Origin of the sequence: Bradyrhizobium sp. BR 10289 (assembly GCF_019455385.1) — a bacterium.
Classification (GTDB): domain Bacteria; phylum Pseudomonadota; class Alphaproteobacteria; order Rhizobiales; family Xanthobacteraceae; genus Bradyrhizobium.
This window is the reverse complement of the sequence record NZ_JACOFR010000006.1, coordinates 224,796-281,804: the sequence shown is the minus strand read 5'-3', so window position 1 is coordinate 281,804 and position 57,009 is coordinate 224,796. Positions and strand designations below refer to the sequence as shown.

52 protein-coding genes, 1 tRNA gene and 1 pseudogene (2 of these 54 running past the window's edge) are annotated in these 57,009 nt (G+C 63.6%); 22 read left to right on the top strand and 32 right to left on the bottom strand.

The features are described from left to right. The 6 genes from HYH08_RS14065 to HYH08_RS14045 all read right to left on the bottom strand — a co-directional run. A protein-coding gene (locus HYH08_RS14065) for a 3-keto-5-aminohexanoate cleavage protein (RefSeq protein WP_220010397.1) crosses the window boundary here: on the bottom strand, positions 1-987 show its 5' portion. The gene continues 228 nt to the left of window position 1, outside the view; the window shows 987 of its 1,215 coding nt (coding positions 1-987); its start codon is at positions 985-987; its stop codon lies off the left edge, out of view. A gap of 124 nt (positions 988-1,111) precedes the next feature. Then, entirely contained in the window at positions 1,112-1,492 is a 381-nt protein-coding gene (locus tag HYH08_RS14060) for a c-type cytochrome (RefSeq protein ID WP_349631428.1), read from the bottom strand. Further along, entirely contained in the window at positions 1,489-1,938 is a 450-nt protein-coding gene (locus HYH08_RS37805) for a GMC oxidoreductase (protein ID WP_349631427.1), read from the bottom strand. The genes HYH08_RS14060 and HYH08_RS37805 overlap by 4 nt, the downstream gene beginning before the upstream one ends. Next, positions 1,916-3,256 (bottom strand): GMC family oxidoreductase, encoded by a 1,341-nt coding sequence (locus HYH08_RS14055; protein ID WP_349631426.1) that lies wholly within the window; start codon positions 3,254-3,256, stop codon positions 1,916-1,918. The genes HYH08_RS37805 and HYH08_RS14055 overlap by 23 nt, the downstream gene beginning before the upstream one ends. Before the next feature lie 24 nt (positions 3,257-3,280). After that, positions 3,281-3,988, bottom strand: a complete 708-nt coding sequence (locus HYH08_RS14050) for a gluconate 2-dehydrogenase subunit 3 family protein (protein ID WP_220010396.1) — start codon at positions 3,986-3,988, stop codon at positions 3,281-3,283. 262 nt (positions 3,989-4,250) lie between these two features. Next, on the bottom strand, positions 4,251-5,255 hold the full coding sequence (locus HYH08_RS14045) for a LysR family transcriptional regulator (protein WP_228747817.1): 1,005 nt from the start codon (positions 5,253-5,255) through the stop codon (positions 4,251-4,253). A 64-nt stretch (positions 5,256-5,319) separates the two neighbouring features. On the opposite strand from HYH08_RS14045, the gene HYH08_RS14040 reads away from it, so the two are divergent. From HYH08_RS14040 to HYH08_RS14015, 6 genes are all read left to right on the top strand, one after another. Beyond that, positions 5,320-5,511 (top strand): hypothetical protein, encoded by a 192-nt coding sequence (locus HYH08_RS14040; protein ID WP_220010394.1) that lies wholly within the window; start codon positions 5,320-5,322, stop codon positions 5,509-5,511. Positions 5,512-5,541: 30 nt separating this feature from the next. Then, the gene (locus HYH08_RS14035; RefSeq protein ID WP_220010393.1) at positions 5,542-6,429 is read left to right on the top strand and encodes an amino acid ABC transporter substrate-binding protein; all 888 of its coding nucleotides are present in this window, start codon (positions 5,542-5,544) and stop codon (positions 6,427-6,429) included. Further along, positions 6,426-7,142, top strand: a complete 717-nt coding sequence (locus tag HYH08_RS14030) for an amino acid ABC transporter permease (RefSeq protein WP_220010392.1) — start codon at positions 6,426-6,428, stop codon at positions 7,140-7,142. The genes HYH08_RS14035 and HYH08_RS14030 overlap by 4 nt, the downstream gene beginning before the upstream one ends. Before the next feature lie 3 nt (positions 7,143-7,145). Next, positions 7,146-7,805, top strand: a complete 660-nt coding sequence (locus HYH08_RS14025) for an amino acid ABC transporter permease (protein WP_220010391.1) — start codon at positions 7,146-7,148, stop codon at positions 7,803-7,805. Next, the gene (locus HYH08_RS14020) at positions 7,802-8,593 is read left to right on the top strand and encodes an amino acid ABC transporter ATP-binding protein (RefSeq protein ID WP_220010390.1); all 792 of its coding nucleotides are present in this window, start codon (positions 7,802-7,804) and stop codon (positions 8,591-8,593) included. Before HYH08_RS14025 ends, HYH08_RS14020 begins: the two co-directional genes overlap by 4 nt. A gap of 178 nt (positions 8,594-8,771) precedes the next feature. Further along, the gene (locus HYH08_RS14015; RefSeq protein WP_220010389.1) at positions 8,772-10,001 is read left to right on the top strand and encodes an aminotransferase class V-fold PLP-dependent enzyme; all 1,230 of its coding nucleotides are present in this window, start codon (positions 8,772-8,774) and stop codon (positions 9,999-10,001) included. Between the two features lie 201 nt (positions 10,002-10,202). On the opposite strand, the gene HYH08_RS14010 is transcribed toward HYH08_RS14015, so the two are convergent. The 4 genes from HYH08_RS14010 to HYH08_RS13995 are packed head-to-tail and all read right to left on the bottom strand — an operon-like array spanning position 10,203 to position 15,335. Next, positions 10,203-11,402, bottom strand: a complete 1,200-nt coding sequence (locus HYH08_RS14010; protein WP_220010388.1) for a M24 family metallopeptidase — start codon at positions 11,400-11,402, stop codon at positions 10,203-10,205. A 42-nt stretch (positions 11,403-11,444) separates the two neighbouring features. Beyond that, a complete protein-coding gene (locus HYH08_RS14005; protein ID WP_220010387.1) occupies positions 11,445-12,902 on the bottom strand; it encodes an MFS transporter in 1,458 nt (485 codons plus the stop codon). Continuing rightward, positions 12,865-13,710, bottom strand: a complete 846-nt coding sequence (locus HYH08_RS14000; protein WP_220010386.1) for an alpha/beta fold hydrolase — start codon at positions 13,708-13,710, stop codon at positions 12,865-12,867. The genes HYH08_RS14005 and HYH08_RS14000 overlap by 38 nt, the downstream gene beginning before the upstream one ends. 2 nt (positions 13,711-13,712) lie before the next feature. Then, complete coding sequence (locus tag HYH08_RS13995; RefSeq protein WP_220010385.1) at positions 13,713-15,335, bottom strand: FAD-dependent monooxygenase; 1,623 nt, start codon at positions 15,333-15,335, stop codon at positions 13,713-13,715. A gap of 110 nt (positions 15,336-15,445) precedes the next feature. Here HYH08_RS13995 and HYH08_RS13990 point away from each other — a divergent pair, with 110 nt between their 5' ends. Beyond that, positions 15,446-16,357, top strand: a complete 912-nt coding sequence (locus tag HYH08_RS13990) for a LysR family transcriptional regulator (RefSeq protein WP_220010384.1) — start codon at positions 15,446-15,448, stop codon at positions 16,355-16,357. Positions 16,358-16,703: 346 nt separating this feature from the next. Here the strand turns inward: HYH08_RS13990 and HYH08_RS13985 are convergent, their stop codons facing one another. Then, positions 16,704-16,916, bottom strand: a complete 213-nt coding sequence (locus HYH08_RS13985) for a hypothetical protein (protein ID WP_220010383.1) — start codon at positions 16,914-16,916, stop codon at positions 16,704-16,706. A 126-nt stretch (positions 16,917-17,042) separates the two neighbouring features. Here HYH08_RS13985 and HYH08_RS13975 point away from each other — a divergent pair. Further along, positions 17,043-18,260 (top strand): annotated as a pseudogene (locus HYH08_RS13975) (NAD(P)/FAD-dependent oxidoreductase). A 44-nt stretch (positions 18,261-18,304) separates the two neighbouring features. On the opposite strand, the gene HYH08_RS13970 reads toward HYH08_RS13975, so the two are convergent. From HYH08_RS13970 to ectB, 4 genes are all read right to left on the bottom strand, one after another. Beyond that, the gene (locus HYH08_RS13970; RefSeq protein WP_220010380.1) at positions 18,305-19,711 is read right to left on the bottom strand and encodes an SLC13 family permease; all 1,407 of its coding nucleotides are present in this window, start codon (positions 19,709-19,711) and stop codon (positions 18,305-18,307) included. A gap of 100 nt (positions 19,712-19,811) precedes the next feature. Then, positions 19,812-20,864: an aromatic ring-hydroxylating dioxygenase subunit alpha gene (locus HYH08_RS13965; protein WP_220010379.1), complete on the bottom strand. Its 1,053-nt coding sequence runs from the start codon at positions 20,862-20,864 to the stop codon at positions 19,812-19,814. 9 nt (positions 20,865-20,873) lie between these two features. Next, complete coding sequence (locus HYH08_RS13960) at positions 20,874-22,409, bottom strand: 4-hydroxyphenylacetate 3-hydroxylase family protein (RefSeq protein WP_220010378.1); 1,536 nt, start codon at positions 22,407-22,409, stop codon at positions 20,874-20,876. Positions 22,410-22,448: 39 nt separating this feature from the next. Then, a complete protein-coding gene (ectB, locus tag HYH08_RS13955; RefSeq protein ID WP_220010377.1) occupies positions 22,449-23,720 on the bottom strand; it encodes a diaminobutyrate--2-oxoglutarate transaminase in 1,272 nt (423 codons plus the stop codon). 139 nt (positions 23,721-23,859) lie between these two features. Between ectB and HYH08_RS13950 the strand changes: the two genes are divergently transcribed. The 7 genes from HYH08_RS13950 to HYH08_RS13920 all read left to right on the top strand — a co-directional run bounded on the left by HYH08_RS13950 (position 23,860) and on the right by HYH08_RS13920 (position 31,344). Next, positions 23,860-24,525: a hypothetical protein gene (locus HYH08_RS13950; RefSeq protein ID WP_220010376.1), complete on the top strand. Its 666-nt coding sequence runs from the start codon at positions 23,860-23,862 to the stop codon at positions 24,523-24,525. A gap of 22 nt (positions 24,526-24,547) precedes the next feature. After that, complete coding sequence (locus HYH08_RS13945; protein WP_220010375.1) at positions 24,548-25,852, top strand: lysine N(6)-hydroxylase/L-ornithine N(5)-oxygenase family protein; 1,305 nt, start codon at positions 24,548-24,550, stop codon at positions 25,850-25,852. Between the two features lie 8 nt (positions 25,853-25,860). Next, entirely contained in the window at positions 25,861-27,873 is a 2,013-nt protein-coding gene (locus HYH08_RS13940; protein ID WP_220010374.1) for an MFS transporter, read from the top strand. Beyond that, positions 27,866-28,429, top strand: coding sequence for a flavin reductase family protein (locus tag HYH08_RS13935; RefSeq protein WP_220010373.1), 564 nt, complete (start codon positions 27,866-27,868; stop codon positions 28,427-28,429). Before HYH08_RS13940 ends, HYH08_RS13935 begins: the two co-directional genes overlap by 8 nt. Before the next feature lie 109 nt (positions 28,430-28,538). Next, on the top strand, positions 28,539-29,504 hold the full coding sequence (locus tag HYH08_RS13930) for an NAD(P)/FAD-dependent oxidoreductase (protein ID WP_220010372.1): 966 nt from the start codon (positions 28,539-28,541) through the stop codon (positions 29,502-29,504). Between the two features lie 80 nt (positions 29,505-29,584). Then, complete coding sequence (locus tag HYH08_RS13925) at positions 29,585-29,800, top strand: hypothetical protein (RefSeq protein ID WP_220010371.1); 216 nt, start codon at positions 29,585-29,587, stop codon at positions 29,798-29,800. Continuing rightward, the gene (locus HYH08_RS13920) at positions 29,797-31,344 is read left to right on the top strand and encodes an ABC transporter substrate-binding protein (RefSeq protein WP_220010370.1); all 1,548 of its coding nucleotides are present in this window, start codon (positions 29,797-29,799) and stop codon (positions 31,342-31,344) included. Before HYH08_RS13925 ends, HYH08_RS13920 begins: the two co-directional genes overlap by 4 nt. On the opposite strand, the gene HYH08_RS13915 is transcribed toward HYH08_RS13920, so the two are convergent. Further along, the gene (locus HYH08_RS13915) at positions 31,331-31,951 is read right to left on the bottom strand and encodes an O-methyltransferase (protein WP_220010369.1); all 621 of its coding nucleotides are present in this window, start codon (positions 31,949-31,951) and stop codon (positions 31,331-31,333) included. The genes HYH08_RS13920 and HYH08_RS13915 overlap by 14 nt on opposite strands. A 177-nt stretch (positions 31,952-32,128) precedes the next feature. On the opposite strand from HYH08_RS13915, the gene HYH08_RS13910 reads away from it, so the two are divergent. Continuing rightward, the gene (locus tag HYH08_RS13910) at positions 32,129-32,854 is read left to right on the top strand and encodes a GntR family transcriptional regulator (RefSeq protein WP_349631425.1); all 726 of its coding nucleotides are present in this window, start codon (positions 32,129-32,131) and stop codon (positions 32,852-32,854) included. Between the two features lie 68 nt (positions 32,855-32,922). Here the strand turns inward: HYH08_RS13910 and HYH08_RS13905 are convergent, their stop codons facing one another. The 6 genes from HYH08_RS13905 to HYH08_RS13880 form a co-directional block, all read right to left on the bottom strand. Continuing rightward, the gene (locus tag HYH08_RS13905; RefSeq protein WP_220010367.1) at positions 32,923-33,366 is read right to left on the bottom strand and encodes a tautomerase family protein; all 444 of its coding nucleotides are present in this window, start codon (positions 33,364-33,366) and stop codon (positions 32,923-32,925) included. A gap of 584 nt (positions 33,367-33,950) precedes the next feature. Beyond that, positions 33,951-34,026, bottom strand: a tRNA-Lys gene (locus HYH08_RS13900). Between the two features lie 184 nt (positions 34,027-34,210). After that, positions 34,211-34,807: a Spy/CpxP family protein refolding chaperone gene (locus tag HYH08_RS13895; RefSeq protein WP_220010366.1), complete on the bottom strand. Its 597-nt coding sequence runs from the start codon at positions 34,805-34,807 to the stop codon at positions 34,211-34,213. A 223-nt stretch (positions 34,808-35,030) separates the two neighbouring features. Beyond that, on the bottom strand, positions 35,031-36,035 hold the full coding sequence (locus HYH08_RS13890; RefSeq protein ID WP_220010365.1) for a TRAP transporter substrate-binding protein: 1,005 nt from the start codon (positions 36,033-36,035) through the stop codon (positions 35,031-35,033). Between the two features lie 291 nt (positions 36,036-36,326). Further along, entirely contained in the window at positions 36,327-37,886 is a 1,560-nt protein-coding gene (locus HYH08_RS13885) for a 2-isopropylmalate synthase (RefSeq protein ID WP_220010364.1), read from the bottom strand. 422 nt (positions 37,887-38,308) lie between these two features. Beyond that, on the bottom strand, positions 38,309-38,518 hold the full coding sequence (locus HYH08_RS13880; protein WP_220010419.1) for a hypothetical protein: 210 nt from the start codon (positions 38,516-38,518) through the stop codon (positions 38,309-38,311). 319 nt (positions 38,519-38,837) lie between these two features. On the opposite strand from HYH08_RS13880, the gene HYH08_RS13875 reads away from it, so the two are divergent. From HYH08_RS13875 to HYH08_RS13860, 4 genes are all read left to right on the top strand, one after another. Further along, positions 38,838-40,055 (top strand): SMP-30/gluconolactonase/LRE family protein, encoded by a 1,218-nt coding sequence (locus tag HYH08_RS13875; RefSeq protein WP_220010363.1) that lies wholly within the window; start codon positions 38,838-38,840, stop codon positions 40,053-40,055. Between the two features lie 129 nt (positions 40,056-40,184). Beyond that, positions 40,185-41,300, top strand: a complete 1,116-nt coding sequence (locus HYH08_RS13870) for a D-alanine--D-alanine ligase family protein (protein WP_220010362.1) — start codon at positions 40,185-40,187, stop codon at positions 41,298-41,300. A 74-nt stretch (positions 41,301-41,374) separates the two neighbouring features. Further along, positions 41,375-43,885 carry an excinuclease ABC subunit UvrA gene (gene uvrA / locus HYH08_RS13865; RefSeq protein ID WP_220010361.1) on the top strand — a complete coding sequence of 837 codons (2,511 nt, stop codon included), beginning with the start codon at positions 41,375-41,377 and terminating at the stop codon, positions 43,883-43,885. Between the two features lie 148 nt (positions 43,886-44,033). Continuing rightward, the gene (locus tag HYH08_RS13860) at positions 44,034-45,344 is read left to right on the top strand and encodes an ABC transporter substrate-binding protein (protein ID WP_220010360.1); all 1,311 of its coding nucleotides are present in this window, start codon (positions 44,034-44,036) and stop codon (positions 45,342-45,344) included. Positions 45,345-45,574: 230 nt separating this feature from the next. Here HYH08_RS13860 and HYH08_RS13855 read toward each other — a convergent pair whose 3' ends face one another. The 9 genes from HYH08_RS13855 to HYH08_RS13815 form a co-directional block, all read right to left on the bottom strand. Further along, positions 45,575-46,744: a Gfo/Idh/MocA family protein gene (locus HYH08_RS13855; protein WP_220010359.1), complete on the bottom strand. Its 1,170-nt coding sequence runs from the start codon at positions 46,742-46,744 to the stop codon at positions 45,575-45,577. A gap of 45 nt (positions 46,745-46,789) precedes the next feature. Further along, positions 46,790-47,101, bottom strand: coding sequence for a septal ring lytic transglycosylase RlpA family protein (locus HYH08_RS13850; RefSeq protein WP_220010358.1), 312 nt, complete (start codon positions 47,099-47,101; stop codon positions 46,790-46,792). Between the two features lie 103 nt (positions 47,102-47,204). Beyond that, positions 47,205-48,050, bottom strand: coding sequence for a CmcJ/NvfI family oxidoreductase (locus HYH08_RS13845; protein WP_220010357.1), 846 nt, complete (start codon positions 48,048-48,050; stop codon positions 47,205-47,207). A gap of 337 nt (positions 48,051-48,387) precedes the next feature. Continuing rightward, a complete protein-coding gene (locus tag HYH08_RS13840; RefSeq protein WP_220010356.1) occupies positions 48,388-49,320 on the bottom strand; it encodes an ABC transporter substrate-binding protein in 933 nt (310 codons plus the stop codon). Further along, entirely contained in the window at positions 49,317-50,411 is a 1,095-nt protein-coding gene (locus HYH08_RS13835; RefSeq protein ID WP_220010355.1) for an LLM class flavin-dependent oxidoreductase, read from the bottom strand. The genes HYH08_RS13840 and HYH08_RS13835 overlap by 4 nt, the downstream gene beginning before the upstream one ends. Positions 50,412-50,434: 23 nt before the next feature. Continuing rightward, complete coding sequence (locus HYH08_RS13830) at positions 50,435-51,607, bottom strand: acyl-CoA dehydrogenase family protein (RefSeq protein ID WP_220010354.1); 1,173 nt, start codon at positions 51,605-51,607, stop codon at positions 50,435-50,437. After that, complete coding sequence (locus HYH08_RS13825) at positions 51,601-52,401, bottom strand: ABC transporter ATP-binding protein (RefSeq protein ID WP_220010353.1); 801 nt, start codon at positions 52,399-52,401, stop codon at positions 51,601-51,603. The genes HYH08_RS13830 and HYH08_RS13825 overlap by 7 nt, the downstream gene beginning before the upstream one ends. Then, positions 52,395-53,417, bottom strand: a complete 1,023-nt coding sequence (locus tag HYH08_RS13820) for an ABC transporter permease (RefSeq protein WP_220010352.1) — start codon at positions 53,415-53,417, stop codon at positions 52,395-52,397. The genes HYH08_RS13825 and HYH08_RS13820 overlap by 7 nt, the downstream gene beginning before the upstream one ends. Further along, complete coding sequence (locus tag HYH08_RS13815; protein ID WP_220010418.1) at positions 53,395-54,498, bottom strand: ABC transporter substrate-binding protein; 1,104 nt, start codon at positions 54,496-54,498, stop codon at positions 53,395-53,397. Before HYH08_RS13815 ends, HYH08_RS13820 begins: the two co-directional genes overlap by 23 nt. Positions 54,499-54,819: 321 nt before the next feature. Here HYH08_RS13815 and HYH08_RS13810 point away from each other — a divergent pair, with 321 nt between their 5' ends. Next, complete coding sequence (locus tag HYH08_RS13810) at positions 54,820-55,800, top strand: ABC transporter substrate-binding protein (RefSeq protein ID WP_220010351.1); 981 nt, start codon at positions 54,820-54,822, stop codon at positions 55,798-55,800. A gap of 120 nt (positions 55,801-55,920) precedes the next feature. Here HYH08_RS13810 and HYH08_RS13805 read toward each other — a convergent pair whose 3' ends face one another. Then, positions 55,921-56,340 carry a hypothetical protein gene (locus HYH08_RS13805; protein ID WP_220010350.1) on the bottom strand — a complete coding sequence of 140 codons (420 nt, stop codon included), beginning with the start codon at positions 56,338-56,340 and terminating at the stop codon, positions 55,921-55,923. Positions 56,341-56,639: 299 nt separating this feature from the next. On the opposite strand from HYH08_RS13805, the gene glgC reads away from it, so the two are divergent. Further along, on the top strand, positions 56,640-57,009 hold the 5' end (the start) of the coding sequence (gene glgC / locus HYH08_RS13800) for a glucose-1-phosphate adenylyltransferase (protein ID WP_220010349.1). The gene runs 893 nt beyond the window's last position; only the first 370 of its 1,263 coding nucleotides appear in the window; the start codon lies at positions 56,640-56,642; its stop codon lies off the right edge, out of view.

The window sequence follows — 57,009 nt, the reverse complement described above, 5'->3', positions numbered from 1 at the left end:
GCGTACGGCGTCGAGCGGATGGCCCGCCAACGGCCCCACATCCATCACCCGAACCTCGCGCGCGGCGTGATGCGGCAGGATTGCAGCTCCCACCGTGATCGATACCTTGCGCTTGCGCGCCCCCTCCGGGGTATCGCGCTCGAGCGATTTGGCCATGGAGACGACGGAACGGAATTCATCGTAGGTTTCCGGGAACGGCAGCTTCGGCGAGAAACCGAAGAGCAGGGTGACGTTGAGCTGGTCGGCTCCGGCCAGCCTGATGTCGTGTCGCGCGATCGCCATCCGCGACATCGCGTAGCTGCGCATGGTCTGGACCCATTCGATCTCGTCGAGCAGATGCAGCCGCCGGCGTGCCGCGACCGCTTGTCCGTAGGCGGTCAGCTGGACCGCGGGCGACGATCGACCGTAATTGTTGCCGTTCGCCGTGGAGTTGGTGTTCATCTTGACCTCCTCTTGACGGGTGGAGGGCTGATAGCGCTCGACCTCGCGCAGGAAAAGATCGCTGTCGACGAGCTCACGGGTCAACGGACCGATGCGATCTTCGAGGTCACAGACGATCTGAAGCTCGATGGCGGCCTGCATCGTGATGAAATGTGCGCCCCCCGCGCTCAGCGACAGACTCGCATGGCTGACCCGCTCCCACTCGCCATGCGCACTGATCCGCTGGATCACCTCCCGGCCGTTCCGACTGGCGCCGAAGCTGATCACCATGTCGGGCGACAGGCGCTGTACCAGCAGGCTGACCCTGCGATAGACGTCGTTGTCCGTGGTCTGCTCGCGGGTCAGCGGATTGCGGCCATGATAGTGATAATAGCGGCAACCGAGACTGGTCAGCGCCTCCACCTCGTGCGCGATCTCCTCCTCGGTGATGGCGATGTCGACGCCGGTGCAGATGCGGTCGAGCACGGCGTCACCGGACGGATGATGATTCAGAGGTGTATATTTCGCACCGGTCGAGCAGCATCCAAGTATCAAGGTCTTCGGCATTCTCGTCCTCTTGCTTGTTGGAAAGGGATTCTGGTCGTTGCTTGGTCCGGCTTCCGGCAAAGGGGTGGCGCGTCCGGCGCAGGGATATGCGCCGGCCAGGTGCTTGATCCGTCTTGGAGGTGCGTTACTTCAGGCTTTCCAGGTAGCTCACGACGTCCTTGCTCTCCTCGGGCGTGGCGAGCCCCCCGAAAGGCATGCGATTGCCGGGAACGACATCCTGCGGATCCGACAGGTATCGCGCCAGCGTCTCTTCGCTCCACACGATCCCGCTACGCTGCATCGCGCGTGAGTAGCGGAAATTCTGCACTTGGCCGGCCTTGCGACCAACAATGCCATGAAGGGACGGACCTTGTTCGGTGCCGTCGCCGGTCGCGCCATGGCAGGCTGCGCATTGTTCGAACAGCGCTTTGCCGGCGACGATATCGGCCACGGCGATCGGCGCGTTGGCCGTCGCTGCGAACAGCAGCGCGGTAAGACTCAGTCCGCGCATCGAGAGTGTCGTCACAGTTGCACCATTGGCGAAGGTGATTTCAGATAGGTCTTGACCAGCGCGTCCGCGCACCAATAGGCCGTCGCCGCCGCGGCTGCAGTCGGATTGTAGCCGGCGTTCTGCGGAAAGACCGATGATCCCAGCACGAACAGATTGTGCGCGTCCCAGCTCTGCAGATAGCGGTTCACCACGCTGTCCACGGGCGTGCGCCCCATGATCGTGCCGCCGGTGTTGTGGCTGGATTGGTAGGAGACGACGTTGAAATCGCCCTTGCGCGGCTGCGGCGCGACGATGGTCGCATTCATTGCGCGACCGATGTCCGCAGCCTTGCCGAGCAGATAATCGGCCATCGCGCGATCGTTCTGCGTGAAATTGAACGTCATCCGCAGCAGCGGCTGACCGAACATGTCGCGATAGGTCGGATCGAGATCGATCGAGTTAGTGCGCGATGCGTAGTTCATGCCCTCGCACAGCACCATCGCGGTCTTGCGGTACCATTTCGCGGTTTCCCGCTTCCAGGCCGCGCCCCATGCGGCCGTTCCGGGTGGCGTTGGGCGGAACGAAATCGGTCGGCCATTGGTGCTGTTCAACGAGATGTAACCGCCGCCGAGGAAGCCGAGATCGGCGTGATCGAAATTGTCGCCGTTGAAGTCGTCCACCACCATGCCAAGACCGCCGGCGCCCATGAACGGGTTCAGTTCCTCGTCCTTGAAGAACAGCTGCACCGTCGGCTGGATCTGGTAGCAATAGTTCTTGCCGACCACGCCGGTGCCCGCGCGGGGATCGTATGGCTGGCCGATCCCCGACAGCAGCATCAGGCGGGTGTTGCCGAACACCCAGGCCGAGAGAACGACGATCTCCGCCGGCTGGTCGTAGGTCTCGCCCGAGCGCAACGATGTAGCGCACGCCCGTCGCGCGTCGCGACTGCGCATCGTAGAGCACCCGTGTCGCATAGGCATTGGTCACCTTGCGAAAGCCGGACGCCTTGCCCAGCGCAGGTGCGAGCGTGCTCAGTGGCGTGGCTTTGGCGTTCGCTTCACATCCGAAGCGATCGCAATGGCCGCAGTACTGGCAGGACCCGAGCTGGGCCCCTTCCGGGTTGCGATAGGGTGCGCTGGAGTTGGAGGCCGGTGCCGGAAACGGATGCAAACCGAGCTCGGTCGCCGCGCGCCGGAACAGCTCATTGGCGTGCGACGATACCAGCGGCGCATTCGGATATTCGCCGCTGCGGGGCCCTTCGAAGGGATTGCCGCCCGCCTGAATCCGGCCCCCGATATTGCCGGCCTTGCCCGATACGCCGCAGACGGCTTCGAACCGCGCATAATGCGGCTCCAGCTCGTCATAGGTGACGCCCCAGTCCTGGATCGTCATGTCGTCGGGAATGCGCGCATGACCGTAGCGCTCGGTGAGATGCGTTCTGAGATTGTGGTCGGAGGGAAGGAAGCGGAACGTATTGCCGTTCCAGTGCGTGCCCATGCCGCCGACACCGTCGCCGGACAGGAAGGCGCCGAACCGCCGCACCGGCCTCGCCTCGTCGTCGAGGCGGTGGCGAAGCGTGACCGTCTCCATCTTCGGGTCCTGCATCAATTCCTGGCGAACCGAGTAGCGCAGCTCGTCGCGGATCGCCGGCAATGCGAAGTCAGCAGCAGGGTCACGATCCGGCCCCCGCTCCAGGGCCACCACGTCGAGGCCGGCACGGGTGAGCTCGCGCGCCATGATCGCGCCCGTCCATCCGAGGCCGACAATCACGGCATCCGTCGCCTTCAAGACCTTTGCCATGACGCGCTCCTGTTCACCAATCGATCAGAGGAAATCTGCAATCGATTTAGGTTCGGCCTCATAGCGCCGTCCCCGATGATCCCTAATTGCCTTCGCATAGGTCGCGGGCAGCCCCGGATAGCCGATCATCCGCCACGATGCCTTGCCGCGGTTGCCGCCATAGATCGGATCCGAGAAGAAGCCCTCCATTGAGAGCTGGAGCAACGCGGCAAAGAACGCGCGTGCATCGATGCGCGGAAGGGCGACCTTGCCGCCTTCGACCTCCAGAAGCAGCGCCTCCAGCGCAGGCTTGGAAAGCTTGCTGACCTGGCGGCCGCGCTGCGCCACCGCCCATGCGTCGAGTTCGGCAATCCCGAGCCGGATGAACGCCAGCGGCGCGAGCGGCGACTGCGACCCGAACTGCGGCTGTCCACTGCTCGGCTGGAATGGCCCCTCCTGATAAAGCCGCGCCCCCGCGCCGTAGGCGCCAGCGAGCTGCCGATCGATGAAGGCGACGACGCCGCATTCAGAACCTGACGGCGACAGGTCATCGGCCGGAATGAAGGCATCGATGACAGCCACCAGGAATTCCGCCTCGCTTGGCGTCAGCACATAAAGCGGCTCTGCCGTGGCATCGGAGGTCGCGGCGGGATTGACCTTCGTGGCCGCCTCCGCCGCCGGCGCGGCAGCCGCTTCGCCGCGTGTGAGCGCAAGAACACCACCTGATGCGATGAAGCCGCGTCGGTCGAGCATCGCGTCAGCCCCTTTGCTGCGATTGCGATGGTCGAATTATTGCGGCGCAAAATGCTTTGTCCAATTCCGAAGACGAATTCGACCATGACAACTTCGCATCATGCCGATATTCGCTCATATCAGCGGCACGCGGTGGTGCAATCTGCCACGATAACAAGCATGCGTTGAGCCATGGACGACGCGCGAACGCCGCTGTCGCCTGCCGACGACAACAAAACGTTAACCAATCGTTCGATGGAGATGCGGGATTAGCCTTGCCGCCTTACTGCCGAAGCATCTGCGCATCCTCGGCGTGGATCGGCGTGGCGATTTCGGGAAGAGCAACGGGCGACAGCAGAGCTTCCAGGCCCTCGGTATTCAACCGCGTCCAGAGTTCTTCGGCCTTCTTGCCGAGCCGCTGCGCGGGGCGATAAAGCCTGACGTCGAGCTCGATCGCCAGGCGCGGATCTCCGGTTCGCACCAGCTTGCCCCGAATGATGTCGTTGTGCGTGGTCGTCAAGGGCAGCCAGGCGACGCCCAATCCCGCAAGCGCCATCGTCCTCAGACCATCCGCCAGTGAGTTGTCGTAGAGGCTATGGAGCTGCACCAGGTCCGGCCTGCGCGCGACGAGATCCTCGACGGCCCAGCCGAGCGAGCATTCCGGGCTATACGCAAGATAGGATGTGGAGAGCCGCGGATTGAGGTCGAGCCGGTGCAGCGGCTTGCCGTCGGCCGCAGGCGCCGAGAGAGGAATGAGCCGCTCCTTGCCGATCGAAATCGATGCGCAACCCTCGATGCTCAGAGGCCTTCCCGCACCGCGCAGGATCGCTCCTTCCGCATCGACGAGACACACGACAAAATCGACTCCTCCGTCCTCGAACAGGCTGGCACAACCCGGCAGATTGTCCGACGTGACGGACAGGCGGGTGGAGCCGAGCTTCGCCTGGATCGCCAACAGCCAGCGCGGAAAGAACGTCACCGACAGGATATGGGGGGCGGCGAATCGAATGCTTCGCAAGCGTTCATTCTGGTCTTCACGAATGGTACGGCGAACGCCGTTCAGGCGCCCGAGCGCTTCGTTGGCGACATCGAGCAGCTTGTGGCCAGCCTCGGTGAGCTCAAGGGGGGCGTGGCGACGGTCGATCAGGGCTGCGCCGGCCCAGTTCTCCAGCGACTGGATGCGGCGGCTGAGGCCGGATTGCGTGACGTTGCGCAGTTCGGAAGCCTTGGTGATGTTGCGCGTCTCGGCGACCACGATGAAGTCTTCGAGCCAGCGTATATCGAGCATCGCACCCTCCAGCCGAGGCAGCCGCTGACCGCCTCGTTGTGATCATGATCATGACACGTCACACGTGCAGCGCATCATGCGAATTTCGCATCACAGGCCGAGCGATCGGCATTGGCCGAGCCGCTTTGCCACGGTTAATCTTCCCTTGATCCCGGCGCTGCCGATTTCGACCGAGCCGGGTGTTGACCTCATCTGGGACATCTCTTGGGACTTCCCGATCGCCCGCCGGCTGTGCTGCCGCCGCGGCGAGCGGTGACGTGCGGCCATCATTCTTGAGGAGACCTCCATGCAAGGGCGAAGCTTTTGGTGTTACTCGATTGCCGGCCTGTGGGGCGCGATCGCCCTGGCGGCTCAGGCCCACGCGGCCGGTCCTGGCGACAGTCCGATCCTGAAACGGATCGCCGCGCGCAATGCAATCACCATCGGGCATCGCGAAGCGTCCGCTCCCTACTCGTTCATCGACCGCGACCAGAAAGTCGAAGGCTATTCCATCGATCTCTGCATGAAGGTGGTCGAGGCCGTGAAGGCCCGGCTCGAGATGCCGAGCCTCGAGGTCAAATATGTGCCGATCAACACCACCAATCGCATTGCGCTGGTCGCCAACGGCACCATCGACCTGGAATGCGGGACGACCACCAACACGCTGTCGCGGCAGGAGCAGGTGGAATTCTCACCGATCTTCTACATCACGGGCACGCAGGTCCTGGTCAAGAGCGACAACGGCGCCAGGGAGGTCGAAGACCTCAAGGGCAAGCGGGTTGCCGTGCTTCAGGGATCGAGCAACGAGCAGTCGCTGCGGATGCTGAACGATACCGAGAAGCTCGGCATCGAGCTCGTCTATGCCAAGGATCTCGGCGAAGGCGCGCTGCTTGTGGCCAGCGGCCGGGTGGACGGCTTTGCGGCCGATGGTGGTCAGATCAAGGTCTACGCCGCAACCAAGGCACAGCCGAAGGGAACGCTCAAGGTGATCGGGCGCCTGCTCACTTACGATCCCTATTCGGCCATGATGCAGCGCGGGGACCTGGAATTCGCCCTGCTCGTGAAGCGCGCCTTCGCCGATACGTTCCGCTCGCCCGAGGCCGAGAAGCTCTACGCGAAATGGTTCGGCCCGCTCGGCATCGAGATCGAACCCGAGCTCAAGACCGCCTTCGCGATCCAGGCTCTGCCGCAATGACCTATCGCTGGGACTGGAGCGTGCTGGTCTCGGAGCCCTATCTTGGGTGGCTGCTGGCAGGATTGGGATGGACCCTGCTGGTCGCGGGCGCGGCCTGGGTGCTAGCCCTCGCCGTCGGGGTGACGATCGGTGTGCTCCGGACTTTGCCCAACCGTGCTGCGCGAACGTTCGGCACGGCCTATGTCGAAACCTTCCGCAACATCCCGCTGCTGCTGCAATTGTTCGTCTGGTATTTCGTGCTCCCGGAACTGCTGCCGGCTCCGATCGGCAACTGGATCAAGCGCGACCTGCCGCTGCCGGAATACTGGACCGCCGTCATCGGCCTCGGCCTGTTCACGGCGGCGCGCGTTGCCGAGCAGACTCGTGCCGGCATCCAGGCGATCGGGCGCGGCCAGGCGATGGCTGCGGCGGCCAGCGGCCTGACCCTTACGCAGAGCTATCGTTACATCCTGCTGCCCATCGCTGCGCGGAACGTCCTGCCGCCGCTGACATCCGAATTTCTCAACGTGGTCAAGAATTCCTCGCTCGCGCTGACGATCGGCCTGCTCGAGCTCACCGGCCAGAGCCGCCAGATCGAAAGCGCGACGTTTCATGGCATCGAAGCGTTCACTGCCGCGACCCTGACCTATGTCGTCCTGACGACGGTGGTGATCGTCGCGCTGCGTGCCATCGAACGGCTGGTCGCGATTCCCGGTTTGATGGCGCGGGCCTGATCCATGAGCGATTTCGATCCCGATCTCCTCAGCGCCGTGGCGCCGTTTCTCTGGGACGGCCTGCTGACGAGCTTCGGCCTGTTGCTGCTCGCGATGGCCGGCGGCGGTCTGCTCGGCACCCTCCTCGCCGTGATGCGCATCGCCGGACCACGACCGATCGCAGCCCTTGCGGCCGGCTACGTCAACGGGCTGCGCTCCGTGCCGCTGATCATGGTGATCTTCTGGTTCTATCTCCTGGTGCCGCTCGTGATCGGCCGTCCGATCGGCGCTTTCACATCGGCGCTGGTTGCTTTCGTCATTTTCGAGGCCGCCTATTATGCCGAGATCATACGCGCCGGCATCCAAAGCGTACCGAAGCAGCAGCTCGCGGCCGCCCTCGCATCCGGGCTAGGCCCACTGCAAGCCTATCGCTTCGTGATCCTGCCGCAGGCGGTCCGGAAGATGCTGCCGATCCTGTTGTCGCAGAGCATCGCGTTGTTTCAGGACACCTCGCTGGTCTATGTCGTCGGCCTGCATGACTTCATGACGGCGGTCTCCGTGACGGCGAACCGGGAAGGACATCTGGTCGAATTTTATCTGTTCGCCGTCGTCATCTACTTCACGCTCTGCTTCGCCGCATCCCAATCGATCCAGTTCCTCAACAGGCAGCCGGTAAGTCCATGACCATCTCCGCCGTCCGTAAGGCGTCCCCGATCGCACCCGCATCTGTCGAGCAGCCCGTGACCATCGAGATTACCGGGATTTCGAAGAGCTATGGCGCGCTGGAGGTCCTGAACGATTGCTCCATGAGCATTCGGAAAGGCGAAGCCGTCGTCGTCTGCGGACCGTCGGGGTCGGGCAAGTCAACTCTGCTGAAATGCGTCAACGGTCTCGAGACGTTCCAGAGCGGGTCGATCGTGGTCGATGGCGTGTCCGTCGGCGACCGCAACACGGACCTCACCCGCCTCCGAAGCCGGATCGGCATGGTCTTCCAGCACTTCGAGCTCTATCCGCATTTATCGGTGCTCGAGAACATCACGCTGGCTCAGGTCAAGGTGCTGCGCCGGTCCAAGGCCGAAGCCAGTGAAAAGGGCATGGCGCTGCTTCGCCGTGTCGGCCTGGGCGACAAGGCCGGTTGCCATCCGGCCCAGCTCTCGGGCGGCCAGCAGCAGCGGGTCGCCATCGCGCGTGCACTGGCTATGGATCCGATCGCGATGTTGTTCGACGAACCGACATCGGCGCTCGACCCCGAAATGATCAAGGATGTGCTCGACGTCATGACAGAGCTCGCGGGCGACGGCATGACGATGATGGTCGTGACCCACGAGATGGGGTTTGCGCACCATGTTGCCGATCGCGTCGTGTTCATGGACGGCGGACGCATCCTCGAGGATGCTCCGAGCTCCGTCTTCTTCGCACAGCCCTCGACCGAGCGCGCACGCATTTTCCTCTCCAAGATATTGCGCCAATGAGATTTCCCATCATGATCCGAAGACGCACGCGGCGGTTCTACCTCGCAACAGGCGCCGGAGGCGTCTGCGCGGAGACCATGCTCGAACAATAATCCGGAGCCGGTGACGATTTCGATCTCATCACTCCGGCGGCGGTCGCAAATGACTCGCCGGAACGACCCTAAGGAGAGAAACGACCATGCGTATCGCCCCTTCCCGCGACCATTTCGACGCAGCCGCGTTTCGCGCCGACACGCCCGGCACTGCAACGGTTGTTCATCTGAACGCCGCAGGCGCCGGACTGCCGCCGCGTATCGTGACCGAGACGGTCATGCGTCACCTCGCCGAGGAAGCCAGCGTCGGCCCGCACTGGGCAGCCGCGCGGGCAGCGGATGACCTCCATGGCGTCCGTGCCGCCGCCGCCGAACTCCTGCAATGCCGCCCGCACAATGTTGCATTCGGCGGCAGCGCCGGCACGATGTGGGCCATGGCGTTCCTGGCCATGCCGGTGAAGCGGCGTTCGCGCGTCCTGGTCGCGCGATCGGAATGGGCCGGCAATGTCCTCAACCTGATGAAGCGGCGTGAGGCCGACGCCATCACCATCGATATCATGCCGGTCGACGAGCGGACCGGCCGCATTGACGTGAGACGTGTTGCCGATCTGATCGATGAGCGGACAGTCGCGATCTGCCTTCCGGTGGCGGCGAGCGGATTCGGCGTGAGGCAACCCGTGGAGCTGCTCGCCGCGCTGCCGCGGCCGGAGGGATGCCTGCTCCTTGTCGACGGCGCCCAGGCAGTCGGACAATTTCCCCTCGGGATGGCGAATACGGGCGCCGACGTGCTGGTCGCGCCAAGCCGCAAATGGCTGCGCGGTCCTCGCGGCGAGGCCATCATGGCGCTCTCCGATCGCGCGCTGGAACGGCTCGGCGATCCTCCCGTTTTGAGCCAGGCCGGTTCGAGCTGGACGGCGATCGACAGCTACGCCACGCGCGCCGATGCGCGACGCTTCGAAACCTACGAATTTTCGGTCGCCGGCAGGCTCGGGCTGGGTGCAGCCATCACGCACGTATTGCAGCACGGGATCGAGAATATTCGTGACCTGATCCGCGCGCGCCTCGTCCGTATCCATGCGGGGCTGACGGCCATTCCGGGCGTGACCGTGTTCGAAGACGACGCGGCCGAGTCCGCGTTCCTCACATTCACGACCGACGCGCTCGCGCCGGCCGAGCTGAACGATCATCTCGCCGAAGCCAACATCGCCGCGGCGGTGGTCGATCGCGGCTATGCGCGGGCGGATCTCGAGGCACGAGGCCTCGAGGCCGTCAACCGTGTCGCGCCTCACGCCTACACCAGCGAGGAGGATATCGACCGCTTCCTCGACGCCGTCTCCGGCGCTTCGCGTCGGACATGCTGGCGTAATGCAAGTTGACGTGAGGTCGTGTGCGCGGCAAGCCTGCGATCGCCTTCTGAGCGGAGCAACGATCCAGTCGCGGAAAACGTCTACGTCGGGCGCGACGTCGCCGCTCTCGACCCTCCGGTTGCTACCACCGCGACGCTCTCGGCCTATGACATGGTCTTCTGGTGCGCGGAGTCGACTAGCTGTTGCTTTCGGCCTTGCCGCGCCAGCGTTTTACCGCAGCGCCGTGCCACCTAAATTCCAGCCGCGGCCGCCTTCGCCGAAGATTTCGTGCCCGGTTGCGGTGACGGCCACCGTGTCCTCGAGCTTGATGAAGCCGCGGTTCGGATGCTTCATCGTGGTTTCCACCGAGATCACCATGCCAGCCTCGAGCGGCCGCTCCGCATCATAGGCGTCGTAGCGGACCGGGCCGGTCGCGGTCAGCCGCGGCGCCTCGTGGCTGACGAGGCCCATGCCATGGGCGAGGAACTCGGTGTGGTTGCGCTGGCTCGTCTCCTTCAGCGCGCGTTCGGCGGCGGTGTAGATCGCCCCGCCCAAGGTGCCGGGCTTGATCACGGCAAAGGCCGCGCGCTGCACGGCTTCGATCTCGGCAAGCAGATCCTTCAGTTCCTGATCGGGATCGCCAAGCACGGCCATGCGGGCGAGATCACCGATGTAGCCGTGATAATTGCCGCCGGAATCGAGAGAGAGCACGTCGCCCTGCTCCCAGCGCTGCTCCGACGGCGCCCGGTTGTGGCTTGTGCCTGCCGCCAGCAGGCAATATTCGAACGTCAAGCCGCGCTTGACCTCCGCGACCTTCAGCGCATCGAACAGCTGCCGCTTCGTGGTGCCAGGGCCGTGGTGGGCGATGACGTCGAGCATGGACGCGATCACGAGATCGGAAGCCGTGCGCAGCTTGGCCAGTTCCGCCGGCGTCTTCACCGCGCGGAGCCGCTCCAGCACGAACAGCGCATCCTTGATGTCGCTGTCCGGAAACGCGTCACGCAACGCGTTGCCGGCATCCATCGGCAGGAAAGCCATCTCGACGCCGATGCGCTTGGCAGACACGCCGCTCTTGCGGATCATCTCCACCGCGCTTGCGATCGCATCGACGGAGCCGTTGCCGGAGATGCGCACCTCCTGAAGCCATGGCTGCTCCAGCTGGCGCTGATAGGTCTCCATCCGATGGGCGACATAGCCCGCCTTGTCCGGCGCGCCCTTGGCATAGATGACCACGGGAAGATAGCGGCTGACGCCGAGCGCATCCATGTAGTCGAAGAAGATCGCGCGTTCGATATCGAGCAGGTATTGCACATTGTGCTTGGAGGTGACGAGCAGCAGGTCGAGGCCTGCCTGCTCCATCAGCCGGTCAAGCTTGCCGGTGTCGAAGGGGATGGCACGGGAGGCCGTTCGGGTGTGGACGCTCTCTTGCATGATGCGTTTCCTGGTTTGTTATGATGGAGCCTCAAGCGAAAGCTAAGTCGGCGTCGGCCGCGCCGCAACGGCCTCGGGCGCGCCGCCAATGCTGACGACCACGGTTCCCGCGGTTTTACTGCCTTGCGGCACATCCAAAGCCAGCGGCCGGCCATGGGTTTCGATGCCAAGCAGCGTGAAGGCAAGCCCGATCGCAAGACCGCAGGCGGCCAGAAACAGGAACGCCGGTGTCACCGCGTCGATGGTGGCCTTCGGCGTGATCAGGTTCGAGGTGCCCGCGATGAGTGCCAGACACAACGGACCTGCGATCTTGCCGACGCCGTTGGCCGCCTGCGCGAGGCCGACGCCGCGCGCGCTCAGGCGAACCGGGAAGATCTCGGCGGAATAGGGCGCGATGTTGGAGAAGCCGCCGTCGAAGAACAACGCAGCCGGGATCAGCAGCACGACGAAGGCGGGATAGCCGAACAGGATGCGATCGAAAAACGCACCTGCAGCGCCGAGCGACAGCGCAATGCCGTAGCCCATGATCTCGCCGCAACGCCGCCGCCCGATCCATTGCGGCAGCACCGAGAAGATGGCCCGCCCGATCATGCCGGTGAGCGACACGATCACGAACAAATGAGCGGCCTCGATCGGCGACACGCCCGTCAACAGCGCAACGATGGTCGGCCCCCACAGGAACACGCCGTAATTCGCGGTGCTGGCCCCGAACCAGACGATCACCGTCAGCCAGAAGCGCCGGGGCTCCGACAGCAGCTCGGAGAAGCCCGCGCCTTGCGGGCGGCCGATGCTTTCGACCACCGGCGGCGGCAGCGCCTCGGGCGCGACGCGCAAAGCGCGCGCGACGATGCGGCGTGCATCCGCATCGCGGCCGCGCGACACCAGCCAGCGCACGGATTCCGGCATGATCAGCGCGATCAAGAGCGCCGGCACGAGCGGCAGGAAACCCAGCGCGGCCAGTCCGCGCCAGCCGATCTGGTGCAGCAGCGTCGCGGCCGAGAGCGAGGCGGCGAGAATGCCGAGCGAGACCGGAATCACGGTGGCACTGGTGATCACCGTGCGATGCCGGGTCGGCGTATATTCGACGATCAGGGGCACCGCGACGGAGGCAGCGGCACCGACGCCGAAACCGACGAAGAAGCGGAGCACGGCGAAGGCGACCCAGGCGCCATCGGGGATGAAAGAGACCGAGCCCGCACTCAGCCCGCACAGGGTGACGCCAGCCACCAGCAGCGCCTTGCGCCCGAAGCGGTCGGCGAGCGCGCCCCAGGCCAGCGATCCCAGGATGGCGCCGACGCCTGCGGCGAGCAGGATCAGCGAAGTCTGCCCGAAGCTCAACTGCCATTGCGGCGCCAGCACCGCGACGAGGAAGCCGACGACGAAATAGTCGAAATAGTCGAACACGCTGGTAGAGATGCCGAGTGCGATGCTGATCCAGTAACGCGCATCGAGCCGCGCCCGGTCATAGGCTGTGACCAGATCCTCCCCGAATTCCGCCATGGTCGTTCTCCTCCGCGATATGTTCTGTTTTTTTGCCGTCTAGAAAGGCGATCACCTGCGCCGCGACCGCGGCCGGATCCTGGATCGTGCCGACATGGCCGACGCCGTCGATCACCGCCGTGTGCGCCCCCGCAATCTCACGCGCCAGCGACAGGGTGTGCGCCGGCGGGATCAGGCGATCGTCGCGGCCGGCCAGCACCAGGGTCGGCGCCCTGATGCCGGCGAGAGATATCGCGATCGGTTGCGCCAGCACCGCGCCGCGGCGCTCGCGCTGGCCGGCGTCGCGCTTGTTGCCGGTGAAAATGCCGAGTGCCTGCGGGTTGGTTGCGATGTAGCTGGGCGGGAAGAAATATTCGGCGAAGGCCGACAGCGACTCCGGCAGCTTCGCCCGCAGCTCGGCAAACCGGGGAAAACCTTCCGGGTTGATCGACGCCACCGATACGCCGACCCGAAACGTCGAGGCGAGCACCAGGCGGTCGATGCGCGCGGGGTGGCGGACCGCCGCAACTTGCGCAATGGCGCCGCCGAATGAGGTGCCGAGCACATGGGCGCGAGACAGGCCGAGGCCGGCGATCAATGCGGCGAGATCGTCGGCGAGCTCGCCCAGACCATACGGCGCGGCCGGATTGCGCGTGCCGCCGGAATCGCGCTGATCGTAGGCGATGACGGTGAAATGCGGTGCGAGGTGCGCAGCAAAGGCATCGAACATGGCATGATCGGCTTCCGCGCCGTGCAGCAGCACCAGCGGCGGGCCTTCGCCCGAGCGCTTGAATCTGATCGAGATGCCGTTGGCTTCTATGCGTTCCATGGCTAGTGCAACACGGTCTGCAGCGCGGCCGCGAGCTCGCGGGCGGGATGTTCCGGGACGTAAGGGATGCGCCAGGCGACATGGCCGTCAGGCCGCACCAGCACGGCGCCGCGCGGACCCATCTGGATCCCGTCGGAGGAATGCGCATTCGGCAGCTGCTGCAGGTTCAGCCGAATGCCTGTCTTCTCCGACACGGCGCGGCCCGCCTCCAGCCAGGCGCCGCCGAGCGGGCCGGCGACCACCGTGAACTCCTTGTCGAACCAGTCGAGCGTGGAGTGTTTCCGCGCCATGTCGAGCCACAGATGCGGGAAGCGCCCGCCCGGCCGATCGGACGGGAAATAGTAGCGCGTCAGATGCCCGCCGCGCGGCGTGCCGTCGGGAATGACCGCGCCCTCCTCATAGGAAAAGCCGAGCCCCTGACCGATCGAATGCAGGTGATTGTCGAGATCATTGACCCAGAAGCGGATGCGGTCCTCATTGCCCGAGCGCACCGCATCGTCGAGCCGGCGGAAGCGGATCAGGTTGCCGTAGGAGAAGTCAGCGTTGGATTGCGCCACCGGCCGGCGCTCGACATCGTAGGTGTCGAGCAGCTTCTCGGAGGCGATTCCGCGCAACACGTAAGCGAGCTTCCAGGCGAGGTTGTGCGCATCCTGCACTCCGGAGTTCAGGCCGAAGCCGCCGGTCGGCGGGAAGCGATGTGCGGCGTCGCCGACCACAAAGACGCGGTGTTTCTTGAACTGCGACGCGACCTGCCTGCTCATGCGCCAGATCGAGCGGTTGAGCAGCGTGACGTCGAGATCGGGCACGCCGACATGGGTGCGGATGATCTCGACCGTCTCGGCATCGGTCCACGGCCGCGGCCGCTCGTCCTTCTCCTCGCCGATCTGGATCACCGATAGCCAGCGGTCGCGGCCGTTGGTGTTGAGAATGCCGGCTCGCCGCGGCATGCCCGGCTTGTCGCTATAGACCTGGTAGCCGGCCGCCTCGCGCGTGATCGGAAAGCGCGACAGATCGGCGCGCCAATATTCGTTGAGCATCACCGCAAGCGTCGCCGGCCCCACCATGTCGATGCCGGCGCGGCGGCGAGTCTGGCTGCCGGCGCCGTCGCAGGCCAGGAGATATTTGGCGTTCCAGAACTCGCTACGGCCGGTTTCCACCGAGCGGATTTCGCAGACGACGCCGTCCTCGACCTCCTCGAAACCCATGAACTCGGTCGAGAAATGCACCTCCACCAGCTTGGAGCGGGCCACGACCTTGTGGATCTCCTCCTCCACGGCGTCCTGCGCGACCAGCGATTTCCAGGCCGGCGTCTGGCCGAGATTGGGCTCGGGACGCGAGCGGCTGATCTCGCGGCCGGCGATGCTTTCGACCTGTACGAACATGTCGGTGGAATCCTGCAGGCCGCGGTCGCGGATTGCCTGCTCGAGGCCCCATTGGCGGAAAATCTCCATGGTGCGCACCCAGCAGCCGCGCGATTTCGGATGATCCGTTGTGGTGGTGCTCTTCTCGACAATGACGGCGTCGATGCCGAAGCGATCGAGCAGAAGCCCCATCGCGAGCCCGACCGGTCCGCCGCCGACGATCATGACCGACGCACGGCGCGTCGTCTCAGAAGACGAGCCCATCGACGTTTCCTTCCCCGTTGGTCTTGTTGGCGACAGGATGCGCCGTTTTTGACATCTCACAAGAATATGTTTGATATGCTTCCGATCTCGTTTCGAGATGGAGGCCGCCAATGGACCTGCGCCAGCTCCGCTACTTCATCGCCGTGGCCGAGCGCGGCGGCTTTGGCGCAGCGGCAAGCAGTGTCAACGTCGCGCAATCCGCGCTCAGCCGGCACATCAAGGAGCTGGAATACGAGCTCGGCGGCGCGCTCTTGACGCGCACCGCGCGCGGCGTCGCGGTGACGGAGTCCGGCAAGGTGCTGCTCGAGCGCGGACGCTGGCTGCTCGGCCTCGTCGACGACATCAAGGCCGAGGTGCGCACCGAGAACCGCGAGCCGAGCGGCACCGTGCGGCTCGGCGCGCCGCCTTCCCTCGGTGAGGTGTTCTATCCGCCGCTCGCCCAACTGGTCGTCGAACGCCTTCCGCGCGTGAGCCTCGAGCTCAGCGAGGGACTGACGGAATTGGCCAGCGATCGGCTGCTGCGCGGCCAGCTCGATCTCGCCATCCTCACCTCGCCGATGCCGAACGATCACCTCGATTACGACACGCTTGTCGTCGAGCAGACCTACCTGATCGGTCCGCCGCGCGATCCCCTGCTTAAGCGCGGCAAGCTCACGCGCGCCGAATTCAAGACCCTGCCGCGCGCCGTGCTGCCGCTGAGCCGCTCGCCATTCCCGCCGGAGGTCGCGAGCCGGTTGCGCGTCGACAGCTCGATCTCAATGAAGCGCATGGTGGCCTCGGGACTCGGCTATGCGCTGATGCCCTATTCCGGAATCTATCGGGAGGTCGCGGCCGGCGCGCTTTCGGCCGTTCCGCTGTCTTGGATGCATGCAAACCGCATCCTGGCCTTGCCGCGTGGACGTCCCGTCAGCCGGGCTACGCGCGAGACCATGGCACTCTTGAAGGAAATTTGCGGTGATTTGATCCGCGACGGCATCATCCGACCCAGCCGGGGCGCGCGCGCCGGGAAGACCAATATCTGACTGAGCGTTCTAGATCCTGGCCTCGGGGCAACATGTCGGAACGAGTCACTGGTCCGCTACATCGCAAGGTCCAGTGTTTAGAGGCGCTGTTTTCTTATCGATGGGCAGCCTAACCCAGAACGTCAGGTCTCGATGGTCCGCGGATAGGCATTTCCGTTAGCAAGTGACTAACGATCCGACGCTTGGGCAGATCGTAGAGCGGAACCGAGTTGCGATCGCTGCTTCCGAAGGCCTCGGGAATCTCGAGCGCTGGCGTCATGTGCTGGCGCCGCGCCATGTGCCGGGATGCAAGAGGATTGACGCCTCCCGCCTGTCCTGGCGCGTCGCATGCGAGTTGCCCCACAATTCATATGCCGTCGGCGATCTTACCGTCCTTGGACAATCCCGCCTCTGCTTCCATGACCATCCCGGGAGAAGCCGGCGACCAGCCGAACTCGTCGTCACGCATCCATTGCAGCTGGGCGGGACGGCCAGGCACGACGCGCGCGAGCAGAGCGGCGTCGCGCTCGACGTCGTCGGCGCCGTTATGGCCGTAGCAGCCCGGATGAATGGCTTGCACTGGAGTATTTTGAAGCTCATTCTGCGATAGGCACATACATCGATCGGACGCGATCAAATCCATATGCCGGCCCAATTGCCTTGACCATATGCCACGCTACAGTCTTTCGTGATACTGGAGGACGCAATGCTGAAACAGGCGGACGCAATCGTTGTTGGCGCCGGCGGGCTTGGCGCAGCTTGCGCATATTATCTGGCCAAGCAGAACGGACTGAGGGTCGCCCTCCTCGATCAACATGGAATCGGCTCACAGACGTCACCGCGCGCCGCCGGCATGGTCAGTTGCCTGCGCAAGAGCGAGGTGATGATCACGCTAATAAGAGACGCCTGCGAGAAGATCGAACATTTCACCGAGGAAACCGGCTAGCCCCTCGATTGGGTGCGCTCGGGGAGTCTCAAGATCGCTCGCCGAGCAGCGGATGCAGCCGTCCTGCAGGCTGATTGCCAGCGCGGGCTCGCGATGGGCCTCGACATCGAAGTCATTTCACCTCGTGACCTTCCCAGCCTGCATCCCTTTGTCCGGTCCGAAGGTGTTGAGGCAGCTATCCGGATCGGCGATGACCGCTATTTCGATCCGGCCCAGGTTGCCGTGGGGTTCGCCACTGCAGCAGCGGAACGCGGTGCGTACGTCTATCCGAACACGCAGGTCTTGGCGGTGGAGATTGATGGGACGCGTGTGACGGGCGTTTCGACGACAAAAGGATACATTCGAGCTCCCGTGGTGGTCGATGCGGCCGGGGCATGGACACGCACCATCGCCGAAAGAAGCGGTCTACAGGTTCCTCTGGTGTCGACGCGACAACAACTCATGGTCACCGAAGAGATTCCCGGCGCTTTGAAGGATCTTCCGATGGTCCGCATCATGGATGCTGCCGTTTATATGCGCCCGTGCTTAGGGGGCTTCCTGTGGGGGGTCTACGAGGAGCATCCCCGCTTCTTCGACATGGGGTCCTGGGAAGCTGATTTCGACATCAACAACATGCCGCTCGACCGTAGCGTGCTCGATGCCGCGGCGGCAGATGTCGTCAACCAGTTGCCGATCCTTTCGACCGCCGCAATCCGTGAGTTTCGCGGCGGGCTGCCGACCATGACGGCCGATGGACATCACATCCTGGGACCGTCACCAGATGCGCCCGGCTTCTTTTTCGCCAGCGGGTGCAACGTTGCTGGCCTGTCGATCGCTCCGGCGCTCGGAGAGAAGCTCGCGCGCTGGATCGTCGATGGCCGACCACCGATGGATCTCTCCTGCATGGCGCCGGCGCGCTTTTCGGGTCGTTCGTGGACCGATGAAGACCTGCAACGGGACGCCGCCTGGCAATACCGTCATTTCTACGGAGCGGTCTAGATCCCTCGGCCCGGCAGGAGCGGACGGCAGCTTTGACGCTTCCGTCAGAATTGACCCAGCAGTTTCCACCAAAGGAAGTTCAACGGGACGGCCAGCACGAAAGACAGTCCTGCGACGACAAGGGCGAGCTTCGCCGTCGCTCGCGCCGAAACGCCGCCAAGTTCGGCGGCGACGACAATGGGCGGCGCCTGATAAGGAAGCAACACGGTCGAAAATCCAATCACCTGGACCATGATGACCGTCGGCAGATCGAAGCCGGTCGAGGCACTGATCTCGCGCGCCATCGGCGTGAACAACGCCGGCTCGCCGTTTGCCGTTGCCACGATCGAAAGCGCCGAGGTCAATCCGACCAGCCCCAAATAGTTTCCGAATGTGGCGCCCTCGCTGAACGGAACCACCGAGAGCAGGAACCGGCCGAGTTCTCGACCAAGCCCCGTTTGATCGACGGTGGCGACCAGGCCGAGCAATCCAGCAACATAAAACACCGTACGGAAGTTGATGGATGTGAACGAGGCCGCATCGATGATCCCGATGCCGGGCATAAGACATACCGTCGCGGCGGCCAAGCCGATCCAGGCTGGCTGAATGTGATGGATGGTGTCCGTCATCCAGAGAGCGAGCGTTGCGACAATGATGACGCTCAATCGCAATTCTTTCTCGCTCAGCGGTGGCCGCACCGGGTCCGAGGCTGCCGACGGGACAGGGTCAAGCTTGTCCGGAAACAAGATCAGGATCGCGGCAACGATGAGCATGCCCTTGACGATCCCGAGCACCGGCGCGTGCAGCAGCAGATACGGCAAATAGGAGAAGTGAACTCCATAGATGGTCTCAGCCGCGCCGGCCATGACAAGATTCGGCACATTGGCGGGCAGGATCGAGGTCGACAGCATGAACGTGGCAAATCCGACCGCGAGCACGAGCCCTGTTCGCCCGGGCCGGCCAGGTGCGAGGCCGACATGGTCGGCGAGCGCGAGAATGATTGGCACAAGGAGCGATATGCGTCCCATGTTGGATGGCATGACAAACGCCAACCCAAAGCTGAGCATGACGATCCCGCCGATTAAGCGGGCGTAGGATCCTGAGAGCGATCGCGCGAGGGCGGCCGCGATCCGCTGCGCCAATCCGGTCTTGCTGATCGCAAGTCCGACGATCATCCCGCTCAAGACCAGCCAGAAGGCGGAGGATGCGAACCCCGAAAAGACCACGGCCGGAGAAGCGAGCGCCAATAGCGTTGCCAGCGCGAAAAAGAGCAGCGTCGTCGCGATCTCGGGAATAGCACCGGTCGCCCAGCACCCCATGCACAGAAGGCCAATGGCCGCCGCCTGCGCGATTGGCGGCGAGATGTTAACACGATACGCGGTCGCAAGAGCCACGGCAGCGACACAAGCGACGATCGCAAATCTCGCCGTATCTGTCCGGACCGGACTTGTTGCCGGAGCGCCGGTGCTCATGATGTACACTTCCTTCCAGTGCTCGGACGCAACCCAGCGCGAACGATCCGACCGCATCGCTCAGGTTTCTTCAACTGGACTCGCACCGCCATTCACCTGGTCAATTTGCGATCGCGTCTTCGGCGGCGGCCTCAGGAACTTGCGCTTGTGCCGGCATCCGCCCCTCGCCCGCCAGTGCGCGAACCCAGCGGCGATACGTCACGCCGAGAAGATCGCTTCGCAAATGCATCTCGTCCCTGGGATCCAGCGGCAGTGCCTTTGGACGTTGCGATTCGACGATCAATCGGTCCTGTTCGAACACCTTGTCTTGGCGCGCCAGTATCTGCTCGACGCTGAGATCCCAGCCGAAATTGATGGCGACGGTCAGATGCACCACGCAGCGATCGAGGTCGGTCGGCGTAACAGCCATGAATGTGCAGAAGCGCTCGACCTCACCGGTCTTCTTTCTAAAATAGGCCGTCGTGGGGCGGAAACAGGAATATTGGTAACGCGCCGTGACGGGAATGCCGCGATGGTCGCCGAAGGGCTGGAAGACTGAGATTTCGCTCGTCCGCAAACCTTCGTCCGTCAACACGACATCATAGTCTGCGAGTTCGTCGGGATCCTCCGGGTTGCCGTTGAGATTGGCATGCACGAATGGAAAGTGCGCCGCGTCGAGAAAATTCTCCACGGCACGGAGGGCGTTTGCGTTGTATTCGTACGGACCCGCCTGGACCTTGCGATAGGTCGCATCCTCCCAAACCGGAAACGGCGGCACATCGGAGCTTGGATTGCCCATGCAGACCCAAATGTAGCCGTACCGCTCGACGGCGTGATGGCGCAATGCCGCGGCCCGGCTCGTCGGCTGCGTTTTCGGATGAGCCGGATACCGGCGGCAGGCCCCATCCGCACCGTATTCCCAGCCGTGGTAAGGGCAGACGACGCAGCCGTCCTTGACCCAGCCGAGCGACAGGCGCGCACCGCGATGGCGGCAATAGTCCTTCCAGGCATGCACCTCGCCATTGTGGCGCCATAAGATGATGTCCTCGCCGAGCAGACGGACCGCCACGATAGTGTCTTCTGCAACCTCCTGGCTGCGGAGGATCACGTGCCAGTCATTGACGATGGCGCGATAGTCGGCTCTCTCGGTGTCCCAGGTCGGAGCGATCACCATGACCTCACCTCATTCGCCGTTGGCCCAGACCGGATTGGTCCAGCCAGACAGGTCGTAGTCGCTCATGCAGCGCCGCACCATAGCGAGGGAATGTTCGACGATGCCCTGCTTGGCGGAATGACCGAGAAGATCGAGCCGCACCTGCTCGTTGTTTCCAGCATAATTGTATTCGTACAGTTCGTGCCGTCCTCCGAACTCGCTGCCGATGGCATCCCAGATCAGCTTGTAAAGCTTGACCCGGTGTTCCGCGTCGGAGTCCGAACCGCGATAGAAGCGGTCGATGAGCGGCCGCAGGAGCGGCGAATTGAGATCGGCCGCGCTCGACGGCATGGCGATCGGCGCACCGCCGAGCGTGGTCTCGAAGATCTCCTTCATCTTTGCATTGAGATATGTGCCGAAGTACCGGGCCGTTGCGGCGACTTCCAGCCTCGGCAACACAGTTCCGTTCGGCCCCTTGTCGGGCTCGGCGCACATTGCGGTCGTGAGCGACCACATCAAGTTGCGCCAACCTGCAACCTCGGCGACCTTTGTTTGGACTCCCCGGAAATCGTAGGTGCCGTTGGAACGAAGCCCGGAGATCAGGAGGCCAAGCATGAAATCGAGCTTGACCGCGATCTTGCTGGTGGATTGCAGAGCATAACGGTTGAGAAAGCCAGACGCCGCGTAGAAGCTGCGAGCCTTTTCGATGTTGCGGTAGACCAGCATGTTTTCCCAGGGAACCAGCACGTCGTCGAAGATCAGGACCGAGTCGTTCTCGTCAAAGCGGGCCGACAGAGGATTGTCGAACGGACTGAGGGCCGCATCCTCATAGGAGCGTCGGCACATGACCTTGAGGCCGGGCGTATCCATCGGCAACACGAAGACGAGCGCGAAGTCCTCTCCCTTGCCTTTCTCATAGGATACCGCGCTGTTCTGGGCGACGAATGTCGCGTTCGACAGGGCGGCGCTGGTGCCCACCATCTTCGCGCCACGGACGATGACACCGTCGTCGCGCTCCCGTACCACATGAACGAAGACGTCCTCCGCCTCGTGGACGGGCCTGTTTCGATCGACCGGAGGGTTGACGATCACATGATTGAAAAACAGCGCCTTCTCGGCCGCCGTACGGTACCAGCGCCGGGCATTTTCCTCGAACGGGTTATAGAATTCGGAGAACGAGCCCAGCGTCGCGATAAAGCCGGCCTTGTAGTCCGGCGTGCGGCCCATGAAGCCGAAGGTCATGCGCGCCCAATGCGCCAAGGCGTCGCGGGCCTTGAACAGATCCTCGGAGGAATAGCTCGAAGTGAAGTACCGATGTGTCGGAAATCCCTCCGGGCTCGTGGTGACCATGATGTCCGCGGTGTCGGGTTGATGCAGCGCATCGTAGAGATGGGCCATCGAGCGTGCAGCGTTGCGAAAGGCACGATGGGTTGTGACGTCGCGAACAGCTTCTCCATAGATGAAGACGTTGCGTGCGTCCCGGAGGCTGTCCAGATAGGACGCTCCGGTCATGAGCATATTGGTCGCAATTGGGCTGTCGGATGGTTGAACCGCGAGATTGGACATAAGGCTGGACTCCACGAAACTGGATGAGAGATGAGGTGTTCAAACCGCAACGTCGAATTGAGGGGAGGCCATCTCGGCCAGCGCGGCGCGCTTGATCCTGCTCAATCCGTCGGATAGGGCAGCCTCGGGGATGGTCAGCGGAGGCATGACCTTGAGGACGTGATCCCATGCGCCGCAAGTCTCGACGATAACCCCGCCCTCCAAGGCGCGCTTCGCCACGGCTCGTGCGAAGCCGCGATCGCGCCAGATCACACCTTGCAACATGCCGAGCCCCCGCAATTCACCTCCTGTCGCGCGCGCGATCTCCGCGAGATGGGAACGCACGAGGTCGGCCTTGCGCTCGATCGATGCCTGAAACGATGGCTCCCGCCAGAACTGCAGCGCCTGAGTTCCGGCCACGAATGCCAGGTTGTTGCCGCGGAACGTCCCGTTGTGCTGCCCTGGCTCCCACACGTCGTGCTCCGGCCGCATCAGGACCAGCGCCATCGGCAAGCCCAACCCACCGATGGACTTGGCGAGGCAGACGATGTCCGGATGGAGTCCGGCGCGCTCAAAGCTGAAGAACGGTCCCGTGCGCCCGCAGCCCGTCTGGATTTCGTCCACGATCAGCAACGCCCCGTGTTTGTGCGCAACATCGGCGAGCCCGCGTAGCCAATTCACGCTGGCCTCATTCAGGCCCCCCTCGGCCTGCAGGGTCTCGACGATAAAGGCCGCCGGTGCGTCGATCCCACTGCCAGGATCGCTCAGAGCGGCATCAATATAGGCAAGCGTATCGACGTCGGGACCGAGATAGCCGTCGAAGGGAAAGCGATCCACCCCGACGAGAGGAAAGCCTGCGCCTGCCCGCTTGCGCCGGAGACCGGAGGTGGCAAGAGCGCCATACGACATTCCGTGAAAGCTGTTGGTGAAGCTGACGATACTGGTACGGGACGTCACGCGGCGCGCGAGCTTCAACGCAGCCTCCACCGCATTTGCACCGGTCGGCCCGGTGAACTGCATCCGGTAATCGAGCTGACGCGGCGCGAGGATCGTTTGCTGAAACTCCTGGATGAAGGCGCGCTTGGCTTCGGTAAAGAGATCCAGCGAGTGCGTGACACCATCGGCCGCCATGTAGTCGATGACTGCCCGCTTCAACTCGGGATTGTTGTGGCCATAATTGAGGGCGCCGGCGCCGGCGAGGAAGTCGATATACGATCGGCCGTTTTCGTCGATGAGCAGATGTCCGGAAGCTCTCTGAAATACGACGGAAATATCCCGACAATACGATCGAACTTGCGATTCATATCGCTCGAAAATCGACGAGGTTCCCACGGCAGGCTCCCATAATTTTGTTTTTCGCCGAAGCAACCATTCACGCACCTTTAAGTTGCTTCGGCGTTGTGTTATGAAACACGTAACATGAAAAAAAGAGCGTGTCTATGACACGACGATGGCCGGGAGCACTTCATTCATGAGAGAGCCCATCTTGACGTGGGGCGCCGCGTCAAAAGCCGACCACATCATCATCTACAGTCCCTACGATCACGCATTTGACGGCGTCCAGCTCACGGACGTTGCGCAGAGCGTTGCGAGTTCCAAAGTCGAAACTGATTGTTCGTCGAGCGCGGAGCTCGTGTCGTTGACGGATGCGCTACGGTTCCTGCTCGTTGCCATTGAACGCTTGAGGCGCGCGGCGTGCGTGAGTTCGCGCGAAAGCGTTGCCATACCAGATGCCATTCTGGATCGACTTCGCGCCGAGCTCTCGCTGCTTGAACGGCGCTACACTGATCTCGCGGCGAATGCTGCCGCGCGCGTGAGTTTGGCATTCGAGCAAATCGGCATGATCGAGGCGACGGCAGATCAGCTCGTCCGGCAGAGGTTCCGGGAGCCGAATTGGACGGCCAAGGCAGCCACGGCCTGGATCAAACTGCACGCCCTCGCCGTGATCCTCTCTTCAATTATCCCTGACCTCGGCGAACGGCTTGCCGGAGTCCTGACGGTCTCCCCCACCCTGTGGCCACGGCTCGACGGCATCACCCATGTAAGGCTGGTCGCAGTTCCGGTCGACCTCGTCGATTTCCACGCGCAGCCCGGATCGATGGAATCGGCTCTCTCACACTCGAGCAAAGTCAGGTGAGCCAAAATCAATGACCCAAAATGTGTATGACGTCATCGGTATCGGTTTCGGCCCCGCGAACATTGCCCTCGCGGCGGCGCTGGAAGAGCGGCAAGCGGGCTTCAAGATCGCGTTCCTGGAAAGGATGAAGGCTCCGGCCTGGCAGCCCGCGATGCTGCTGAGCGGCTCCGACATTCAGAACAATCCGCTGCGGGATCTCGTCACGCCGCGCAATCCGCGAAGCCGCTACTCCTTCACCAACTTCCTGCATGAACACGGCCGCTTGTTCGAATACCTGAACCTGGGAATCGAGTTTCCGCTGCGTAAGGAATATTCGCAATACGTGACGTGGGTCGCTCGGCAGTTCGACCGCTGGGCCAGGTATGGCATCGCCGTGACCGACCTCAGGATCGAGGCGAAAGGTGGCCAAGACGTCTACGTTCTCACGACGAGCGACGGCGAGCATCTTGCGGCGCGAAGCATTGTCGCAGCGCCGGGACGCACGCCGTTGCTGCCCCCTCCTTTCGAGGACCGCGAGGGCGAACGCCTGTTCCATTTGACGCGTTATCTTCCTGCACTCGACCACTATCAGCGCCGCCATGGTCGTCCCCGATCGATTTGCGTGATCGGGGGCAGTCAAAGCGCCGTCGAGCTCATTCTCGATCTGTCGGCCCGTTTTCCGGATTCGGACACGATCAACGTCCAGCGCGGCTATGGATTCGCACTCAAGGACACCAGCCCTTTCAGTGATCGCGTCTACTTTCCGGAGCACGTGGATTATTACTTCAATGCATCGCCATCGAGCAAGGCGACGATCGACGAACAACTGAAGCGGACAAACTATTCATCTGCCGACGGAGATGTCATACGAAAACTATATCTGACCATGTACGAGCAGAAGCTCGATCGCGCCGAACGTATCCGCGTCCTCTCGAACACGCGGGTCCTATCGATCAAGGATGTCGAGAACGGCATAAAGCTCGATCTCGAGGAAATTCACCGTCACGAGCGGAGCGAGCTTCACGCCGATATCGTCATCCTCGCAACGGGCTTTCGCAATCTTGGGCCGGGTCCTGACCAGGAGCGCATTCCGCCGCTGCTCGCGCCGGTCGCCAACCGGCTCCTCACTGACGATGCGGGTGTCCTCTCGGTGGCGCGCGACTACCGCCTCCGGCCGAAGCGGTCCGACGCGCCGATTCCTCCGATCTTTCTTAACGGACTGTGCGAGTCCAGCCACGGGATGGGTGATGCCGGCTCATTCAGCCTTTTGGCGCTGCGAAGCGACCTCATTGCCAGATCGCTCGAGGCCGCGCTGGCCAACCGGGCCTCCCTGCTGCAAGCCTCCTAGGATCAATCATGTACCATTACCCGGCTTATCGCGAAGACGATCCCGACCGTCTACTCCCGGTGATCCAGACCTATCCACTCGGTCTCATCATCAGCAAGCAAGGGAATTCATTCCGTGCCAGCCATATCCCGTTCATGGTCGAGCCAACCCCGGAGGGAAGCTGGTGCCTGCGCGGACATATGGACCGCGAGAATCCTCAACTCGAAGCGCTCGATGGGGCATCGGTCTACGTCGTTTTTCAGGGCCCGAACACCTACATTTCCCCGACGGTTTACGTCACGCGCCAGTTGCCGACCTGGAATTACGTCGCGGTGCACGTGGAGGGGCGCTGCCGGGTCGAGACGCCCGGCCTCGATATCTTGAACGACATCGAACGCCTGGCTCAGGCGTCCGAAGCCCCGGTTGATGGATGGGGTCTCGACAAGTCGGAACCGCGCGTCCGCAGTCTCGCGCCATTGATCAGTCGGGTTCTCGTCGATGTCGAGCGTATGGAAGGCCGTTTCAAGCTCTCGCAGGAGAAGAGCCCGGCCGACCGCAAGGCAGCAACTGCCCATCTGACCGATCAGGCGCCCCAATCTGTCCGTTCGCTCCTTGAAGAGCTCTCGTTCGGCAAGACGCGGGGCAGCGAGGTCTCGCCTGGGGCCAAACCGCGCGCACCGCTCTTCAACGAGAGGGATGCCGGGCGCGAAGTCGACGAGAGCAGTATCGTGTCACGCGTGATCAAACGTCTCGTGCCTTTCCTATGCCTCGTCTACTTCTTCTGCTTCCTGGACCGCGTGAATGTCGGATTTGCAGCGCTCACCATGAATGCCGACCTCGGGCTGACGGCCACGATGTTCGGCTTCGGGACGGGCGTCTTCTTCCTCGGATATGTCCTGTTCGAGGTCCCTTCCAATCTGGCGCTGAGGCGTTTCGGAGCCCGACGATGGCTTGCGCGCATCATGATCGCCTGGGGGTTGATCTCCGGGGCGACCGCGTTCGCTTCGGGGCCATCCAGCTTCTATACCATTCGTTTCCTGCTCGGGGTGGCCGAAGCGGGCTTGTTGCCGGGGGTCATCTACTATCTGGCGTGTTGGGTACCGGAAAAAAATCGCGCCCATCTCCTTGGGCTCTTCATGGTCGCCATCGCGCTATCTGGTCTGGTTGGCGCTCCTCTTTCGGGCCTTCTCTTCAAGCTCGACGGACAGCTCGGCCTTACCGGCTGGCAGTGGATGTTCCTTGTGGAGGCCCTGCCAACCGTGCTCCTCGGAATCGTGACGCTGTTTTACCTGACGGATCGCCCCGCCGATGCCCTTTGGCTGGCGCCGGATGCGCGCCTCTGGCTGCAACGGAAGATGGACGACGAAGAGGCACAGCGCGCGCGGCTTCATCCGCTCTCGCTGTCGCAAACTTTTATCAGCCCGCGGATCTGGTCCCTCGGGTTGGTCAATTTCGGTCTGCTGGTCGGCCTCTACACGATCAACTTCTGGCTGCCGCAGGTGATCAGGGAAGCCGGCGTGACGGGTCCCGTTGAAGTCGGGTTGATTGCCGCTCTGCCTGCCCTCGTCGGCGCCGTCGCAATGATCGTCTGGAGCCGGCATTCGGACCGTAGCGGCGACCGAACCTGGCACCTGTTGTGCAGCATCGGAATCGCGATCGCCGGATTTTCGCTCGCGGCCGCGGCGTCCCACCCAGCGGCAGGCATCGGCTTCCTCATCATCGCCTCGCTCGGAATCTATTCGGCTCTTCCGCTGTTCTGGAGCCTGCCGACGCGCTTCCTGAGCGGCGCCGGGCTTGCGGCCGGGCTCGCACTGATCAACTCGATCAGCAACATCGGTGGCTATGTCGGTCCACAATTGATGGGATACATCAAGGATCAGACTGCTAGCTTCGCGTTCGCTTTCGGCCTCATCGCTTGCATCCTGGTTCTTGCAGCCGCCATCGTGATGCTTTCCGACCCGGCCGTAATGCAACGGCTGTATCCACGCGGCCACGGCCGGCAGGATTTGCCGGACACAGTACGGCGGGCCGACCATGCCTGAGGACTTCCGCAGTGCAATGCGCCGCGTCGCCGCGACGGTGAGCGTGCTGTCGACGGAACTGCACGGCAGACGTTTCGGAATCACGGTTTCTTCGCTGGCGTCGCTGACGCTGGAGCCGCCGACGCTGTGTTTCGGCCTTCACCGTGCGTCTTCCTTTTGCCACCCCATGATAGAAAGCGGATGGGTTTGCGTGAATGTCCTGTCGCAGGCCCAAGAGTCCGTCGGCCGTGCATTTGCCACTCCTCCCGCAAGTGAGGCGCGGTTTCACGCCGGCCGGTGGTCGATATATGAAGCGCGCGGGCGAGTGCCATCGCACGGATGCATCCGGCTCCCCCTTCTTGCCGATGCGCAGGCCAATTTGGTCTGCCGGGTGACGCGCGCGATCGAACATGGCACACATTTTTTGTGTTTGGCTGAAGTGGCGGAGGTCGCGATCCGCGACCAGGTCGAGCCGTTGCTTTATTGCGACGGCGACTATCGCCAACTGGCATTTCCCGCAGACAACGGGTCCCTCTTACGCGTACGCATCGACGGGGCGTCACATGGTGGCGAGTGAGAACATCGGTCGATTGGCGCACCTGCCCGCAAGTCATGGGAGCGACATTCGCGGTGCGTCGCTTTGGGAGGCGGCGCACGACGTGCCCAGTTACCCCAGACTCGATGGAATGATCGAGACAGACGTGCTCGTTATCGGCGCGGGCTTCACCGGCTTGTCCGCAGCGCTGAAATTGCGACACGAGGGCGTTTCCGTTTCGATCGTCGAGGCCGGACAACCGGGCGCGGGTGCTTCCGGTCGAAACAGCGGACTCGTCATTCCGATGCTGTCGCGCTCCGATCCCGACGATATCGTCCAGAGATACGGCGCGAGCGGAGAACGGTTCGTAGCGCTTCTGCGCGATTGCGCCGACGATCTGTTCGCGACAGCAACGGCGCTACGATTGGGCAAGCAGGCCGAGCAAAACGGGTGGCTTCAACCGGCCCACACGCCCGGTCGAATGGCGCTCATTGCGCAGCGGGCCGCGCAATGGTCGAAATGGGGAGCGGCCGTTGAGGTTGTCGATCGGCTGGAGGCTCGGGACATGCTTGGTTCGGAGATGTGGTTCGGTGGCCTTCTCTGCCGCAGCGGCGGCGCCGTCAATCCGCTCGCACTGGTCCAGGCCATGGCCGAGGAGGTGCGCCGTATTGGCGGAAACATCTATGCACAGACCCCCGCGCTGTCGTTCACGCGCCGGGCCAATGCCTGGCAAGTGGCAACGCCGCTGGGCGAGGTTCGGGCAAGGAGTTTGATCATCGCAACCAACGCTTACACCGCCGCTGCCAGTAAAGCGTTGCTTCCCGGCGTGGCGCGCGAGATTGTTCCGGTGACGTCGTGGCTCGCCGCCACCGATCCGTTGCCCGAGGCAATCCGCTGCTCGGTGCTTCCCACGCGCCTGGCGATGTCCGATACGCGCGGCGATCTTCACTTCGCACGGTACGACGTCAATGACCGCTTGATCAGCGGGGGGCGCTCATCAATCCGGTCAACCGTCCAGCCGGGATTCGAGAGCTGGTTCAACAGCGGCTCGAGAGGATTTGGCCGCAAATTCGCGGCATCGGCATCCGGTTCGTCTGGAATGGACGGATCGGAATAACCCCGGATCGCCTTCCCCGGTTTCACCAGATCGGCCCCCAAGCGTTCACCTGGATTGGCTGCAACGGCCGCGCCGTTGCGTTGTCACTCGCGGTCGGCAAGGAACTGGCCAAGGCGGCCATGGGCATCCCGCTCGACGCGATCGCCCTGCCGTTTTCCCCTGTCAGGCCGCTACCGGCTCAGGCATTGCAGCGTTGGCTTGCGCCGCTCGCCTTGCTGCACTACCGAAGGTTGGATGCGCGGGAATATCGAGGCGCGATGAACGATCAATCCTGGCCGACGGCGAGGACGTCATGACCGATCACAATGCCCAGCAACCGGGCGTCCGCGAGCGGCGAACTCCGGCGAACGTCCTGACGATGCTGGTCGACCCGGAGCCGACCGCCCTGATCGCGCTGACCAACAGCGGCGATCCCACGATGCTCGTGTCGGGCAAGATCCTCGAAGGGCTACTATCCTACGATTTCGAGCTCAATCCCGTCCCGCAGCTGGCGACCGGCTGGCAGTTCGACATGTCAGGCCTCAAGTTGACCTTCACGCTTCGCCCGAACGTGCGCTGGCACGATGGCGAGCCATTTACGTCGGCGGACGTTGCCCGGTCGATCATGCTCCTGAAGCAGTTTCACCCGCGCGGCCGGTCGACCTTTGCAGGCGTGCTCGAGGTTCAGACGCCGGATCCGCTGACGGCCGTCATTCGCCTTTCCGACCCGGCGCCGGCATTGATCCGGGCGTTTGCCGGCGCGGAATCGCCGATGCTGCCCGCCCACCGATACAAGGAAGACTCACCGACAGAGAGTCCCAACGAGGCCACGCCGGTAGGTACCGGCCCGTTCGTCTTTCGCGAGTGGATAAAGGGCAGTCATGTCCTCCTGGAACGCAATCCTGCCTATTGGGGGGCGCCACGTCCGTTCGTCGAGGGGCTGTTTATTCGCTTCGTCAAAGATCCGGCCGCACGTGTCGCGGAAATCGAGAATGGGTCTATCGATATCGCACCGCAAACGCCGGTGCCGGTGGTCGACCTCGATCGGCTGTCACGTGCCCCAAACCTGAAATTCGAAACACGGGGATATGACTATACCAATCAGATCGTTCGACTCGAATTCAATCTGGACCATCCGATCCTGGGCGACCGCCGGGTCCGCCGCGGCATCGCACATGCCATTGACCGCGCCGATCTGGTGGCCAAGGCCTGGAATGGGTATGCCAAGGTGGTGCTCGGTCCAATCAGCCCCGACCTGATCCCGTATGGAGCCGAACATTTGGTGGTTCCAGAGCTCGATCACGGCGAAGCGGAGCGGTGGCTCGACCTAGCCGGTTTCCCGCGCAATGCCGAAGGGATCCGGTTTTCGATCGATTTGGATTTCGTTCCGGCGGGCGATGGCTATGAACGCACCGCCGAGGAGGTTGCGAGTGCCATGGCGCAGGTTGGCATCGCCGTCTCGGTACGCAAACAGGAGTTCGCTGCATATGTCCGGCGGCTCTACACCGATCGGGAATTCGCATTCTCGATTACGCGAAGCAATAACATGTTCGACCCGTCGGTCGGAGTCCAGCGCATCTATTGGTCGCGCAATTTCCGGAAGGGCGTGCCGTTTTCGAACGGCTCACACTACGCCAATCCCCGTGCCGATAGTTTGCTCGAGCAGGCTGCGATCGAGACCGATCCGGCCAAACGTCGCAACTTATACCTTGGTTTTCAAAATCTGGTCGTAACGGATCTTCCGGACATCAGCCTGTTGGCACCGCTGCAGATCACGATCGTCAATCGCAGGATCAGGAACCATACCGTATCTGGCGACGGCCCGAATGCCAACTTCGCGGAGATTGCTAAGGAGTCCTAGCGCCGCGGCTCGCAATCCGATGCGCGACGTGGAGTCCTTTCCCAATGGGCAGGACCAGCGTCTGAAATTCGGGCAGCGCCGCGAGCAATCCAAAATAGGCTTCTAGCTCGGCGGGGTGCGAAATGGCATTGTCGGTGACGAGCAGGCAATCCGCGCTGAGCTTGGGCCAAAGCACCTTCAGCTGGAGATGCGCGCTGACGCGATCCGCATCGAAAAAGATGCAGTCGATCGGACCATCGATTGTTCGAGCAACTTCTGTTGCATCCCCGCGCAGAAATTCCACATAATCGTGCACGCTGGCGCGCCTGACATTGTCGACGGCGGCCCTCTGTTTCTGCGGATTGCGTTCAATCGTGATCAGACGGCCCGGAGCGGCGAGTTCGCGTAAGGCCATAGCGAGCCAGATCGTACTGCAGCCATTGGACGTCCCAATCTCGACGACCCTCCGGCGCCGCGTGGCCCGGACCAGGAAGAACAGAAATTCGCCTGCAGCCCGATCGAGATTCAGAAAGCGCTGCTCGTGATTGGGCTCCGCCCTGTCAAATGAGGCACCGGCCTTCTCGATTTCGGCCAGAATCGCTCTGGCTACGTCCTTCGCCTGCTCCACAATCCACTCCTTCGCACGGCGCCTATCGGGAAAAATCCTCAAACAGGTCCCCGCACGCGGTTTGAATAAGGTGCAGACCGGATGCGTATCGCTCCCCTCAGAGCCCGGCCGTAGCTATTATGACACCCAAAGGGCGAGCCGACAATATTCGACTATTTTCCGGGCGAATCTGGCAATATGTGCATCTGCGAAGATGACTTTGATGGGCTGAGTAGGATGCGTAAGCTTCGCCGAAGCACTCTGACTAGCGATGCGTATGACTCCGTGCGCGCTATGCTGCTTGAGGATGCGCGCTTCCAGCCGGGTCAAAAGCTGAGCGTCGAGATGATCTCGAGGGAGCTCGGTGTGAGCCGTTCCCCGGTATGGAGCGCCATAACCAAGTTGGATGCCGAGGGCTTGGTCGATGTTACGCCCCGGCAGGGCGTTTATCTCGTCGCGTTCGACGAGGAACGTCTGCATGCCTTGTTCGAGACTCGGGAAGCCCTGGAGGGGATGGCCACGCGGTTGGCTGCGGCTCGCATGACCGAGGCGGAGCTCAACGAGCTCGCCGAAACGATTAAACATCAGAAGACGCTTGTCTCGGAGCGTTACGAACGAGAATTTGCGGCCTCCGCGCTCCGGTTCCATGAGCAGGTCTTACGCGGAGCTCGCAATTCGTTGATCGAGCGGCACCTCACGGGCATCTATGCACGAACGAGCGCGATGTGCCGCGGCCGGGCGAGTGAACGAACGGCCAAGGTTCTGAACGAGAACTTCAAAGATCACCGCGAGATCACCAATGCGCTGCGCCGCCGCGACGAAGTGGCCGCCGAGAAATTGGCGCGGGCCCATGTGCATCGCCTGAAGATGGCCGTGCTGAAACCGCTCGGGACCGGAAAGATCGAACGCGTCTCTGGTCGATAGCTCCCTCGCCGACGCTGGATGTCTTGAATTCGCCCGGACTCGGATCTGCCGCCCCAATATCGCGGCCCTCAGGATGTTCCGATCGATTTCAGGAAACGTATATCCTCCTCGGGAAGGCCAGCTAGCCAACTTGCTTCGTCCCCAGGCTCGGGCAGCACATGTCCGTATTCCGCCATCTGATTTGCTGGTATCTCGGTGAGATAAACCCAAATGCATCTGGTCGGCAGGCCTGTTAGACCGGCAAGTGAAGTCACGATTTCAGTCACGAGTTTTCGAAGGTTGGTAGCCGTACGCCCCGCCCTGATGAAGCCGTGAACGAATATCTGATCTGCGGAGGCTGCCACGCCTCCCATAAAATGATTCCCATTGGCGGTTTCATGGAAGATCACCTGCGCAAAGAAGCCGGGAGCGCCAGTGATATCGCGGTGGATCCGCGTGATCGCTTCAGCCACCGCCGCTCTAAGCGGCTGATTGAGAAAGCCGATCGACGCGGTGCAGTGATATGTGGGCATTGCTCTCTCCCGCAATTCGCAGTCTGAATGATCTAAGACAACCTCTGGCTGCTTTCAGGTCAAGCGGATTGTACTTGGCGGCCACGCCTATCGCGGTTGAACGGACGGCGACGCGCTTCGTCTCCTGGTCTTGGAGCCATATGCCGCCAACCTCGTGAAAGCCTTGCCCGGCGCCGGCGGTTCGTCAACGGCGCCGGCGAACTCGACCAGAAACACGACCAAGACCTACGCGATACCTGCGTCATGCTTCTTGATCGGGCTGGCTGCGACTTGCTGACGATCTGCGACATCACTGTGCGTTCATACCGAAGCGCATAGACTATCGTGAAGCACTACCGCGTCCGCAATGCGGCTCCCGCCGACTCCGTTATCGACAGGCTTGAATTGCATGTGCGGAAAGAAGCCATGAAGAATTGAACGCGCACCGGTAGGTCTCGTTTGGCTGCGCGTTTCAGCGATAGATGGGCTTCGGCCCTAATTACCGGACTCGTCGCACGGCGTGCGACCGTTAAAAGCGTCGCACGGATCCCGGTTTGCTCTGCCGAGGAATTCAAAAATGCCCTTGCGGACCAATCTCTTGCGAGTGGTGGGCGCACCAGGGCTCGAACCTGGGACCCGCTGATTAAGAGTCAGCTGCTCTACCAACTGAGCTATGCGCCCGAAAGGCGGTGAGTGCCTTGCGAGGCCGGTCGTTTAGCAAAGCGAATCCGGTCTGGCAAGCGATGCAATGAAGGTTTTTCCACAGTCCCCAAAAAGCGAAAAGCCGCTGGATTCCAGCGGCTTCGCCAGTAGTAATTCCCAACAGTAATCCCAGGGTTGATCCCGCGGGAAATACGGGGGTGACTCAGAGCCGGCCCTCGCGGTCCCGCCCCTCGCCGCCGTCACGGTCGAAACGGTCGCCGTGGAAGCGGTCCATGCCCCGCTCCATCATGCGGTCCATGCCGCGTTCCATGAAGTGACGGGGCGGGCCGTCCTCACCGCCGCCGAACGGACCGCGGTGGCGGGTCAGCACGGCGAGGCGCCGCTTCTGGCCGTCATCGAGCGTCTTGTAGAGCGGGTCGGCGGCATCGGCGATCTTCTTCAGGGCAGCGGAGGTCGCGCCCATGTCATCGGCGCGCTCGCGCAGGCGGGCGACCGGATCCTCCGGCTTGTCCGCATTGCCGGGGCCGGCATTCATCCGCGCATTGGCGCGGTCGATGCGCAGCTTGGCGAAGTCGCGCACGGCGGCCTCGACCGGCGGCCACAGCTTCTCCTGGTCGGCGTTGAGCTTCAGCCCGGCATGGACGGCGGCGATCCGCGCGTCGACGAAGGCGGCGCGGTCTTCCGGGTTCATGCGGATGTGGTGGAAGTGCTCCATCCACGGGCGATGATATTGGGCATAGACCGCGCCCGAGCCGGCGATGCTGAGCACGGCGATGGCGGCGATGGTGAACTTCCTCATGACATACCTCCTCTGGAAGGATGCGTCGAAGATGAGCGCCGCGAGGCCAGTGCGCAACTTACAACTTGGACAGGGAAGCCGTTCTTACAGAGATGTAACTGCCGTGAATGCCTGTTCAGATGCATATTGAAACGATTTGCAACAAGAAGGGCTTCCGTGACGGCACGGAAGCCCTTCGTTCATGCATTATTTATCCACCTGGCGTGAGCTGGTTCGTCGCGCACTAATTCGTCGTGCTCTTGGCTTCCTTCAGGAACTCGTCGATCAGCGGCTGGCCGACACGGCTGGCGGCGTCCTTGTAGACCGGCTCCATCGCCTTGCGCATCGCCTCGTCCTGCTCGGCGGTGAGCTTGATGATCTCGCTCTTGCCGCTCTTCTTGACCTCGGCGAGCGCGTCGTCGTTTTCCTTCTGCGACTGCGCGTTGTTGAAGTCGGTGGCTTCCTTCATCGCCTTCGACAGCTGCTCGCGGATGTCGGCCGGCAGATCGTCCCAGAACTTCTTGTTCACGATGACGACGTAGCCGATGTAGCCGTGATTGGTCTCGGTGATGTACTTCTGCACCTCGTGCATCTTCTGGGTATAGATGTTCGACCAGGTATTCTCCTGCCCGTCGACGACGCCGGTCTGCAGTGCCTGGTAGACTTCCGAGAACGCCATCACCTGCGGCAGCGAGCCGAGCGCCTTGAACTGGGCCTGCAGCACGCGCGAGGACTGGATGCGGAACTTGACGCCCTGGTAGTCGGCGGGCGCGACGAGCCTCTTGTTGGCGCTCATCTGCTTGAAGCCGTTGTCCCAGTAGGCAAGGCCGGTGATGCCCTTGGGCTCGAGCTGCTTCAGCAGCTTTGCTCCGAGCGGACCTTCCGTCACCTTCCGCAGCGTCTTCAGGTCGGGAAGGATGTAGGGCAGATCGAACACCTCGAACTCGCGGATGCCGAGCGGACCGAATTTCGAGTTGGACGGCGCCAGCATCTGCACGCTGCCGAGCTGGAGCGCCTCGAGCTCCTCCTTGTCCTTGTAGAGCGTCGAGTTCGGATAGACCTCGACCTTGACCTTGCCGCCGGTGTACTTCTCGGCGAGCTCCTTGAACTTCTCGGAGGCCTTGCCCTTCGGCGTGTCGGTCGCGACCACATGGCTGAACTTGATGATGATAGGCGATTGGGCCGATGCCGGCCCGGTCAAGCCAAGTGCCAGTGCCGCGATGGACGCTGCGATCGCAAAGGTGCGCATGATCTCTCCCTGTTGTATTTGGGCCGCCGATGCGGACGGCCAATTCTTATGCCGGCAGCATCAATAGCGGCTGGGAGAGACAGCCGCTATTGGCCCTTAGCAGGGCAGGTATTCATGATGTTGGCGCCGCGATCAGTGCTGCGCTCCCTCTCCCGCTCTTGTCCGCCGAAGCCTTGGCGAAGGCGGATGCGGGGGTCTCCGCAATGGGACACTCCCCGAGAGGAAAGAACCCTCACCCGCCGCGCGCTTCGCACGCGTCGGCCTCTCCCGCAAGCGGGAGAGGCGAAGGCGTCAGCTCGCCGCCGCCGTCACATTATCGCGCTGGCGCTTCATGACGATCTTGTTGAGCGCGCCGAGATAGGCCTTGGCCGAAGCGACCAGCGTATCCGGATCCGCTGCGCGCGCCGTCATCGCACGTCCCTCCTGAGACAGCCGCACCGAGACTTCCGCCTGCGCATCGGTGCCTTCGGTCACGGCGTGGACCTGGTACAGCTCGAGCTTGGCCTCATGCGGCACCAGGCGCTTGATGCAGTTGAACACCGCGTCGACCGGGCCGTTACCCTCGGCCTCCTCGATCCTGATCTGGCCGTCGACGTCCAGCTTCATGGTCGCGCGCTGCGGACCATGGGTGCCGGCGATCACGGTCAGCGACGTCAGCTTGATGCGGTCGTGCGAGGCCGCCATCTCCTCATCGACCAGCGCCTCGATATCCTCGTCGTAGATGTCCTTCTTGCGGTCGGCGAGCGCCTTCATCCGCGTGAACGCATCTTCCAGCTGGTTCGGGCCGAGCTTGTAACCCATCTCCTCCAGCTTGTGTACGAAGGCGTGGCGACCGGAGTGCTTGCCGAGCACCAGCGAGGACTGCTTCAGGCCGACCATCTCGGGCCGCATGATCTCGTAGGTGGAGGCATCCTTCAGCACGCCGTCCTGGTGGATGCCGCTCTCATGCGCGAACGCATTTCGGCCGACGATGGCCTTGTTGTATTGCACCGGGAACGAGGTCGCCGCCGACACCACCTTCGAGGCGCGGGTCAGCTGCGTGGTGTCGATCTTGTTCCAGTAGGGAAATTTGTCGTTGCGCACGTTGATCGCCATCACGATCTCTTCGAGCGCGGCGTTGCCGGCGCGCTCGCCGATGCCGTTGATGGTGCACTCCACCTGGCGCGCGCCGCCGATGACGCCGGCCAGCGAGTTTGCGACCGCCATGCCGAGGTCGTTATGGCAGTGCACCGAGAACACGGCCTTGTCGGAGTTCGGCACGCGCTCGATCAGCGTCTTCATGAAATGGGTGTATTCCTCCGGCACCGTGTAGCCGACGGTGTCGGGGATGTTCACCGTGGTGGCGCCGGCCTTGATCACGGCCTCGACGATGCGGCACAGATAATCCATCTCGCTGCGGGTGCCGTCCTCGGCCGACCATTCGACGTCATCGATCTGGTTGCGGGCGCGCGCGACCATCGCGACCGAGGTCTCCAATACCTCTTCCGGCGTCTTGTTCAACTTCACCCGCATGTGCAGCGGCGAGGTCGCGATCACGGTGTGGACGCGGCCGCGCTTGGCGAATTTCACCGCCTCGGCGCAGCGGTCGATGTCGGCCGGATGCGCACGCGACAGGCCGGCGATGATGGAGTTCTTGGAGCGGCGGGCGATCTCGCTCACGGCTTCGAAGTCACCCTGCGAGGTGATCGGGAAGCCGGCCTCGATGACGTCGACGCCCATATCGTCCAGCAGCTCGGCGACCTCGAGCTTCTCCTCGAAGGTCATGGTGGCGCCGGGGCACTGCTCGCCGTCGCGCAGCGTGGTGTCGAAAATGATGACGCGGTCCTTGTCGGACTTGTTCGCGGGGGCCATTGCAAATTTCCTTTTGAGCTTTTGCGCCGTCAATCTTAAGGGCGCCTGAGGTGTCCGGTGATCTTGACCAACCCCTGAGTGCCCAGGCGCGCAGCGCCCAGCCGGCCCTCAGGGGCAGCTAAGAAGAAGCCCGCTAATCAGGAGGGTGGGCAGCGCAGCCGGGATCGTGGCGGCGGCCAGAGCCACCTCCCCCGAAAATCCCTCGATTTGGCCGCGAATCAGCATTGCCAGACCCTTTTGAGCCCTCAATCCTCGGTCAAAACCGTTGACGGTTGGTTGCCGGGAGGCTCGATACGCCCGTTTCTAGACGAGAAACGGGCGCAACTGCAACGCCAAAAGATGGTCAGGGAGACTGACCTGGTTGATCTTGCGGCCCGGATCGCCCGGCGTGACATCCGGTCTTCGCGCCGGGCAACCCCGACCTACCCCGCGCGGCGGGCGCGGGCCCTGCTCTCCCAGCGGTCGAGCATTTGACCGAGTTCGCCGGTGGCCGGCGGGGCGACCTCATTGGTATTGGCGGGCGCATTGGCATTGAGCCAATCCGGCTGCGCGTAGCCGCGCATGCGACGGGCTTCAGCACGGCGCTGGCGGGAGATGTAGTCGCGCGTGAAATAGCCGCCCGCGAAGGCCATCGCGAGCAACACGATCAAGATGAAGACACCCACACTCAACTCCGACTTTGTCCGGAAGAGTTGTGCGCAGCAATGAGGGCGGGGTCAAGGCTGCGTGCTCCATCATTGTGAGGCGAACGAACAGTCGTTCACGCCTGTGGAACGGCCATGCGCAGGTTCGGGAGCCTCGTTTGAGACGGAGCTGCGACGAATTCGCGACATCATTTCGGCATCGCGCAAAGGATGCGAATCCACCGCTCGCAACTGGTCGCAGACCGGACTAACCTCCACGGCAGCTCGGCCGGATCAACCGGCCAGCCAACATGACCGGGAGGACGCGATGACACGCCAACAGCAGCGTGACCAGGATGCTGCGCTTTCACGACGGACGCTGGTGCAAGGCCTCGCGCTCGGCGCCGCCGCCACGATGGCCGGCCCCGTACTGGCCCAGACCGGCCCGGCCGCACCGCCGACCACGATCACCACCCCGCCGCGCGATTTCGGGCCTCATGGGGCGCCGACGACTTATTTCTGGGACCCCGACATCGTCGCGGTGGATCCATCCTTCAACGATCTCGCGCAGCCCAACACCGCGATCAAGCGCCTCTATACCGGCCTGTTGTGGGCGGAAGGTCCGGCCTGGAGCGCACAGGGACGTTATCTGCTCTGGAGCGACATTCCCAACAACAGGCAAATGCGCTGGACCGAGGACGACGGCCGCGTCAGCGTCTTCCGCAGCCCCTCCAACAATTCCAACGGCAATTCGTTCGACTTCCAGGGCCGGCAGCTCTCCTGCGAGCATCTGACGCGGCGGGTGACGCGCTATGAGCATGACGGCACCGCCACGGTGCTCGCGGATTCCTACCAGGGCAAGCGGCTGAACTCGCCGAACGACGTCGTCGCCCATCCCGACGGCAGCTACTGGTTCACCGACCCGCCCTATGGCGGCCAGCTCTATGAGGGCGAGCCTGACGCAGCCGGTGGCCCGAGCAATGCGGGCGGCAAGCTCAATCCGCGGATCGGCCAGCCGGCCGGCTTCACACCGGGCAAGCGCGAGCTGCCGACCAACTGCTATCGCATCGATCCCTCGGGCCGCATAGACCTCGTCGTCACCGAGGAGCAGGTGCCCGATCCCAACGGCCTGTGCTTCTCGCCGGACTTCAAGAAGCTCTATGTCGTCTCCACCGGCAAGGGACCCGGCGACACCGGCCCCGGCGGCAAGGGCGAGATTTTCGTGTTTGACGTGGGGACGGACAACAAGCTCTCCAACCAGCAGCGCTTCTCCGATTGCGTCATCGACGGCGTGAAATGCGGCCCCGATGGCGTGCGCTGCGACGTCAACGGCAATGTCTGGGCCTCCAGCAATGCCGGCCGCGCGGTCGGCTATAGCGGCGTCACCGTGTGGTCGCCGGAGGGCAAGCTGCTCGGGCGCATCCGCCTGCCGGAGGTGTGCGGCAACATCTGCTTCGGCGGCCCCAAGCGTAACCGCCTGTTCATGGCCGCGAGCCAGTCGCTCTACGCCGTGTATACGGCGACACAGGGCGCAGGACCCGGCTAGGCGGCAAAAGCCTTGAATTGCGACACGGCGCCGGCGTGCCTTGCCGGCGCCGTCTTGTTTTGGCCAGCCTGTCGATGCGCGCCGCAGCAACAGAGGTGACTTCCGGACGGAGCGCGTGATAATTGAACCATGGCAGGCAAAATTCGCGTCGTTGTTCTCTATGGCGGCAGGTCCGGTGAGCACGAGGTCTCGCTGAAATCGGCCGCTTCCGTGCTCCGTCATCTCGACCGCAGCCGCTTCGAGGTGATTCCGGTCTCGATCGACAAGGAGGGCCGGTGGCAATGGAACGACCTACACACGCTCGATCAGATCAACGCGGTGTCCTTGCCGATCCTGGCGGACGCGCCGGAGATGCGGCTCACCAGAGGCGCTGACGGGCGCGGCACGCTCATGCCGGTCGCGCCGGGCGCTCCGGTCGAGATCGACGTCGTGTTTCCGGTCATGCATGGGCCGCTGTGCGAGGACGGCGCGGTGCAGGGCCTGCTGGAATTGGCCGATGTCGCCTATGTCGGCTCCGGCGTGCTCGCCTCCGCCGTCAGCATGGACAAGGACGTCGCCAAGCGGCTCGCCGAATTCGCCGGCATTCCGGTCGCTCCCTATCGCGTGCTCGGTCGCAAGGCCTTCACGCAGGACCGGTCCGCATCGCTTGCGAAGGCGACCGAGGGCCTCTGCCTGCCGGTGTTCGTCAAGCCGTGCAACATGGGCTCCAGCGTCGGCATCCACAAGGTCAAGACCTGGGATGCGCTTGGCGCCGCGCTCGACGATGCGTTCCGCTATGACGTCAAGGTGCTGGTCGAGCAGGGCATCGACGCACGCGAGATCGAGGTCGCGGTGCTCGAAGGCGAGACGCTGTTCGCCAGCGTCGCCAGCGAGCTCAATCCCAACGCCCATCACGAGTTCTATTCCTACGAGGCAAAATATCTCGATCCCGACGGGGCCCGGGTCGACCTGCCGGCGCGGCTGGATGCGCCGCAGATGGAGCGGGTGCGATCGCTGGCGACGCAGGTGTTCGCGGCGCTCGAATGCAGCGGCTTTGCGCGTGTCGACTTCTTCCTCGACCGGCAAAGCGGCCAATTCTATTTCAACGAGATCAACACCCTGCCCGGCTTCACCTCGATCAGCATGTATCCGAAGATGATGGAAGCCTCGGGCGTGCCCTATGCCGAGTTGCTGTCGCGCCTCGTCGATCTGGCGCTGGAGCGGTATCGCCAGCGCCAATCGCTGGAACGGGGTTACGCGAGCTAGGTTGACCTTCGTCGGCACAGAGCGACAGCCGACCGCTGTGCGAAGCAAGCCTCGCACCGGGCCGGAGGAGCCAAATGGACGATCGACCGAGACACCAGAGTAGCCTGACGCAGGACGACGGTTTCGTTCATGTCCGCGGCGCGCGCGAGCACAATCTCAGGAACGTCGACGTCAAAATTCCCCGCAACGCCCTGGTCGTGTTCACGGGCGTGTCGGGTTCCGGAAAATCCTCGCTCGCCTTCGGGACGATCTATGCCGAGGCGCAGCGACGCTATCTGGAGTCGGTCTCGCCCTATGCGCGGCGGCTGTTCCACCAGATGCAGATTCCTGAAGTCGACGACATCGAGGGCCTGCCGCCAGCGGTGGCGCTCCAGCAGCAGCGGGGCGCGCCGACGACGCGATCGTCCGTCGGCAGCGTGACGACCATCTCGAACCTGCTCCGGATGCTCTATTCCCGCGCCGGGGATTATCCGCGGGGACAGCCGATGCTCTATGCGGAATCGTTTTCGCCGAACACGCCGGAGGGCGCCTGCCCGACCTGCCACGGCATCGGCCGGATGCTCGACGTCACCGAGAAATCCATGGTGCCCGACGACACTAAGACCATCCGCGAGCGCGCCATCGCGGCCTGGCCGAGCGCCTGGCAGGGCCAGAACCTCCGCGACATCCTGACGACACTTGGCTACGACGTCGACAAACCCTGGCGTGAGCTGCCCAAGAAAGATCGCGACTGGATCCTGTTCACCGAGGAGCAGCCGACCGTTCCGGTCTATGCCGGTTACGATGCCGCCGAGGTCAAGCGGGCGCTGCGCCGCAAGGAGGAGCCGAGCTACCAGGGCACGTTCACGGGCGCCAAGCGCTACGTGATGCAGACCTACGCCAAGTCCGAGAGCGCGATGATGAAGCGCCGCGTCGCGCAATTCATGATCACGCAGGACTGTCCGACCTGCCACGGCACGCGGCTGAAGCCCGAGGCGCTCAAGGTCAAGTTCGCCGGCCTCAACATCGCCGAGATGTCGCATTTGCCGCTCAAGCAACTGCACGAGCTGATCAAGCCGTTTGCGCAGGCGTCGGCGGACAAATCCGAGAAGACCGTCGTCGCCCGGCGAATCTGCGAGGATCTGTCGGCGCGGCTCGCCGTGCTGCTCGACCTCGGCCTCGGTTATCTCGCCTGCGAGCGCAGCACGCCGACGCTGTCGCCGGGCGAATTGCAACGTCTGCGCCTTGCGACGCAGGTCCGCTCCAACCTGTTCGGCGTCGTCTACGTGCTCGACGAACCGTCTGCGGGCCTGCATCCCGCCGACACGGAAGCGTTGCTGCGGGCGCTGGACCGCCTCAAGCACGCCGGCAATTCCATCTTCGTGGTCGAGCACGAGATCGAGGTGATCAGGCACGCCGACTGGCTGGTGGATGTCGGGCCCGATGCCGGCGACGGCGGCGGCCTCATCCTCTATAGCGGTCCGCCCGCAGGGCTCGGCGACGTCAAGCAATCGCGAACCGCCCATTATGTCGCGCAGCCGCGAAAGCAGCTGCCGACGCTCCGCCGCGAGCCGAAGGGGCATCTGAAGATCAGAGGCGTGACCCGCAACAATCTGCGCGGCCTCGACGTCGATATTCCCCTTGGCGTCATCGCCAGCGTCACCGGCGTGTCCGGCTCCGGCAAGTCGAGCCTGATCAGCCAATTCCTCGTCGACGCCGTGGCTGGTCATCTCGGCCACACGCTGGCCACCGATGCGGACGACGACACCCTGGCCCCCACCGTGGAGACATTGGGCGGCAAGATTACCGCCGGGCTCGATCAGATCGACCGCCTCGTCGTGGTGGATCAGAAGCCGATCGGCCGCACGCCGCGATCGAACCTTGCGACCTATACCGGCCTGTTCGACCATGTCCGAAAGCTGTTCGCGGCAACGCCGCAGGCAAAGTCGCGCCGCTACGATGCCGGACGCTTCTCGTTCAATGTCGCCAAGGGCCGGTGCGGGACCTGCGAGGGCGAAGGGTTCGTGTGCGTGGAGTTGCTGTTCCTGCCTAGCGTCTATGCGCCCTGCCCGACCTGCAAGGGCGCGCGCTACAACGACAAGACGCTCGAGGTGAAGATCGACGGCAAGTCGATCGCGGATGTGCTGGCGATGCGCGTCGACGAGGCCTTCGACTTCTTCAGCGGCGATACGACGCTGAACCGCGCGCTGTCCGTCGTGCGCGAGGTCGGCCTCGGCTATATCCGCCTCGGCCAGTCCGCGACCGAACTATCCGGCGGCGAAGCCCAGCGCATCAAGCTGGCAACGGAGCTCATGCGCCCGCAGCGCGGTCACACGCTCTATGTCCTGGACGAGCCGACCACCGGCCTTCATCCCAGGGATGCCGAACGGCTGATTGCCCTGCTCGACCGGATCGTGGATGCGGGCAACAGCGTGGTCGTGGTCGAGCATGACATGGATGTCGTCTCTCACAGCGACTGGATCATCGATCTCGGCCCGGGCGCGGGTGACGAGGGCGGCAACATCGTCGCGGCGGGTCCGCCAGACCGGGTCGCGAAAGCCGGTGGCAAGACCGCACGCTACCTTGCCCGCCGTTTGAACCGGTAACGCGCGATCACCCGGCGCTTCGCAGTTGCATTCAACGGCTGCGAGGACCGACCGAGACTTTCGCGATGTTGACTTTCCGTGGCCCCCTTCCCCATACTTCGCAAAAAACAACAAGACCAATCAACAGACGGTTTTGAGGGAGGATAGGATGCCGACTTCACGCAGGCAGCTGCTGAAGGGTACGGCGGCTGCCGCCGCCACACTCAGCCTCGATTGGACACGGGCTCAGGCGCAGGCCGAGAATTTGCGCATCGGCCTGATCTACGACCTCACCGGCCCCTTCGCCGCCGGCGGCTCGGTCGCCTCCTCGGTCGGCGCGCAGATCGCCATCGATCTCGTCAATGAGAAGGGCGGCATCGGCGGCAAGACGAAGATCGTGCCCGTCGCGGCGGACTCCCAGAGCAAGGCCGACGTCGCGATCAACGAGGCCGAGCGGCTGATCAGCCAGGAAAAGATCGACATCATCAACGGCGTCTATTCCAGCGCCCATGCGGTGCCGATGGCGGCGAAGGTCGAGCAGCAAAAGAAGATCCTGTGGATCACCACCGCGGTCTCGACCGCCGTGTTCAAGGACAAGAACCTGCAATATGTGTTTCGCGCGCAGATCCATTCCGACCAGTACGGCCAGGCCTTTGCGGGATTCCTCGCCGAGCATGCGAAAGGCAAGCTCGGCATCGATCCGAAGGAGGTCAAGGTCGCGCTGATCCACGAGGATGGTCCCTATGGCGTCGGCGTCGCCGCCGCGGACGAGGCCTATGCCAAGGAGGCCGGCATCCAGGTCGTGCTGCGTGAGGGCTACTCAGCCTCCGCGCCCGACCTCTCGGTGCTCGTCACCAAGATCAAGCGCGCCAAGGCCGACGTGATCTCGCATGCCGGCTACAACCCCGACATCACGCTGTTCCTGCGTCAGGCGCGCGAGAGCGGATTGCGCTTCAAGATGCTGTTCGGCGCAGGCGCCGGCTACAGCCAGCTCGACAAGCTGCGCGCAACCTTCGGCGCCGACATCGACAATTTCTGCAACATCGATCCGGTGCCGGCGCAATTGCTCGACCCGTCAAAGCTCGCGCCGGGTATCGGCGATCTGACGAACGCCATGGTCACGCGCTACAAAGCCAAGACGGGCGCGACCGACGTGCCGCCGCACTGCTCGATGGGCTTCAACCAGACCTGGATCCTGCTCAACAACGTGCTGCCGGTCGCCAGAGAGAAGTACGGCAGCTTCGAGCCGGAGGCCATTCGCAAGGCCGCGCTCGACGTCGACATCCCTGCCGGCGGCACCATCCAGGGCTACGGCGTCAAATTCTTTCCGCCGGGCACGCCGATGTCCGGCCAGAACGAGCGCTCGACCCCGGTAGTGATGCAAAACGCCGGCGAGCACATCTCGGTGGTGTGGCCGACCAACATCCGCACGCAAGACCCGGTGTTTCCGCTGCCGAAGGGCTCGACTTACGGGGCCTAGCCTAGTGCGAGCCACGAGCAGCGCTGCGCTCCCTCGCCCCGTTCTTACGGGGAGAGGGCTGGGGTGAGGGGCTGTCTCGGCATTGACGGTGAGAGAAATCGTAGGGTGGGCAAAGGCGCACTTGCGCCGTGCCCACGATCTCTCTCGGACTACGACGAAAACGTGGGCACGCTTCGCTTTGCCCACCCTACGACACCTCGTCGGGGAGGCAGAAGGGATCGTCGCGACGCCTACAACACCACCCTCGTCCCCTCCTCCGCCGCCCAGTAGCCGGCATAGTTCACCTTGATGGTCTCATAGGCCAGCGCGAGGTCCGACAGCGGCTGGCGGCCCGTCGCGGCGCATTCCATGAAATCCTGGATCTCCTGGAGATAGCCGCGCGTCCACTCCTCCTCGAGGCAGACATATTGCCAGCCGGTTTTGCGGTCGACCTTCTCGGTGATGTAGACGCTGGCGAGCTTCTCCTCGGAGGTCTGGTAGCTCATCAGATGGTTGTTCGGCGTGATGTTGGCGAACAGCGAGCCGCCGCTGGTATAGGTCTCGACCAAATTGCGCACGCCGCCCATGATCATGTCGCCGGAGAACACGGTCGCCTTGGTGCCGTCGGAGAAGGTCGCAGTCAGCGTACCCCAATCCTCGACGTCGACGGGATTTGCCTTGATGTAGCTGCGCTCCTCCGGCTTCAGGGCGGCGGTGACATTGCCGACGTCGCCGGTGACGCTGGCGACATGGATTTTCTCCCCTCGCGCGCGTGCTTCGACCTGCTTGAGATAAAGCACCGCCGAAAGCGGATGGCAGCCCATGCGGATCAGCGAGCCGCCGCCGGTCATCGCCCATTGCGCGGCATGGGCCGCGTGCGAGCCGGAATGGCTCTCCTCGCCCTTCATGAACAGGATCTTGTCCTTTGTCGTCCTGATGATCTCCGCGGTCTTGGTCACCGCCGGCGCGTAGATCCAGTCCTCGGCATACATGAAAAGCTTTCCGGTGCGCTCGATCGCAGCGCGCGTCGCATCCATCTCCTCCAGCACGCGTTCGTACATCAGCGATTTCGGCACATGCCTGCCGATCGGCTGCGGGTCGCCCTTGCGGCCGAAATAGCCGGCGAACGGCTTTTCGCAGATCACGTGCTTGCCGGCCTGCATGCTGGCGACGATCATCTCCGCATGAAGATTAGGCGGCGTGCAGATGTCGATCACATCGAGCTCTCGATCGGCAATCAACTCGGCAAAACTGCGATAGACCTTTGGAATGCCGTGGCGCCCTGCGAACGCGACCACGCGATCGCCGCGCGCAGCGACCGCCGCAACCTCGACGTCGACGCCATAGACGCGGGCGAACGCATACATATGCAGCTCCGAAACGAAGCCGCAGCCGACAAGTCCCACCCGAATCCTGGCCATAGAACCCCCTTTTGCTTTGGGAGGCACTATAGCGGGCTCGCGGGCCTATTCCACCGAGACCCGCACCACGCCGGCGCTCATCATGCCGAGCGCGCGGGCGGCCGGCACCGAGAGATCGACGATGCGGCCGCGAATGAAGGGACCGCGGTCATTGACGCGGCACTGGATGGTGCGTCCGCTGTAGGACACCTTCAACACGCTGCCGAACGGGCGCGTGCGATGTGCGCAGGTCAGCTCGCCCTTGCCGGCTTTTCCGTATCCGTAATACGAGGCGAGACCACTTTCGCCCTTTGCAACGGAGATGAAGGCGAGAGATGAAGTCGTCAAACAAAGCAGGAATGTCGTCTGCGCTCGCACGGCACCGCTCCCCGGTTGGCCCTGCCCGGCGCTGCAAACGTGGCTTTGTTCCCTTAGGTTCCGGGAACTGCCGGGCATTGCCCGGCAGCGCCATCACAGTTTGTTACTGTTTGTGGAACACCAGCGTGCGCACCTCGATGCTCTCGCGCGGCGCGGCATCCGTCGGCGTGGTCGGATCGACGAAGGCCGTGTGCGGCCCGAAACGGGTGCGGCCGTCGGTTGCGGAATCATAGCATTTGAGCAGCAGCGCCTCGTCGGGCGTCATCTCGGGGAAATAGAACCAGCGATGGTCAGGATTGTATTTCACCGAATAGGTCTCGCCGCGGCGGTTGGGATAGATCAGGTCGGAGGCGACGAGATCGTCGGGCCTGACCGTTGTGCCGTCGACCACCGCCAGCGGTGAATCGCGCAAGGGTCCGCGGATCGGCCGCCACAGATTGATCACCTGCACCCGGCCCTTCAGCAGCTCCTCGGCCTCATCAGGCAGATGCTCGCGCACGCGGTTGGCGCCGGAGAGGTCGGTCTGGTCGACATGCACGCGCGTCGCCGGCTGACGCGGGCCGCCGTCGCGAATGTCAGGGGCGCCCTCGACCCGCTTGCGCACGGTATGATCGAAAATGAAAACGCGGTCGGCCTTCAGCGTCGCGCGCAGGAACGCCTCGACGGCGGGATAATAGACTTTCCTCACCTCGTCGTCGTTGTAGAAATCTTTGACCTGGTTCGGATGGCGCACCAGTGCAAAGCCCTCGCGATCGAGCGAGAAGCTGTCGGCGATCAGCCGCCCATCGAAGATCGGCACCTGATGCGGCTCCGGCAGCGACGTGCTTTTCGGCTCGCCCGGCGGCGGATCGAAGGCGTAAGTGCGGGGTTTGCCTGATGTCGGTGCGAGATAGTTGAGTTCGGCGGTGACGAAGGGAAGCGATTCGATTTTTGTTTCTTGCAGGCCCATGGCCGGTCTCCCGATGTGGTCGTCGGATTGATTTTTGACGGGGTGGAGCGCGGTGCAAGGGGCGCGATGCAAATAGCAATGAGGGTGTTGTCGGGAGTGAGGAATGCAGAAGGAATATCTCGATCATGGCCTTTTGCGCAGAAGGTGGCCTTCTCGTCTCACGGATGGTTGAGCATTTGTGAAGTCTCGTGCTCCAGACGCAGTATTGTAGGGTGGGCAAAGCGAAGCGTGCCCACGTCTGCTATCGGAATCTTGGAAAGATGGTGGGCACGGCGCAAGTGCGCCTTTGCCCACCCTACAAGACCGGACTCGCGGACAGACTCCCCCTCACCCCCGGCTATAGCCCCGCAATCGCATCCGCGAACGAGCGGTCCACGATCTCCGCGGCATCAAGCTTCTGCTTGATCAGGCCCCAGCGGAAATACAGATCAATCGTCGCCTGCTCGTCCGCGATTACGCCGTCGTCGATCGGCGCGACACGGATCTTTGCGCGCGACAGCCAATTCTGCGGCACGGCGACCGGGATGTTCATCAACTTGCCCCAGGTCGCGGCGTAACCATCGACATTGTTCAGCGACCACGCCCGCGCCGCGGTGAGGCGCCGGATGAAGTCGGCCAGCTCCGCGCGCTTGTCCCTGATCGCATCGGGGCGCGCGACCTGAAAGCTCAGCCCTGGCGTCAAGCCTTCCGAGTTGATGATGCGGCGGGACTTAAAGAGCACCTCCTCCTGGCTGACATAGGGCTCCCAAGTTGACCAGGCATCTACTGATCCTTGCGTATAGGCGATCTTGGCGTCGGAGGGCGCGAGGAACGCGATCTGCACGTCGCTCGCGCTCCAGCCGTTCTTCTCCAGCGCCGCGAGGATCAGCTGATGGCCGATCGAGCCGCGGCCGGTCGCGATCTTCTTGCCCCGCAGGTCTGCGAAGCTCTTGATCGGCGATGTCTCGGGCACGAGGATCGCGAGCCCCTCGCGCGTCTGCCGGATCGCGGCGATCGCCTTCACCGGCGCGCCGGAGGCGGCGGCGAATGTGAAGGGCGCGTCCCCGACGAGCCCGGTCTCAATCGCGCCGGCGCTGAGCGCCTCCAGCAGCGGAGCTGCCGCCGGAAACTCCTTCCACTCGATCTTGTACGGCACGTCCTTCAATACGCCAGCCGCTTCCATCACGGCCTGCGAATTGCCCTTCTGGTCGCCGACGCGCAGGGTGGTTTGCGCCGCTGCCAGGTCCAGTGAACCGAACAGCAGCGCGCCCGCCAGCACGAGGCGGATCATTCCGCGGCCTCACCGCGAGCGGCAGGGCGTTCGGCGATCAGCTTGCGCGTCAGCGGGATCAGCTCGCGGCCATAGTCGATCGCATCGGGCAGCGGATCGAAGCCGCGAATGAGGAAGTGGCTGACGCCGAGGTCGTAATAGTCGGCGAACACTTCGGCGACCTGCTCGGGCGTGCCGACCAGCGCCGTGGTATTGCTGTTGGCGCCGGTGAGCTTGGCGATCTCGGTCCACAGTCGCTTGTCGATGCGCGCGCCCTGGTCGGCCGCCGCCAGCAACCGCTTGGCGCCCTCGGTCGCATGATTGGGCCGGCGATAGCCGGTCTGGTCCTGCAGCGCGGTGGCACGTTCGAGGATCCCTTCGGCCTTCTTCCAGGCGGCCTCCTCGGTATCGGCAAGGATCGGCCGCACCGACAGGCTGAAGCGCGGGCTCGGCCGCCCGTGCTTGGCCGCCGCCGCACGCACGCGGGCAGTAACCTCGCGCACCTGCGCGTAGGATTCGCCCCACAGCGCAAAGGTGTCGGCGTGCTTGCCCGAGACCTCGATCGCGGCATCGGAGCCGCCGCCGACGAAGGTGTAAATGCCGCCCGCTTGCCGTGGCTTCACCTGCGAGAAACCGTTCTCGACGGTGTAGTACTTGCCGCTGTAGTTGAACGGCTTTTCGCTGGTCCATTCCAGCCGCACAATGTCGAGGAACTCGCTGGTGCGGGCATAGCGCTCGTCCTTGTCGTCGAGCGTGTTGCCGTCCTGCCTGAGCTCGATGGCGTTGCCGCCGGTAATGACGTGCAGCGAGACGCGGCCGTCATAGAGCTGGTCGAGCGTGGCGAGCTGGCGCGCCAGCACCGTCGGCGCCGTGAAGCCCGGGCGCTGCGCAATCATCACCTTCAGCTTCCTGGTGATGGCCAGGACATGCTGGGCCACCTGGAGGGAATCCGGCGTGGTCGAATGGAACGCCAGCAGCGCGCGGTCGAAACCGCCAAGCTCATGCGCCTTCGCGACCGTCTCGATATAATTTGGATCAAGCACCGGGCCCTGGCGCACGATGGTTTCGGAAGCATTGCTGTTGGCGATAAAGCCGATGAACTCGACCGACATCGGGAACTCCATGTGGTGATTGGTCATAGGCCGAGCGCTGCGCGCCCGGCGGTGATCTTGGTGGTGTCGTCCTGGGGGGTGTGGACGCGGCCGCAGAGCACGTCGCGGTAATGCCGCTCCAGCGGATTTCTGCGCGACAGACCGTGATTGCTGGTCAGCGACAAGGCGTCCTCCACGGCGGCCACGGCGTTATTGGTCACCGTCAGCTTGACGATGTTGGACTCGGATGCATCGAGCTGCAAGCCGTCGTCGAAATCGGAGGCGAAACTGTCGATCAAACGTGCGTTGACCGCGAGCCGCGCCTCGATGCCGCCGAGGATCTCCTGGGCACGCGGCAGGGTCGCCAGCGGAGCGCCGAGACTGCCCGGCACCCGTGTCTTCAGGAAGCCGACCAGCCAGTCGCGTGCCGCCCGGGCCACACCGTCATAGATCGCGGCGACGAAGATGGTGTGGACGGTCGCCTGCACCGGATCGGGGGCACGCCAGGCGGCGGGCTTGCGGACGTCGATTTCGGCATCGAGCGGGATCACGACATCGTCGAAGATGACATCGTGGCTGCCGCTCGCGCGCAGACCGTGATGATCCCAGGTCTCGACGATACGCGTGCCCGGCAGGCCCGCCGGCACCAAGAACTGGCCGACACGCGGCTCGGCTTCATCGGTGCGCGCCCAGACCAGATACCATTTCAGGATTGGCGAGCCCGTCGAATAGACCTTGTGGCCAGACAGGCGCCAGCCGGTCTCAGTGCGCCGCGCGATCGTCGCGGGCAAGCCGCCACGGGCGGGCGAGCCGAGTTCGGGCTCGACTCGCAGGGCGTTGATGAGCGCGAGGCCCTCGACGGTTTCCTGCGCGAGCTTGCGCGACAGCCGGACCGGCCAGGTCGGGCTGCGCGCCATCACGAAATGATTGATGTAGTGCATCGACAGCACCAGCGCCGTCGACGAGCAGGCCTTGCCGACGATGCCGAGGACCCGTGCAGCATATCGCGCACCGGCGCCGCCGCCGCCGAAGGCCGCGGGGACCGTCAATGACAGGAGGCCGGCCTCTGAAAGCTCGCGAAAATTCTCGAACGGGAAGCTGCCGGCGCGGTCATGATCCGCTGCCCGCGCCGCAAAACCTTCGGCCAGCGCCTCGGCGCGGGCGATGTAGTCGGGCTCGCCATGGGCCGTGCGGCCTTTGGCTACGGAACTCACCATGTTGCATCCAATCCCAACAGGCCAAGAATCTGGCGTCGCAGATCGGCCAGATATGGATCGCCACGATGGCGCGGATAGGGCCGGTCGACACGAATGTCGGCCTTCACCCGCGCCGGACGATCGCTGAACACGATGACGCGGTTCGCAAGCACCAACGCTTCCTCGGCATCATGCGTGACGAGCAGCGTGGTAAAACCCTTGCGCTGCCAGAGCGAGACCAGCTCGGCCTGCATGGTGATGCGGGTCAGCGAGTCGAGCTTTCCCAAGGGCTCGTCGAGGATCAGGATCCTGGGATCGTTGACCAGCGCCCGCGCCAGCGCGACGCGCTGCGCCATGCCGCCGGAGAGCTGGTACGGATAGGCCTTGCGGAACGACGACAGCCCGACCAGATCGAGCGCGTCATCGACGCGCTGCCGCTGGCTCTTCAAAATGCCCTGGGCCTCGAGGCCCAGGGCGACGTTGTCCCAGACCGACCGCCAGGGAAACAGCGTCGGATCCTGGAACACGACCACGCGCGACGGATGCGGCCGGATGATGCGAACTTCATCCTCGCGCAAGCTTCCCGCCCTGGGCTTGTCGAGGCCGGCGACGAGCCGCAGCAAGGTCGACTTGCCGCAGCCGGAGGGGCCGAGCAGCGCGACGAACTCGCCAGGCTCGACCGAGATGCTGACATCGCTGAGAACAGGCAGCTCGGCGCCGTCGATGTCGAAGGCGTGGCTGACCTGCTCGATGTCGAGCGCTGCGCCGGCAGTTGCATGAGTGGGCGCTTCGGCGAGTGCGGCTGCGGCTACCATTTCACGGTCCCCTTCTGCCAGACCAGCAGGCGGTCACGGATCGCGAACAACAGCGTGATCGCGCCGGAGCAGAGCAGCGACATCACGATCAACGCGGCATACATGTTGGCATAGGCGGCCCAGCCCTGCGCCCATTGCAGGTACCAGCCGAGACCTGCCTTGACGCCGATCATCTCGGCGACCACGAGCACGGCAAAGGACGAGCCGAGCCCCATGAACAGGCCGACGAACACATGCGGTAGCGCCGCGGGGATCGCCACCTTCAGCACCAGGAAGGACGGCTTGGCCCCCAGCGTGCGCGCGACGTCATAATAGGCATTGCTGACGCTTGCGACGCCCGACCAGGTCAGCACGGTGACGGGGAAGCCGGTCGCGAGCGCGATCAGGAAGGTCGAGGCGCTCCAGCTCGACGGAAAGGTGAAGAATGCGATCGGCAGCCAGGCGGTCGCCGGCAGCGGGCCGATGAAGCGCAAGACCGGATGCACCCAATAGCCGACCGCGCGCGACCAGCCGATCGAGACCCCGGTGAGAAAGCCAATTGTCGCACCGATCAGATAGCCTCCGAGCTGGAGCTTGACCGAAGCGAATACGCTATCGAGCAGCTTTGGCAGATCGTCGGTATAGACCTCGATGATCGATTGCGGTGGCGGAAAGAACGGCAGCGGCAGCCAGGCGAATTTTGCGGTCGCGACCTCCCACAGCGTCAGGAAGACGCCGAGCGCCACGAGCCAGGGCGCACGCGTGTGCAACGCCCTGCCCGCCGAGCCGAGATAGTCTGAAGCAACCGTTCCGAACAGCGCGACGGCCGCAATGACCAAAGCGGCAATGCCGAGCGAATGCGTGCGCGACCAGTCGCCGACGTCCTCCCACCACAGGCAGGACAGGCCGAACGCGATCCAGGCGACGCTGGCGAGCACGCCGACGCCGGACTCCCGTATCCAGGTCGCAAGCCACGGCGCGCGCGAGGTTCGCGGCGCGCCCGAGGCGAGGCCGTCAGACAGCGAATACGTCGACATAGATGCGCTCCGCGAATTTGGCGGTATCGGTGCTTGGCTTGAAGACCTGCACGCTCTTCAGATCATCCGCATAGCCCTTCAGCTCGCGCTTCAGGACTTCGCCGACGGGATGATGATGGTGGGTATGGTAGCGCACCATGCCCTCGATATCGTCGAGCGACGCCGTCTTCGGCGCGTAGGGCTGGAACGATTTTGCCGTCACGGCCGGGTTCTGCGCGGTGAACATCGCGGCGTCGAGCAGCGCCTGGGTCAGCGCGCGCGCCACCTGCGGCTCCTCGCGCACGAGCGAGCCGCGCAGGCCGAGGATGCAGCAGCTCTTGTCGCGATATTCGCCGTCGAGATTGGACGCGACCTCCTTGTACTGGCTGTCCTTGAGCCAGAGATAGCCGAGCGGATCGGACGACAGGAACGCCTGCACCTCGCCCTTCTCGACCGCGACGTTGAGCAGGTTGCCGGGATAGGCACGCCAGTCGACATCCTTGTTGGGATCGATGCCGAGGTTGGCGAGCTGGATCGAGAAGAAGTTCTTGTCGGGCCCCGCGAGATCGCCGACCGCGACGATCTTGCCCTTGAGATCGGCAAGCTTGTCGACACCGGAGCCCGCCCGGGTCAGAACGCGCATGCAGCCGCCATGGGTGCCGGCGGCGATCTTGACGTCGAAGCCCTGCTCCAACGGCTTCAGCCAGCGCAGCGCCATGCCGAGGCCGGCATCGCTCTTTCCGGTCGCGATCGCCTCGAGCAACTGGTCGGTCGAGCCGGAATAGTTGATGAGCTCGACGTCGAGATTATGCTTCTGAAAGAAGCCGTGCTCGATCGCCACCGGCACCGGCGCAAGGCAGACCGCGCCGGCATTCCACGACAGTTTGAGCTTGCGCGGCGCACCAGTCAGCGCGGGCGCATCGGAGGCCGTCCGGCACAGCGGAAACTCAGAGAGATCGACGCCGGGCGCGATCGCCTTCGGCGCAAAGGCCTGCGCCGCGCCAAACGCGCCAAGCGGCGCGGCGAACGCCGCCGCAAGCCCGGCCTGGAGCAGATGGCGCCGGTCGAGGCCTGATCCACCGCGCTTGTTGTCCTTGTCCATCAGTCCCCGCTCCTGCATTGGCACGGCTCCGCCATTCGCGCAGCGCTTCGCGCCACGCACGTTCCGTATGGAGCCGCGTTGAGAGAATGTTTTTCGCCGACGCGTCACGCGCGGCCTTGATGCGATGCGCAAATCATGCGGCGCGGTCACGGCATCGTCAATGAAATGGAATTTCGAATGTGGCGCGAGGGGAAGTCATTCTCTCCACGATGCACCTGCAATACGAATTGCCATTTCATTGACTGCGTATCGCCCGATCATAGACTTGATCGTCTCGCTGCATCCTCCGCTCGCAATCGTGAGCCAAGCAACAGACAGGCCATGACCATCAACTCCGACGATCACTCCATCACCCGCCGGCTCGCCGCATCGCTGCTTGCCGCCGCCATCACGCTGTCGACGGCCGCGGCCTCGTTCGCAGCCGACACCGTCGTGCTTCGCGTCGGCGACCAGAAGGGCGGCAACCGCTCGCTGCTCGAGATCTCGGGCTATGCCAAGGACCTGCCCTATAAGATCGAATGGTCGGAATTCCCGGCGGCGGCGCCAATCCTCGAAGCGCTCAACGCCGGCGCGCTCGACGTCGGTTACACTGGCGATCTCTCCTTTCTCTCGGTCTATGCAGCCGGCGCGCCGATCAAGGCGATCGGCGGCACGCGCTCGGATGCAAAGACGCAGGCGATCCTGGTGCGGCAGGATTCGCCGATCAAGTCGGCCGCCGACCTCAAGGGCAAGCGTCTCGCCGGCACGCGCGGCGGCTGGGGCCAGTTCCTGATCGACGCGACGCTGGAGAAGGCGCAGATCAAGCTGGACGACGCGACCTTCGCGCCGCTCGGCCCGGTCGACGCCAAGATCGCGCTGGTCGCCGGCTCGATCGACGCCTGGGCGGTGTGGGAGCCCTACGTCTCGTTCGCGACGCTGAAGGACAAGGCCCGCGTGATCGCCGACGGCCAAGGCCTGACGCCGACCATCACCTTCATCGTCGCCTCCGACAACGCCATCGCCACCAAGCGCGCCGCGGTGCAGGACCTCGTGCAGCGGCTGAACAAGGCGCGGCTGTGGTCGCTCGATCATCTTGGTGAATATGCCAAGAGCACGGCCGAACTCACAAAGCTGCCGGAGGACGTGCTGCTGTCGGCCTACACCGCGCAGCGCACCAGCCCGATCGTGATCGACGAGAATGTGGTGAAGGAGATCCAGGCAGCGTCAGACCGCTCGACGCGCTACGGCATCCTGCCGAAGGCGCTCGACGTCAGCAAAGCCGTCGACCGCAGCTTCACCGCTGCGGCCGCGGGATCGAACTAGCGCGGGGGCGGCGGGATGCACAGGCCTCGGCTCAAGGCCGGCCCGCTGCATCTCGCCGCGATCGTGCTCGCGCATTTCGCCTGCATGAGCCTGATCGTGTGGCTCTCGCTTTAGTCGCGCTCACCAGTAGCGGCGGTAGTAGTGACGGTAGTACGGCCGGTAGTAGCCGTAGCGATAGCCGTAATACGGACGATAGGGCCGGTAATAGCGAGGGTAGACCGGCCCGTAGCCGTAACCGTAATAGGCCGGCGCATAGCCATAGCCGTAACCCGGATAGCCGTAGCCGTAATACGGTCCGCCGCCGTAATAGCCGTAAGGCGCGCCGGCGATAGCGCTGCCGATGATGGCGCCGGCCGCGAAGCCACCGAGGCCCCACCCCCAGCCGCCGCCACGCCAATGCACCTGCGTGACGTCGTCGCCGGCCGCGGCCTTCATGGTCGCGACATTGGTCGGCAGCGGCGCCGCTGATGCCTGGCCGATCTGGCCGGTCATGACGCCGACCGTCACAGAGCAGGCAATTGCCGTTTTCCAGATGTTCATCGTCTTACTCCCTGTCGGACGTTTCGTTCGAAAGAGCATCGCATGCCATGATCTTGCAGGTTTGCGCGAAGTCAAAGCTCCGAATTTTGCGTGCAGCGCACAAGACGGCGGCGCGTGCCCGATCTATGACCGCCGCGCGACGGCGCCGGAGCGCCTCCCGCCGCGGCCAAAGCATTAAGCTTTCCGCGCGTTCGCAACCAACAACCTTCTTCCCGATTTACTATTCGTATCGTTACTATCGGTTCCATTGTGCGCGGCGGGGAGGCTTCTCGCGAAGCGCCAGAGTTTGGGAGGATGACATGAGTGCCGCGAGACCCGAGCCGCTTGCCCGTCAGGCGCTGGCCTTCGTCCTGGCCGGCGGACGCGGCAGCCGGCTCCTGGAGCTGACCGACCGACGCGCCAAGCCCGCAGTCTATTTCGGCGGCAAGTCCCGCATCATCGATTTCGCGCTGTCGAACGCGGTGAACTCGGGCATCCGCCGCATCGCGGTCGCAACCCAGTACAAGGCGCACAGCCTGATCCGGCATCTCCAGATGGGTTGGAACTTCTTCCGCCCCGAGCGCAACGAGAGTTTCGACATCCTCCCTGCCAGCCAGCGCGTGTCGGAGAACATGTGGTATGTCGGCACGGCGGACGCGGTCTACCAGAACATCGACATCATCGAGTCCC

Excerpts from the sequence above, each read along its gene's own strand:
- HYH08_RS13855 (WP_220010359.1), bottom strand. The coding sequence starts at position 46,744 with ATGGCCAGGATTCGGGTGGGACTTGTCGGCTGCGGCTTCGTTTCGGAG.
- HYH08_RS13845 (WP_220010357.1), bottom strand. The coding sequence starts at position 48,050 with ATGGGCCTGCAAGAAACAAAAATCGAATCGCTTCCCTTCGTCACCGCC.
- HYH08_RS14025 (WP_220010391.1), top strand. The coding sequence starts at position 7,146 with ATGAGCGATTTCGATCCCGATCTCCTCAGCGCCGTGGCGCCGTTTCTC.
- HYH08_RS13970 (WP_220010380.1), bottom strand. The coding sequence starts at position 19,711 with ATGAGCACCGGCGCTCCGGCAACAAGTCCGGTCCGGACAGATACGGCG.
- HYH08_RS14035 (WP_220010393.1), top strand. The coding sequence starts at position 5,542 with ATGCAAGGGCGAAGCTTTTGGTGTTACTCGATTGCCGGCCTGTGGGGC.
- HYH08_RS13880 (WP_220010419.1), bottom strand. The coding sequence starts at position 38,518 with ATGGCCTTCGCGGGCGGCTATTTCACGCGCGACTACATCTCCCGCCAG.
- HYH08_RS13805 (WP_220010350.1), bottom strand. The coding sequence starts at position 56,340 with ATGAACATCTGGAAAACGGCAATTGCCTGCTCTGTGACGGTCGGCGTC.
- uvrA (WP_220010361.1), top strand. The coding sequence starts at position 41,375 with ATGGACGATCGACCGAGACACCAGAGTAGCCTGACGCAGGACGACGGT.
- HYH08_RS13930 (WP_220010372.1), top strand. The coding sequence starts at position 28,539 with ATGATCGAGACAGACGTGCTCGTTATCGGCGCGGGCTTCACCGGCTTG.
- HYH08_RS14045 (WP_228747817.1), bottom strand. The coding sequence starts at position 5,255 with ATGCTCGATATACGCTGGCTCGAAGACTTCATCGTGGTCGCCGAGACG.
- HYH08_RS13960 (WP_220010378.1), bottom strand. The coding sequence starts at position 22,409 with ATGTCCAATCTCGCGGTTCAACCATCCGACAGCCCAATTGCGACCAAT.
- HYH08_RS13835 (WP_220010355.1), bottom strand. The coding sequence starts at position 50,411 with ATGTCGGTCGAGTTCATCGGCTTTATCGCCAACAGCAATGCTTCCGAA.
- HYH08_RS13965 (WP_220010379.1), bottom strand. The coding sequence starts at position 20,864 with ATGGTGATCGCTCCGACCTGGGACACCGAGAGAGCCGACTATCGCGCC.
- HYH08_RS14050 (WP_220010396.1), bottom strand. The coding sequence starts at position 3,988 with ATGCTCGACCGACGCGGCTTCATCGCATCAGGTGGTGTTCTTGCGCTC.
- HYH08_RS13870 (WP_220010362.1), top strand. The coding sequence starts at position 40,185 with ATGGCAGGCAAAATTCGCGTCGTTGTTCTCTATGGCGGCAGGTCCGGT.
- HYH08_RS13815 (WP_220010418.1), bottom strand. The coding sequence starts at position 54,498 with ATGGACAAGGACAACAAGCGCGGTGGATCAGGCCTCGACCGGCGCCAT.
- HYH08_RS13820 (WP_220010352.1), bottom strand. The coding sequence starts at position 53,417 with ATGTCGACGTATTCGCTGTCTGACGGCCTCGCCTCGGGCGCGCCGCGA.
- HYH08_RS13875 (WP_220010363.1), top strand. The coding sequence starts at position 38,838 with ATGACACGCCAACAGCAGCGTGACCAGGATGCTGCGCTTTCACGACGG.
- HYH08_RS14010 (WP_220010388.1), bottom strand. The coding sequence starts at position 11,402 with ATGCAAGAGAGCGTCCACACCCGAACGGCCTCCCGTGCCATCCCCTTC.
- HYH08_RS14015 (WP_220010389.1), top strand. The coding sequence starts at position 8,772 with ATGCGTATCGCCCCTTCCCGCGACCATTTCGACGCAGCCGCGTTTCGC.
- HYH08_RS13940 (WP_220010374.1), top strand. The coding sequence starts at position 25,861 with ATGTACCATTACCCGGCTTATCGCGAAGACGATCCCGACCGTCTACTC.
- HYH08_RS13990 (WP_220010384.1), top strand. The coding sequence starts at position 15,446 with ATGGACCTGCGCCAGCTCCGCTACTTCATCGCCGTGGCCGAGCGCGGC.
- HYH08_RS14005 (WP_220010387.1), bottom strand. The coding sequence starts at position 12,902 with ATGGCGGAATTCGGGGAGGATCTGGTCACAGCCTATGACCGGGCGCGG.
- HYH08_RS13995 (WP_220010385.1), bottom strand. The coding sequence starts at position 15,335 with ATGGGCTCGTCTTCTGAGACGACGCGCCGTGCGTCGGTCATGATCGTC.
- HYH08_RS13895 (WP_220010366.1), bottom strand. The coding sequence starts at position 34,807 with ATGAGGAAGTTCACCATCGCCGCCATCGCCGTGCTCAGCATCGCCGGC.
- HYH08_RS13860 (WP_220010360.1), top strand. The coding sequence starts at position 44,034 with ATGCCGACTTCACGCAGGCAGCTGCTGAAGGGTACGGCGGCTGCCGCC.
- HYH08_RS13840 (WP_220010356.1), bottom strand. The coding sequence starts at position 49,320 with ATGATCCGCCTCGTGCTGGCGGGCGCGCTGCTGTTCGGTTCACTGGAC.
- HYH08_RS14000 (WP_220010386.1), bottom strand. The coding sequence starts at position 13,710 with ATGGAACGCATAGAAGCCAACGGCATCTCGATCAGATTCAAGCGCTCG.
- HYH08_RS13890 (WP_220010365.1), bottom strand. The coding sequence starts at position 36,035 with ATGCGCACCTTTGCGATCGCAGCGTCCATCGCGGCACTGGCACTTGGC.
- HYH08_RS13885 (WP_220010364.1), bottom strand. The coding sequence starts at position 37,886 with ATGGCCCCCGCGAACAAGTCCGACAAGGACCGCGTCATCATTTTCGAC.
- HYH08_RS13825 (WP_220010353.1), bottom strand. The coding sequence starts at position 52,401 with ATGGTAGCCGCAGCCGCACTCGCCGAAGCGCCCACTCATGCAACTGCC.
- HYH08_RS13935 (WP_220010373.1), top strand. The coding sequence starts at position 27,866 with ATGCCTGAGGACTTCCGCAGTGCAATGCGCCGCGTCGCCGCGACGGTG.
- HYH08_RS13910 (WP_349631425.1), top strand. The coding sequence starts at position 32,129 with ATGTGCATCTGCGAAGATGACTTTGATGGGCTGAGTAGGATGCGTAAG.
- HYH08_RS13810 (WP_220010351.1), top strand. The coding sequence starts at position 54,820 with ATGACCATCAACTCCGACGATCACTCCATCACCCGCCGGCTCGCCGCA.
- HYH08_RS14020 (WP_220010390.1), top strand. The coding sequence starts at position 7,802 with ATGACCATCTCCGCCGTCCGTAAGGCGTCCCCGATCGCACCCGCATCT.
- HYH08_RS13830 (WP_220010354.1), bottom strand. The coding sequence starts at position 51,607 with ATGGTGAGTTCCGTAGCCAAAGGCCGCACGGCCCATGGCGAGCCCGAC.
- HYH08_RS14030 (WP_220010392.1), top strand. The coding sequence starts at position 6,426 with ATGACCTATCGCTGGGACTGGAGCGTGCTGGTCTCGGAGCCCTATCTT.
- HYH08_RS13905 (WP_220010367.1), bottom strand. The coding sequence starts at position 33,366 with ATGCCCACATATCACTGCACCGCGTCGATCGGCTTTCTCAATCAGCCG.
- HYH08_RS37805 (WP_349631427.1), bottom strand. The coding sequence starts at position 1,938 with ATGAACTACGCATCGCGCACTAACTCGATCGATCTCGATCCGACCTAT.
- HYH08_RS13920 (WP_220010370.1), top strand. The coding sequence starts at position 29,797 with ATGACCGATCACAATGCCCAGCAACCGGGCGTCCGCGAGCGGCGAACT.
- HYH08_RS14055 (WP_349631426.1), bottom strand. The coding sequence starts at position 3,256 with ATGGCAAAGGTCTTGAAGGCGACGGATGCCGTGATTGTCGGCCTCGGA.
- HYH08_RS13950 (WP_220010376.1), top strand. The coding sequence starts at position 23,860 with ATGAGAGAGCCCATCTTGACGTGGGGCGCCGCGTCAAAAGCCGACCAC.